The sequence below is a fragment of the uncultured Enterovirga sp. genome, assembly GCF_964242715.1.
Lineage (GTDB): Bacteria > Pseudomonadota > Alphaproteobacteria > Rhizobiales > Beijerinckiaceae > Enterovirga.
Genome location: NZ_CAXTAZ010000029.1, coordinates 1 through 57671 on the forward strand (window position 1 = coordinate 1; position 57671 = coordinate 57671).

47 protein-coding genes and 1 pseudogene (1 of these 48 running past the window's edge) are annotated in these 57671 nt (G+C 68.3%); 25 read left to right on the forward strand and 23 right to left on the reverse strand.

All coding sequences use genetic code 11. The features are described 5' to 3' along the window. A pseudogene (locus ACFE87_RS14735) lies at positions 1-227 on the forward strand (hypothetical protein); the annotation flags it as partial. 9 nt (positions 228-236) lie between these two features. Here the strand turns inward: ACFE87_RS14735 and ACFE87_RS14740 are convergent. Both ACFE87_RS14740 and ACFE87_RS14745 read right to left on the reverse strand, forming a co-directional pair. Then, positions 237-899 (reverse strand): hypothetical protein, encoded by a 663-nt coding sequence (locus tag ACFE87_RS14740; RefSeq protein ID WP_375460403.1) that lies wholly within the window; start codon positions 897-899, stop codon positions 237-239. Between the two features lie 39 nt (positions 900-938). Beyond that, positions 939-1505, reverse strand: coding sequence for a HutD family protein (locus ACFE87_RS14745; RefSeq protein ID WP_375460404.1), 567 nt, complete (start codon positions 1503-1505; stop codon positions 939-941). A gap of 66 nt (positions 1506-1571) precedes the next feature. Between ACFE87_RS14745 and ACFE87_RS14750 the strand changes: the two genes are divergently transcribed. The 3 genes from ACFE87_RS14750 to ACFE87_RS14760 all read left to right on the forward strand — a co-directional run bounded on the left by ACFE87_RS14750 (position 1572) and on the right by ACFE87_RS14760 (position 6306). Further along, positions 1572-2426: a crotonase/enoyl-CoA hydratase family protein gene (locus ACFE87_RS14750; protein WP_375460405.1), complete on the forward strand. Its 855-nt coding sequence runs from the start codon at positions 1572-1574 to the stop codon at positions 2424-2426. Then, positions 2423-3421: an NADPH:quinone oxidoreductase family protein gene (locus ACFE87_RS14755; RefSeq protein ID WP_375460406.1), complete on the forward strand. Its 999-nt coding sequence runs from the start codon at positions 2423-2425 to the stop codon at positions 3419-3421. Before ACFE87_RS14750 ends, ACFE87_RS14755 begins: the two co-directional genes overlap by 4 nt. A gap of 107 nt (positions 3422-3528) precedes the next feature. Beyond that, positions 3529-6306: an EAL domain-containing protein gene (locus ACFE87_RS14760; protein WP_375460407.1), complete on the forward strand. Its 2778-nt coding sequence runs from the start codon at positions 3529-3531 to the stop codon at positions 6304-6306. 86 nt (positions 6307-6392) lie between these two features. On the opposite strand, the gene ACFE87_RS14765 is transcribed toward ACFE87_RS14760, so the two are convergent. Beyond that, the gene (locus ACFE87_RS14765) at positions 6393-8243 is read right to left on the reverse strand and encodes an ABC transporter ATP-binding protein (RefSeq protein ID WP_375460408.1); all 1851 of its coding nucleotides are present in this window, start codon (positions 8241-8243) and stop codon (positions 6393-6395) included. A gap of 281 nt (positions 8244-8524) precedes the next feature. Between ACFE87_RS14765 and ACFE87_RS14770 the strand changes: the two genes are divergently transcribed. From ACFE87_RS14770 to ACFE87_RS14800, 7 genes are all read left to right on the forward strand, one after another. Further along, a complete protein-coding gene (locus ACFE87_RS14770; protein WP_375460409.1) occupies positions 8525-13159 on the forward strand; it encodes an AAA family ATPase in 4635 nt (1544 codons plus the stop codon). A gap of 9 nt (positions 13160-13168) precedes the next feature. Continuing rightward, complete coding sequence (locus ACFE87_RS14775; RefSeq protein ID WP_375460410.1) at positions 13169-14545, forward strand: hypothetical protein; 1377 nt, start codon at positions 13169-13171, stop codon at positions 14543-14545. After that, positions 14542-15378 (forward strand): PP2C family serine/threonine-protein phosphatase, encoded by an 837-nt coding sequence (locus ACFE87_RS14780; protein WP_375460411.1) that lies wholly within the window; start codon positions 14542-14544, stop codon positions 15376-15378. Before ACFE87_RS14775 ends, ACFE87_RS14780 begins: the two co-directional genes overlap by 4 nt. Before the next feature lie 151 nt (positions 15379-15529). Continuing rightward, positions 15530-17008 (forward strand): PrsW family intramembrane metalloprotease, encoded by a 1479-nt coding sequence (locus tag ACFE87_RS14785; protein WP_375460412.1) that lies wholly within the window; start codon positions 15530-15532, stop codon positions 17006-17008. A gap of 84 nt (positions 17009-17092) precedes the next feature. Continuing rightward, positions 17093-17431, forward strand: a complete 339-nt coding sequence (locus tag ACFE87_RS14790; protein ID WP_375460413.1) for a hypothetical protein — start codon at positions 17093-17095, stop codon at positions 17429-17431. A 97-nt stretch (positions 17432-17528) separates the two neighbouring features. Continuing rightward, entirely contained in the window at positions 17529-18230 is a 702-nt protein-coding gene (locus ACFE87_RS14795) for a VWA domain-containing protein (protein WP_375460414.1), read from the forward strand. A gap of 7 nt (positions 18231-18237) precedes the next feature. Continuing rightward, positions 18238-20145 carry a hypothetical protein gene (locus tag ACFE87_RS14800; RefSeq protein WP_375460415.1) on the forward strand — a complete coding sequence of 636 codons (1908 nt, stop codon included), beginning with the start codon at positions 18238-18240 and terminating at the stop codon, positions 20143-20145. Positions 20146-20172: 27 nt separating this feature from the next. Here ACFE87_RS14800 and ACFE87_RS14805 read toward each other — a convergent pair whose 3' ends face one another. Next, positions 20173-20847, reverse strand: coding sequence for a hypothetical protein (locus tag ACFE87_RS14805; RefSeq protein ID WP_375460416.1), 675 nt, complete (start codon positions 20845-20847; stop codon positions 20173-20175). 174 nt (positions 20848-21021) lie between these two features. Beyond that, positions 21022-21573 (reverse strand): YbjN domain-containing protein, encoded by a 552-nt coding sequence (locus ACFE87_RS14810; protein ID WP_375460417.1) that lies wholly within the window; start codon positions 21571-21573, stop codon positions 21022-21024. 218 nt (positions 21574-21791) lie between these two features. On the opposite strand from ACFE87_RS14810, the gene ACFE87_RS14815 reads away from it, so the two are divergent. Continuing rightward, the gene (locus ACFE87_RS14815; RefSeq protein WP_375460418.1) at positions 21792-22301 is read left to right on the forward strand and encodes a hypothetical protein; all 510 of its coding nucleotides are present in this window, start codon (positions 21792-21794) and stop codon (positions 22299-22301) included. 157 nt (positions 22302-22458) lie between these two features. Here the strand turns inward: ACFE87_RS14815 and ACFE87_RS14820 are convergent, their stop codons facing one another. The 4 genes from ACFE87_RS14820 to ACFE87_RS14835 all read right to left on the reverse strand — a co-directional run bounded on the left by ACFE87_RS14820 (position 22459) and on the right by ACFE87_RS14835 (position 27391). After that, positions 22459-23808 (reverse strand): hypothetical protein, encoded by a 1350-nt coding sequence (locus ACFE87_RS14820; RefSeq protein WP_375460419.1) that lies wholly within the window; start codon positions 23806-23808, stop codon positions 22459-22461. A gap of 44 nt (positions 23809-23852) precedes the next feature. Further along, a complete protein-coding gene (locus tag ACFE87_RS14825; RefSeq protein WP_375460420.1) occupies positions 23853-24341 on the reverse strand; it encodes a hypothetical protein in 489 nt (162 codons plus the stop codon). 163 nt (positions 24342-24504) lie between these two features. Continuing rightward, entirely contained in the window at positions 24505-26040 is a 1536-nt protein-coding gene (locus ACFE87_RS14830; protein WP_375460421.1) for a bifunctional metallophosphatase/5'-nucleotidase, read from the reverse strand. A gap of 715 nt (positions 26041-26755) precedes the next feature. After that, positions 26756-27391 carry a glutathione S-transferase C-terminal domain-containing protein gene (locus ACFE87_RS14835; protein ID WP_375460422.1) on the reverse strand — a complete coding sequence of 212 codons (636 nt, stop codon included), beginning with the start codon at positions 27389-27391 and terminating at the stop codon, positions 26756-26758. Positions 27392-27598: 207 nt separating this feature from the next. On the opposite strand from ACFE87_RS14835, the gene ACFE87_RS14840 reads away from it, so the two are divergent. Both ACFE87_RS14840 and actP read left to right on the forward strand, forming a co-directional pair. Continuing rightward, the gene (locus ACFE87_RS14840; protein ID WP_375460423.1) at positions 27599-27829 is read left to right on the forward strand and encodes a DUF485 domain-containing protein; all 231 of its coding nucleotides are present in this window, start codon (positions 27599-27601) and stop codon (positions 27827-27829) included. Beyond that, entirely contained in the window at positions 27826-29493 is a 1668-nt protein-coding gene (gene actP, locus ACFE87_RS14845; protein WP_375460424.1) for a cation acetate symporter, read from the forward strand. The genes ACFE87_RS14840 and actP overlap by 4 nt, the downstream gene beginning before the upstream one ends. Positions 29494-29523: 30 nt before the next feature. Here the strand turns inward: actP and ACFE87_RS14850 are convergent, their stop codons facing one another. The 10 genes from ACFE87_RS14850 to ACFE87_RS14895 all read right to left on the reverse strand — a co-directional run bounded on the left by ACFE87_RS14850 (position 29524) and on the right by ACFE87_RS14895 (position 39493). Next, positions 29524-30954 carry a flavin monoamine oxidase family protein gene (locus ACFE87_RS14850; protein WP_375460425.1) on the reverse strand — a complete coding sequence of 477 codons (1431 nt, stop codon included), beginning with the start codon at positions 30952-30954 and terminating at the stop codon, positions 29524-29526. Between the two features lie 205 nt (positions 30955-31159). Further along, positions 31160-32161: a TRAP transporter substrate-binding protein gene (locus ACFE87_RS14855; RefSeq protein WP_375460426.1), complete on the reverse strand. Its 1002-nt coding sequence runs from the start codon at positions 32159-32161 to the stop codon at positions 31160-31162. 14 nt (positions 32162-32175) lie between these two features. Continuing rightward, on the reverse strand, positions 32176-32808 hold the full coding sequence (locus tag ACFE87_RS14860) for a glutathione S-transferase family protein (RefSeq protein WP_375460427.1): 633 nt from the start codon (positions 32806-32808) through the stop codon (positions 32176-32178). Positions 32809-32869: 61 nt separating this feature from the next. Continuing rightward, a complete protein-coding gene (locus ACFE87_RS14865) occupies positions 32870-33631 on the reverse strand; it encodes an SDR family NAD(P)-dependent oxidoreductase (RefSeq protein ID WP_375460428.1) in 762 nt (253 codons plus the stop codon). A gap of 9 nt (positions 33632-33640) precedes the next feature. Continuing rightward, positions 33641-34030, reverse strand: coding sequence for a c-type cytochrome (locus ACFE87_RS14870; protein WP_375460429.1), 390 nt, complete (start codon positions 34028-34030; stop codon positions 33641-33643). 92 nt (positions 34031-34122) lie between these two features. Next, the gene (locus ACFE87_RS14875) at positions 34123-35289 is read right to left on the reverse strand and encodes a lycopene cyclase family protein (protein ID WP_375460430.1); all 1167 of its coding nucleotides are present in this window, start codon (positions 35287-35289) and stop codon (positions 34123-34125) included. 145 nt (positions 35290-35434) lie between these two features. Next, positions 35435-36175: a DUF2189 domain-containing protein gene (locus ACFE87_RS14880; RefSeq protein ID WP_375460431.1), complete on the reverse strand. Its 741-nt coding sequence runs from the start codon at positions 36173-36175 to the stop codon at positions 35435-35437. A 124-nt stretch (positions 36176-36299) separates the two neighbouring features. Further along, positions 36300-38276, reverse strand: coding sequence for a heme lyase CcmF/NrfE family subunit (locus ACFE87_RS14885; protein ID WP_375460432.1), 1977 nt, complete (start codon positions 38274-38276; stop codon positions 36300-36302). Positions 38277-38279: 3 nt separating this feature from the next. Further along, positions 38280-38738: a cytochrome c maturation protein CcmE gene (gene ccmE / locus ACFE87_RS14890; protein ID WP_375460433.1), complete on the reverse strand. Its 459-nt coding sequence runs from the start codon at positions 38736-38738 to the stop codon at positions 38280-38282. A 176-nt stretch (positions 38739-38914) separates the two neighbouring features. Further along, positions 38915-39493, reverse strand: coding sequence for an NADPH-dependent FMN reductase (locus tag ACFE87_RS14895; RefSeq protein WP_375460434.1), 579 nt, complete (start codon positions 39491-39493; stop codon positions 38915-38917). 224 nt (positions 39494-39717) lie between these two features. On the opposite strand from ACFE87_RS14895, the gene ACFE87_RS14900 reads away from it, so the two are divergent. The 3 genes from ACFE87_RS14900 to ACFE87_RS14910 all read left to right on the forward strand — a co-directional run bounded on the left by ACFE87_RS14900 (position 39718) and on the right by ACFE87_RS14910 (position 42888). Further along, on the forward strand, positions 39718-40728 hold the full coding sequence (locus ACFE87_RS14900; RefSeq protein ID WP_375460435.1) for a Bug family tripartite tricarboxylate transporter substrate binding protein: 1011 nt from the start codon (positions 39718-39720) through the stop codon (positions 40726-40728). Between the two features lie 124 nt (positions 40729-40852). Continuing rightward, the gene (locus ACFE87_RS14905) at positions 40853-41365 is read left to right on the forward strand and encodes a tripartite tricarboxylate transporter TctB family protein (RefSeq protein ID WP_375460436.1); all 513 of its coding nucleotides are present in this window, start codon (positions 40853-40855) and stop codon (positions 41363-41365) included. A gap of 8 nt (positions 41366-41373) precedes the next feature. Continuing rightward, complete coding sequence (locus ACFE87_RS14910; RefSeq protein WP_375460437.1) at positions 41374-42888, forward strand: tripartite tricarboxylate transporter permease; 1515 nt, start codon at positions 41374-41376, stop codon at positions 42886-42888. A 13-nt stretch (positions 42889-42901) separates the two neighbouring features. On the opposite strand, the gene ACFE87_RS14915 is transcribed toward ACFE87_RS14910, so the two are convergent. Continuing rightward, positions 42902-43648 carry a hypothetical protein gene (locus ACFE87_RS14915; RefSeq protein ID WP_375460438.1) on the reverse strand — a complete coding sequence of 249 codons (747 nt, stop codon included), beginning with the start codon at positions 43646-43648 and terminating at the stop codon, positions 42902-42904. 262 nt (positions 43649-43910) lie between these two features. Between ACFE87_RS14915 and ACFE87_RS14920 the strand changes: the two genes are divergently transcribed. The 5 genes from ACFE87_RS14920 (at position 43911) to ACFE87_RS14940 (ending at position 48907) form a co-directional block, all read left to right on the forward strand. Further along, a complete protein-coding gene (locus ACFE87_RS14920; RefSeq protein ID WP_375460439.1) occupies positions 43911-45194 on the forward strand; it encodes an ABC transporter substrate-binding protein in 1284 nt (427 codons plus the stop codon). A 36-nt stretch (positions 45195-45230) separates the two neighbouring features. Beyond that, entirely contained in the window at positions 45231-45956 is a 726-nt protein-coding gene (locus tag ACFE87_RS14925; protein WP_375460455.1) for an ABC transporter ATP-binding protein, read from the forward strand. Positions 45957-46055: 99 nt separating this feature from the next. Next, positions 46056-46760 carry an ABC transporter ATP-binding protein gene (locus ACFE87_RS14930; protein ID WP_375460440.1) on the forward strand — a complete coding sequence of 235 codons (705 nt, stop codon included), beginning with the start codon at positions 46056-46058 and terminating at the stop codon, positions 46758-46760. 231 nt (positions 46761-46991) lie between these two features. Beyond that, positions 46992-47861 (forward strand): branched-chain amino acid ABC transporter permease, encoded by an 870-nt coding sequence (locus tag ACFE87_RS14935; protein ID WP_375460441.1) that lies wholly within the window; start codon positions 46992-46994, stop codon positions 47859-47861. Beyond that, positions 47858-48907: a branched-chain amino acid ABC transporter permease gene (locus ACFE87_RS14940; RefSeq protein ID WP_375460442.1), complete on the forward strand. Its 1050-nt coding sequence runs from the start codon at positions 47858-47860 to the stop codon at positions 48905-48907. The genes ACFE87_RS14935 and ACFE87_RS14940 overlap by 4 nt, the downstream gene beginning before the upstream one ends. A gap of 449 nt (positions 48908-49356) precedes the next feature. Here ACFE87_RS14940 and ACFE87_RS14945 read toward each other — a convergent pair whose 3' ends face one another. From ACFE87_RS14945 to ACFE87_RS14955, 3 genes are all read right to left on the reverse strand, one after another. Beyond that, entirely contained in the window at positions 49357-49836 is a 480-nt protein-coding gene (locus tag ACFE87_RS14945) for a VOC family protein (protein ID WP_375460443.1), read from the reverse strand. Between the two features lie 76 nt (positions 49837-49912). Further along, positions 49913-50674, reverse strand: a complete 762-nt coding sequence (locus ACFE87_RS14950; protein ID WP_375460456.1) for an SDR family NAD(P)-dependent oxidoreductase — start codon at positions 50672-50674, stop codon at positions 49913-49915. 5 nt (positions 50675-50679) lie between these two features. Continuing rightward, entirely contained in the window at positions 50680-52308 is a 1629-nt protein-coding gene (locus tag ACFE87_RS14955) for a GMC family oxidoreductase (RefSeq protein WP_375460444.1), read from the reverse strand. A gap of 137 nt (positions 52309-52445) precedes the next feature. Between ACFE87_RS14955 and ACFE87_RS14960 the strand changes: the two genes are divergently transcribed. The 3 genes from ACFE87_RS14960 to ACFE87_RS14970 form a co-directional block, all read left to right on the forward strand. Then, positions 52446-53282 (forward strand): HpcH/HpaI aldolase/citrate lyase family protein, encoded by an 837-nt coding sequence (locus ACFE87_RS14960; protein WP_375460445.1) that lies wholly within the window; start codon positions 52446-52448, stop codon positions 53280-53282. Between the two features lie 251 nt (positions 53283-53533). Next, entirely contained in the window at positions 53534-54361 is an 828-nt protein-coding gene (locus ACFE87_RS14965) for a DUF3108 domain-containing protein (protein WP_375460446.1), read from the forward strand. Between the two features lie 129 nt (positions 54362-54490). Then, positions 54491-57671 carry the 5' portion of a helicase-related protein gene (locus ACFE87_RS14970; protein ID WP_375460447.1) on the forward strand. Its footprint extends 587 nt past the window's final position, so only the first 3181 of its 3768 coding nucleotides appear in the window; the start codon lies at positions 54491-54493; its stop codon lies beyond the right edge, outside the window.

The window sequence follows — 57671 nt, forward strand, 5'->3', positions numbered from 1 at the left end:
TCCGCCGCATCGACCGGCTGATGTCGATGTCGAACATGAAATACGACGCCATCGTGGGATCCGGCATCGAGGTCGGCGAGCGCGTCCCACTTCCCGCCGGCCTCGTCCCACCCGACGCGTCGGTGGAGATCGAGGCCAAGAAGGCCGCCGGCTATTACGATCCCGAGGGCGGGCTCGAGCCCGGGCAGCTCGGCGGCGTGAAGGGTCGAGGGCTCGAGCGCTACTAGGGCGCCCTTCTACAGATCGCTCCTCGCAAGGTCCCACATCAGCCGGTAGGTGCCTTGCGATACGGTTTCCGCATCCTGGCCGGCGGCCTCCGTGAAATGCTCGTCCGCGAGCGAGGTCACGGCCTCGACGCGCGTTCCCTCGATCAGGACATACCAATCCGCGGCTCCGGGATTCGGGGCATCGGGCTCGGTCAGCGAGACGGACAGGCCCGGATCGCTCTCGAGGAGGTGCATCGAGATGACGTCGTCGATCCGGCCGGGATCGAGTTGCGTCACAAGGCGCTCCCGCAGGGAGGGCTCCAAGCCCGATTGCGGGCGTAGACGGAGGATGGCGAGCGCGGCACCCCGGCCCTGGCCCCGGCTCGCCGTGATGCGGGCGACCGCCCGGCCCATGTTGCGGAACCGGGCAAGATTGGTCCGCGACCATTCGGTCTGGTTTGCGAGCGCGCGCCGGTAGGCTTCGCTCGACAGATCCTCGAACGCGGCCGTCGAGTAGAGGCCGAGATATTTCGGCCGTGCATCTTCGGCGACGTAGCGCCGGGCCTCGAGAAAGCCTGGGATCGCGACGCGCTCAGCGATATGCTCGCGGTCGTACCAGAGGTTGAGCTCGCGCTCGTGTTCCGGGTCGACGTCCATCGACGTCATCAGCATGCCCTGACCGGCGAGTGGCATCGGATCGTCCTTTCATCTGCGAAGGGGTAGGCTGTCGGCTCAGGCGAGCGACTCGATCTCGACGGTCACGATTGCGGCCGGACCGTCGATGGCCCGGATCTCGGCTGCCCCGACCTTCAGCAGCGTATCGCCCGGCTCTAGGCGTGTTCGTTTCAGGTCGACGGAACCATGGGCGCAGAACACCGCCGCAGCCGCGGCCCCTGTCCGGACGGCATGCCCGGCTGCAACCGCATGGGCCATGACACGTGCGCTGCGGCCGACGCGGTCGACGAACACGTTCAGGGCCCGGCTCGGGCTGCCCGTCATGACACAGCGCGTCGGCCGGTCGCCCGGGAAGCAGGTCGGCACGAGCAGGCAGCATCGGATCGCTGGGTCGTCGCCGAGGGAGAGGTCGACAGGACCGCCGGAGACGATCGTGAAGACCCGGTCGATGCCGGGCAGGTGCGAGAAGGGCGCGTCCTCAGTGAGGTCCGCGACGCTGACGAGCCAGTCGATTCCACCCGCCGGAAGGCTATGCCGGACGATATCCCGCGTGACGCCGCGGCCGTTCGGCCACGGCGTGGGCTTCAGCGCTGATGCGCGGATCACCTCGGGATCGTCGGCCATGCTTTCGCTCCTGCCCCGTGACGAGGCCGACGAAGTCGTGCTTTGGTCAAGAGGGGAGGGGTCTGCATGGGCGCACAGGAGATTGCAGCCGGCAGCGCGGATCGCGTGTCGATCGCCATCTCGGGCGGGATTGCCGATGTGCGGCTGAACCGGCCGGACAAGATGAATGCCCTCGACCCGGCGATGATGGCGGCGCTTCTCGCCGCCGCCGAGCGCCTCGGGGGCGAGCCCGGGCTTCGGGCCGTGGTGCTTTCGGGCGAAGGACGCGCCTTCTGCGCCGGCCTCGACATGGCGAGTTTCGCGGCTCTCGCGTCGGGCGAGGGCGGCGGCCTGGTCCCGGGCCGCCTCGCCGACCGGACGCATGGGCCGGCCAACATGTTCCAGCATCTGGCGCTCGGCTGGCGGGGCCTGCCCGTGCCGGTCATCGCGGCACTGCACGGAAGCGCGTTCGGCGGCGGCCTCCAGATCGCGCTCGGAGCCGACATCCGCTACGTGGCGCCGGATGCCAAGCTCTCCGTCATGGAGATCCGTTGGGGGATCGTGCCCGATATGGGCGGCACGCTTCTCCTGCGCGACCTCGTCCGGGCCGACGTCATGCGCGAGCTGACCTATGGCGGCCGGATCGTCTCCGGAGAGGAGGCCGTGACGCTCGGCCTCGCGACCCGGGTCTGTTCGGATCCTCGCGAGGAGGCTCTTGCGACCGGCCGCGTGATCGCCGCCCGCAACCCGGACGCGATCCGGGCGGCGAAGAGGCTCTTCAACCTCGCCGACGACGATCGGTCAGCCCGTATCCTCCTCGCGGAATCGTCCGAACAGGAGGCGATACTCGGCCGGCCGAACCAGATCGAGGCCGTGCGGGCCAACATGGAGCGCCGCACCGCCGTCTTCCGCGACCCCGACAATCTGACGAGGGATTCATGAAAGCGCTGCTCAGCCGGTCCTCCGGAGGACCGGAAACGCTGGTTCTGGACGAGGTCGCCGAGCCCCAACCCGGGCCCGGACAGGTGCGGATCGCCGTCCAGGCCGTCGGCGTCAATTACCCGGACGTCCTCATCATCGAGGACAAGTACCAGATGCGGCCGCCGCGACCGTTCTCGCCGGGCGCCGAGGCCGCGGGAATTGTCGACGCGGTGGGGGAGGGCGTCACGGGCTTCTCGATCGGGGACCGCGTCCTCGCCATGCCCGGCCATGGCGCCATGGCCGAGAAGGTCTTGGCCAAGGCCGAGCGCTGCGCGCGGCTCCCGGATGCGATGCCCTTCGACGAGGCCGCGGCCTTCCTGATGACCTATGGCACGTCGCATCACGCCCTCGCCGATCGCGGGCGGCTTCAGGCTGACGAGACGCTGCTCGTGCTCGGCGCCGCAGGCGGTGTCGGCCTCGCTGCCGTCGAGATCGGAGCCGCGCTGGGCGCGCGCGTGATCGCCGCGGTGTCATCCGAGGAGAAGCTGGCGCTCGCTCTGGGTCGCGGGGCATCGGAGGGCTTCGTCTATCCCCCAGGACCCTTCGACGCGGATGGAAAGAAGGCGCTGGCCGACGCCTTCAAGCGTGTCTGCGGGCCCGGCGGCGCCGATGTCATCTACGATCCGGTCGGCGGGGATTATGCTGAACCCGCCCTCCGGGCGATCGCCTGGCGGGGCCGCTTCCTCGTCGTCGGTTTTCCGGCCGGTATCCCGAAGCTGCCGCTCAACCTGACCTTGCTCAAGGGCTGTGACGTCGTCGGCGTGTTCTGGGGCGGCTTCGTCGAACGGGAGCCCGGCCGGCACGCGGCCTCGCTGGCGGAATTGTTCAGGCTCTATGCGGAGGCGCGGATCCGTCCCGAGATCTCGGCCCGCTTCCCGCTCGCCCGGGGCGGCGAGGCGATTGCGATGCTTGCCTCGCGGCAAGCCCGCGGCAAGCTCGTGGTCACGGTACCTTGATCGACGTTCCAAGCTAACGTTCACCGGTTTATTTACCACTCCCGTGCCAGATCGAAAGTTGTACCCGCGTAGCCGCCAGCCGGTCGCTGCCGGGAGTGGGATCAGGCATGGCGACGTCGGTCCGAGCGCGGCCGCTCATCTTCTACGTGCTCCTTCTCGCCGCGGCGATGACGGTGCCGCCACTCGTCCTCGCAGCCGTAACGACCACCCGATGGGTCACCGCCGAGCGGGCTCGGCTCCAGACCGCGACGCGCGAGACGACGGAGCGGGCCTTGTCGCATGTCGACAGGTTCCTGGCCGGAAAGGTTGCGATGCTGCAGGCATTGGCCACCTCGCCCGCCATCGAGGCGGCCGATTTCGAGCGCCTGGACGCGCAATCGCGCGAGTTGCTGGACCTCCAGGGCCTGAACATCGTGATGCGCAAGCCAGATGGGCAGCAGATCATCAACACGCGCGTGCCTTGGGGAACACCGCTCCCGCGGGTGCCGAACTACTCCGCCGACCAGGTTGTTCTCACCACCAACCGGCCGATGATCGCCGATCTGTATCGGGGCGTGATGGCGGGCGCCTGGCTCGCTCGAATCGTCGTACCCGTGAAATGCGGCGGCGAGACCTGCTACACGCTGACCGCCAGCTTGGGGCCTGCTGCGCTCTCCGCGATGCTGCGCGAGGCCGGAATCGCGGCTCCGTATTTTGGCTCGATAGCAGACCGAGACGGGCTCATCATCGCCCGCGCAAGCCATGACGAGGCCCGGGTCGGCACGGTCCTGCCCGGCTTTGCCCAGGCGCCTGGGCGCGAGGGGACATGGACCGGACGCAATCCCGAGGGCGTCCAGGTCTACGGCACGTACCGGCGATCCGATCTGTCCGGCTGGTTCTTTGCGGTCGGGGTGGATCAGGCTGTCCTGGACGCATCGCTCTACCGGTCGCTGTGGTGGCTCGGGTCACTCGCGCTGGGCCTTGGTCTGATCGCTGTCGCGGCATCGGTGTTCGTCGCCCGGCGAATCATCCTGTCCCATCGGCAGATCGCATCCGTCGCCGGGGCCTTGGGCAGCGGACAGCCGGTGGACGTCCCGCAAACGAGGCTCGTCGAGACGAACCTGATCGGACGAGCCCTCGCGGACGCCTCTACACGCCTGGCCGAGCAAGCCGAAGCGCTCATCCAGTCAAATCACGACCTCGAGCGGCGCGTGCAGGATCGGACCCGCGAGGTCTCAGACCAGGCGGGCCTGATCACGGCGACCCTCGACAACATGGACCAGGGCTTGATGCTGGTGGAAGCGGACGGAAGCGTTCCGATCTGCAATCAGCGCGCCCGGCAGTTGCTGGACCTGCCCGTCGAACTCATGGACACGCGGCCTCTGTTCACGGAGGTTCTCCGGTTCCAGATCGACAAGGATGATTTTCGAAAATCCGACGAGGCTCTGCGGCTATGGGTCCAGAGCGGGGGCCTCGAACGGACGCAGCATACCTACGAGCGGGAACGACCGAACGGAAAGGTACTCGAGATCCGCACCGTCCCTCTCGCCAATGGCGGTGCGGTCCGCACCTACACCGACGTCACCGCTCGCAAGGAGGCCGAACGCCTTTCGTATCACATGGCCCGGCACGATGCGCTGACGTCCCTGCCGAACCGTACGCTGCTTCGCGAGAGGCTCGTCGAGCAGTTCGCCAACATCGGGCGGCAGGGCGGCAGCTTCGCCGTGCTCAGCCTCGATCTCGACCGCTTCAAGAACGTGAACGACACGCTCGGGCACCAGGCCGGAGATGCGTTGCTGCGCCAGGTGGCCGGCCGGATCGCGTCCGCGCTTCGGTCGGAGGACGTCGTGGCGAGGCTCGGCGGCGACGAGTTCGCCGTCATCCAGATCGGGGGCGTGCAGCCGAATGCGGCCTCTGCGCTGGCCCATCGCCTCGTGGAAGACATTCGGCAGCCCTACGATCTCGACGGCCAGGTCGCATCCGTAGGGGTGAGTGTCGGGATCGCGGTGGCACCCGCGGACGGCCCGGGTGCCGACGACATTTTCAAGAGCGCCGACCTTGCTCTCTACCGGGCGAAGAGCGACGGCCGGAACACCGTACGGTTCTACGAAGCCGGGATGGACCTCGCCATCCAGGCGCGTCAGGCCCTCGAATTCGACCTCCGGCATGCGCTCGCGCGCGGCGAGTTCGAACTCCACTACCAGCCTCTCGTGGATGCCGGGGACCACACCATCACGGGGTTCGAAGCGCTGGTGCGATGGCGCCATCCCGCGCGCGGCCTCATCCCGCCCGGCGATTTCATTCCGCTGGCGGAGGATACGAGGCTCATCGTCCCGATCGGCGCCTGGGTGCTGCGGGAGGCCTGCCGCGAGGCCGCGACCTGGCCAGCCGACACGCGGGTGCTCGTGAACCTGTCGGCGATCCAGATCGAGGATCCGGGCCTCACGGCGCACGTACTCTCGGCGCTGGCCTTCTCCGGCCTCGACGCGAGACGGCTCCAGCTCGAAGTCACCGAAACGGTGCTGATGAACGAGAGCGAATCCGCCCTCCTGCCCCTTCAGGCGCTGCGCGGCGGCGGAATCAGCATCGTGCTCGACGATTTCGGAACCGGGTATTCCTCGCTGAGCTATCTTCAGAATTTCCCGCTCGACGGCGTCAAGATCGATCGGTCGTTCGTGCACAATCACCAAAACGCCACCACGGCCGCGATCTTCCAAGCCGTCGTGAATCTCGGCGCGGCGCTCGGGATTTCCGTGACGGCCGAGGGCGTGGAGACGGAGGAGCAACTCGACTTCGTCTGCAGGGCAGGTTGCCAGGAGATCCAGGGCTTCCTGTTCAGCCAGCCTGTCCCGGCAGCGGGCGTGCGGGGTCTGCTCCAGAAGCCGATGAGGGCCCGGGCGGCCTGAGCAACCCGCCAGCACCGGCAGCTTGGCCGCCTTTCGCAATCGCGGCGATCATAGAGCGACGCACAGGCCTGCCGGCAGCAAGGCTCTCAGCGGTAACCCGCCGCCTGCAACTCGAACAGCTCCGCGTAACGGCCGTTTCGCGCGACGAGCTCGTCGTGAGAGCCGGATTCGATCACCTCGCCACCCGAGAGGACCAGGATGCGGTCCGCGATCCGGACCGTCGAGAAGCGATGCGAGATCAGGATGGCGGTCCGGCCTTCGGCGAGATCGCCGAAACGCTTGAAGACCTCGAACTCGGCTCGCGCATCGAGGGCCGCGGTCGGTTCGTCGAGGATCAGGATCTCGGCCTGCCGCATATAGGCGCGGGCGATGGCGATCTTCTGCCATTCGCCGCCGGAGAGGTCGACGCCGTCGGCAAAGCGGCGGCCGAGCAGCTGATCGTAACCTGCGGGCCAGCGCGAGACGACGCCGTCGGCGAGGCTCCGCCGGGCGGCAGCCTCGATCCGGGTGCGGTTGTCCCGTTCCGAGATGCGGCCCACTGCGATATTGTCCGCCGCCGTGAAGTCGAAGCGCACGAAATCCTGGAAGATGACGCCGATGCGGCTCCGGACAGCTTCGAGGTCGTAGTCGCGGAGGTCCCGGCCATCGAGGAGGATGCGGCCCTCGCTCGGCTCGTAGAGCCTGGCCAGCAGTTTCACGATGGTCGTCTTGCCGGCCCCGTTCTCGCCCACGAGCGCCACGACCTCTCCGGCCCGGATCGTGAGGTTCAGGTGTCTGAGGGCCCATGTCGCCGATCCCGGATAGCGGAAGCCGACATCCTCGAACCGGAAGCCCTCGACCATGCGGAGAGGGAAGGGCGCGGGCTGCGCCGGTGAGCGGATCCGCGGCTCGACCTGAAAGAAGGAGAAGAGATCGTCGAGATGCTGCGCCTGCCCGGAGATTTGCGAGACCCCGAGAAGCAGGCCCTCGATCAGCCCCCGGAGGCGCAGGAACGAGCCGGCCAGGAAGGTGAGGTCGCCGATCGTGAACGCGCCCGCGACCGTGCGCCAGACGATGACCGCATAGGCCGCGTAATAGGCGACCGTCCCGAGCGCGGCGAAGAGCCCTCCCCAGGCCGCACGGTCGACGGCGAGGCTGCGGTTCTCGGCCACCATGCGGTCCGCGAGGGTGCGGAAACGCGAGGTGAGATAATCGTTCAGCCCGAAGAGCTTGATCTCCTTCGCGCTCTCCACCCCGGCCCCGAGATAGCGCAGGTAATCGACCTGCCTGCGCTCGGGGGTGCGCTGGTACGCGAGGCGGTAGCCGCGCCGGTTGAAATGCAGCTCGTTCAGGAAGGCCGGGATGAGCGCGAGGACGAGGAGCGCGATCAACCAGGGCAGATAGGCGACGAGCCCGATCGCGAGCGACACGACGGTCAGCGCATCCTGCGCCTGCCCGAGCACCTGCGAGATCAGGTTCGATCGCCAGGCGACCTGCCGGCGGGCGCGCTCGAGCCCGTCCTGGATCGCGCTGTCCTCGAACTGCTCGAGATCAAGGGTCGCCGCATGGCTCATCAGGCGGAGCGTGATGGCATTGCTCGACAGCTCCGCCAGCAGGCCGTCGACCAGCGTCGTCGAGCGGCCGAGGAGGTCGGACAGGATCGCGAGCGCGAGTTCGAGGGCGACCAGAAACCCGATCCGGCTCAGGTGGCCATCCCCGAACCATTCCGCCGGGCCGAGCGCGGCATGCGGGAGGGCGCGTTCCGCCACCACGGCGTCGAGGATCAGTTTCGCCACGTAGAGCATCACGACGGGCAGCAGCGCCCGGACAAGCCGGAGCACGATGCTGGCGACGGTGAGCGGCGGGCTCGCTGCCCAGACCAGCTTGAACAGCGCCGGCAGGTGCTGCAGGGCGCCGAGCCTGTCCCGGAGAGCGCGGCGAAGCCTGTCAGCCGACATCAGGACGGGGCGCCGAAATCCGGGTGATCATCGTCGCCCCGAATATGGGTGGCGGACCGCGGGAGGAAAGGCAGGCGACCGATAGGAGCCGTCACGTGACAGACGGCGAAACCCCGGCGCGGCGCGCGACATCGGGCCGAAACACATCCCGACCATGACCCACAGCATGAACCTGCGACCGCGCCACGGCCAAGCTTCTTTGCAGACTTGGCATCCGGGCCTAGACAGAGCGGCGGGCGCGGATGCGCTGCGCGGCCGCAGGTAGATCGAACAGCGACACCATGCGCAAAACCCTTCGGATCTTCATCTCCTCGCCCGGCGACGTGCAGGAGGAGCGGCTCAGGGCGCATCTCGTCGTCCAGAAGCTCGCCCGCGACTACCAGCGCTTCTTCCGGGTCGAGCCGTATCTCTGGGAATACGAGCCGATGCTGGCGTCCGGCCATTTCCAGGATGCGATCGAGCCGCCCAGTCGCTCGGACGTATTGGTGCTCGTCGTGTATTCGCGGCTCGGAACGCCGCTCCCGGAACGCACGGCGTCGCGCGAGTATCGCGGCATCGACGGCCGGACGCCGGTGACCGGCACGGAATGGGAGTTCGAGGAAGCGCTCGAAGCCAAACAGCTCCGCGGTGCGCCCGACCTCCTCGCCTATCGCAAGCTCGGCGACCCGCAGGCCTCGCTCGCCGACGCCGGGAAGCGCGCCGAACAGGAGCGGCAATGGGATGCCCTCGAGCGGTTCTGGGGGCGGCATTTCGAGGGCGGCGGACAGTTCATCTCGGGCTCGAAGAAGTTCAGGTCGCTCGAGGAATTCGACAAGATCCTGGAAGCCGACCTCGTCGCCATGATCGAAGCGAAGATCGCCGAAGGCCTGCGCAGCGACGCGGGCCTCGGCGAGGTGACGTGGCTGCACGGCAGTCCCTTCCAGGGGCTCGCCGCCTACGATTTCGACGACGCGCCGATCTTCTTCGGCCGCGACGCCCAGATTCGGGCGGCCTCGACCCGCCTTCAGGCAGCAGCCGCCGGTGGAACGGCCTTCCTGCTGGTCCTCGGCGCGAGCGGCTCCGGCAAGTCCTCGCTCGCCCGTGCGGGCCTGCTGCCGGCCCTCTTCACCGCAAAGGCGGTACCGGGCGTCGGAGCGTGGCGTCGGGTCGTGCTCCGGCCGGGCGAGAACGGGATGGATCCCGTTCGGAGCCTGGCGGAGGCACTCCTCGCCGGCGATGTCGGCCGCGACGAAGGCCTGCCGGAGCTTGCCGCAGGCGGCATGAGCGCTACCGATCTCGCTGGCCATCTCGAGACGATCGCCGACAACCCCGCCTACAGCTTCAGGCAGGCGCTCGCCGGGATCGCGGCCGAGGGCCGCGCGAAGCGGGGGCTCCTGCCACACGAGGAGGCTCGGCTCGTCATCCTCGTCGACCAGGTCGAGGAGCTGTTCACCCGCGAATTCGATCCGGCTCGACGCGCGCTCTTCGTGCGCATCCTCCTCGGCCTCGCGAGGTCCGGCGTGGCGTGGGTCGTTGCCACCATGCGGAACGATCTCTGGCATCGCGCCGCCGAGCTGCCGCAGCTTATCCAGCTGGTCGAATCCGGCGCCCGGCTGGATCTACCGGCTCCGGGCGGGGCGGAGATCATCGAGATCGTGCGGCGGCCGGCCGCCGCAGCCGGGATCGTATTCGAGAAGGATTCCGAGAGCGGCGTCGGGCTCGATGCGGTGATCTCGCAGGCCGCCTCCGAGGAGCCCGGTGCGCTGCCACTCCTCTCCGTGATGCTGCAGTCGCTCTACGAGCGGGACGTGGTCGATGCCGGCGGGCGCACTCTCACCTTCGAGGGCTACCGCGCCCTCGGCGAGCTCAAGGGCGCGGTCGCACAGCGAGCCGACGCGGCGTTGTCGGCCCTTCGGGCCCGCGATCCCGAAGCTGCCGCCGCGCTCCCGCGCATGCTCCGGGCCGTTGTTACGGCTTCGGACGACGGCACGGCAACCTCCCGCCCGGCGCGGCTCGACGCGTTTCCGGCCAGCGGGCCCGAGGCGCGCCTCGTGGACGCCTTCCTCGCCCAGGAGAACCGCCTGCTGGTCGCCTCGGAACGGGGCGGAGTCGCCGAGGTCCGGCTCGCGCACGAAGCGCTGCTCGAGAACTGGCCGGCGGCACGCGAGCAGGTGGCAACCGACCGGCGCGACCTCCAGACCCGGGCGCGGCTCGAGATCCTCCAGCGGCGATGGTCGGAGGCCGCAAGTCCGGCCGAGAAGAAGAGAACCCTGCTCGCCTCGCTCAACCTCGCCGAGGGCACCGACCTCGTCCGGCGCTGGGAAGTCCCGCGAAACGCGGGGCTCGGCGCCTATGTGGCGCAATCCGAGGCCGCCGAGCGCTGGCGGCGGCGCTCCTTCGCAGTTGCCGCCTCGATCCTGGTCCTGATCTTCGCCGGCATCGCGGCGGTGGCGAGCCTTCAATGGCGGCGGGCCGAGGAGCAGAGCGTCGTCGCGCGAGCGGCCGAGGCCACGGAGCGCGAGGCCCGAGGCGCCGCCGATCAGGCGCGGCGCGATGCCGAGCGCGAGCGCGACCGCGCCGACGGCGAGAAGGCGAGGGCGCTCGCCGCTCTTCGGGAAGCAAAGCGCGGAACGGCCAGGACGCTTTCAGTCCAGGCCGACCTCGCCGCCGACCGAAGCGAGTTCCATCGCGCTCTCTCCATTGCCGCAACGGCAGGCGAGACCGAGAACGACGTGCTCGACCCAGGTGAACGGAGTGCCAGCCACCCGGCCCTCCTGAAGGCGCTCGCCGATTATCGCGAGGTGCTGCATATCGACCGGCCGAAGGGCGGCGGACACACCCTGCCGCATGATTTTCTCGGCAACGACACCCTCGTCTACGCGGATATGAGGGCCGGGATCGTGCTGGCGGACCTCCCGTCGGGGAACGTCCGTCCCATCATGAAGCTTCCCGAGGACGTGCTGCCGCTGCACCTGCGGGGCGTGCCCTCGGCGGGCCTCATCGTTATGTCGAGCGTGAAGAACGTCTTCATCGTCGAGGCGGCGACCGGAAGCCTGCGCGCCAAGATCGGCTTCGAGGAACGCATCACAGGGCTCGACATCGACGAGGCGAGCCGGACCGTCGTGATCGGGACCGGCAATGCGATCAGCTTCATCGACCTCGATGCGCCGGTTCAGACTGCGCTCATACGGTATCCGGCGCCCCGCGACGGCTATCTGGTCGGCCAGGTCCGCTTCCGGGGAAGTCGCAAGGTCCTGGCCGGCTACGGCGCCGAGATCCGGGAGTTCGACCGCGACGCGACAGCCTTCGGCCAGCCGCTCGACATTCATCTCGCCGCCGAGAAGGCCGGGATCGACCGAAACCTCGCCGACATGATCGCGGCGCAGGGCCTGCTCGTCCTGGTCGAGATGAACCCCGACCCGGCGCGCGACAGGGTTCTGTACCACTCGACCTTGCACCTGCAATCGGTGAAGTCGGATGGTCGTCGCTTCGACTATCCTCGCGACACCCTGGATTCGGTGCTCGGGCTCGCCTTCACGGGCGCCGACCGGAGCGGGGACGTGCTCTCGATCATGGGCCGGCGCGTTGAGACCGGCATCGACCTGCGCATCGCGTATATTTCCGAGGAGGCGAAGCCGCTCGTCCTGGACACGTTCCGGATTTCGGCCGCCGACCTCAACAACGAGCAGCTGCAGAGCTGCAAGCTGTCCCGCGACACGCTCTTCCTCGTCTGCACCTATAACGGCAAGAATAGCCAGGGCATCTTCGTCTGGCACGTCGTCGGCGGCAAGCATCGCGCCGCCCGACTGGTGAAGGCCGCCGGCAACCAGGTTTCGGCTGCGTCGCTGCCCGGATCGATGCCGCGCCTCCTGTTCGGAAGCAAGGCTGGGATGTCGGTCTTGCCGGGGGACTCGCGGGTCGATGGGGCAGTCTGGGGGGAGGACTGGCGTCTGGGCGAGCCCGATGGCGCCTACGTGCCGGCAACGGGTGGTGGTAAGGTGCAGGTCTTCCGCGCCGATGCTGACGGTTCCGTCGTGCCGGTCCTGCCGCCGACCGATGGCGCCTCGATCGTCCTTCGCGGTGCGGCAGACCGTGCGGTCGTCGCGACCTCGGATCGTGCCGCCCTCTTCGACCTGAAGACGGGCCGGCCGCTCTGGTCGGTTCCAGGTCTTGCCGGCCTCCGGGCCGTCGGCCTCGATCCCGAAGGCTTGCGCGTCGTCGCCGTGACCGGCGACCAAGTCTTCACCTTCGACGCTCGCACCGGCCGGATTGCGGGCTCGCATCCGATCGTCGCCTCCGCGGAGGCGCCGGTCGCGATCGACCGGTCTGCCCGTCACGTGGCGTTCGTCGGGCCGGATGGTCCGCAACGTCTCGACGTGGAATCCGGGGCGGTTCGGCCGCTGCGGCCAGGTCAGAAGGGCAACGTCGTCCAGATCGCCTTCGGTCTCGACGCCGACCGCATCCTCCTCGCGCTCCAGGATGGAGGGCTGCTGGCGGTCACCGCGAAGGGCGAGCAGGTCTGGACGGTCTCCCCGCCCTCCGACGAGACCTTCGAAGCCACGGCTCTGCCGGGCCAGAAGCCCCGGGGAACGATCCTGCAGCTCGCTGTCTCACGGGGGCAGCGCGTCGCGATCGTTCGGCAGGACATGCTCGCCGTCGACCTGCACGATCTTGCGAGCGGTCAATTCCTGACCCAGCTCACGCCGCCCTGGATGGCGGGCGTGCCGGGCCATGTCGCCTTCGACCCCGAAGACCGCATCGTCACGGCCTGGTCCCTGCACCCGCTGATTCGAGAGAAGTCGAGCGCCGCATCGCTCCATGCCCTTCCGCTCTCGCGTGAGGAGGCGCTGAAGGCGGTCGAGGTCGCGCTCGCGAAGAGCGTGCCGCGCCTGCCCGACGGGTCGCCCCGCACCTCCGACCAACCGAGATCGAACTAGGAGGCCAGGATGCTCCGCCTCTGGGGGTCGAAACCGAACGAGCTTGCGCTCGGCCAGGAATTCAAGCTGCGCAATGCCGGGGCGGCCGGCATCGTCGGCAGGAAGCTCGGCGAGGGAGGGCAGGGCGCGGTCTACATGTGCGACGTGGGCGGCCGGCAGCTCGCGCTGAAATGGTATCACCCTCACGTCGTCGAGATCGATCGGACCCTCCGCTCCCGGATCGAGCGCCTGATCTCGGAGGAGCCGCCGGACAAGCGCTTCCTGTTTCCGATCGACCTCGCCACGATCAACGGACGGGACGAGTTCGGCTACGTGATGCCGGTGGTCAGCGAGGACCGGCGGCCCTTCAGCGATATCCGCTCGCCGCCTCCGAATCGGCTCGTTCTCTCCCTCGAGACCTGGGCGACCGTCTGCTACGAGATCGCCGAGTCCTTCCAGAACCTGCACACGCGCGGGCTCTGCTACCAGGACATCAATTTCGGCGGCTTCTTCATCGATCCCATCCGCGGGGGGGTCCTGATCTGCGATCCGGACAACATCACGGCGGAGGGGCTGCTCGGGGGCGTGCTGGGCGCCCCCGGCTTCATGGCGCCGGAGATCGTGCGGGGCGAAGCGATCCCGTCCTCCCGGACCGACCTCCATTCCATGGCTGTCGTGTTCTTCTACGCGCTGTTCCAGTGGCATCCGCTGCACGGAAGGCGCGAAGCCGCGCTCGAGACCCGGACGCTGGATACGCTCGCGGCCTTCTATCGGAGCGAGCCTCCGTTCATGTTCGACCCTGGCGACGGGTCGAACAGACCGCCGGGCGGCGATCCTTTTTTCGACTGGCTGACGGCGCGCTGGACGGCGATGCCGGCGAGCCTGCGCGACCTCTTCCTGCGCACCTTCACCAAGGGTCTTCGCAATCCGGACGAGCGTGTCGTCGAACTGGAATGGCGTGCCGCCATGGCCCGGCTCCGGGACGCCGTGACCCGCTGCCCGGCTTGCGCCTTCGAGGTCCCGCTCGAGCCCGCGCCCGCCGGCACGCCGCAACCGCAATGCCCCGCCTGTCAGGCCACCGTGCCGCGTCCCGTTCGGATGACGCTCGGCCGATATCTCGTGCCGATGCTGCCGACCCGGCAGCTCTATGCCCATCATGTGGACGGCACGGCCGCGATCACGCTCCGGGACTCGGTCGCGAGCGTCGACGTTCATCCGAGCGACGAGACCATCGTCGGGCTTCGCAACCTGACTCCGTCGGCCTGGCAGGGAAGGACGGGGGACGGCAAGCCGATCGTGATCGTGCCGGGCCGCACGATCCGCATTCTCGATGGGCTCGGCATCGATTTCGGCCGCAGAGAAGGCCTCGTCGCCGGTGCCGATCAGGTCGCGAAGACGGCCGCATGACCGTGGACGGCCCTGTAGGCGGCATCAGCGTGCGGGGCTCCTCGCATGCGCGGTCCGACATGCCCAACCAGGACGCCGTCGGCCATGCGCGCGAAGGCGCATGGACCTTTCTCGCGGTCGCCGACGGCCACGGCTCCTCGCGTCACTACCGAAGTGATCGTGGCGCTACGTTCGCCGTCGAGACCGTGCTGACGCTTCTCGGGGACCTCGCTCGGCGCAGCACTCCGGGCGAAATCGGACGCGCCCTACCGACCCTGGCCCAGGACCTTGTCGCCGGCTGGCGCGAACGCGTCGAGGCGGACATCCGGCTCTCGCCTCTGCGCGAGCGCCCCGGTTTCGAAAGCCATGTCGTCTACGGAGCGACCTGCCTGGCGGCCGCGATCGGTCCCGACGCCGCCCTCTTCATCCAGATCGGGGACGGCGACGTCCTTGCGGCGCCGGCCGACGGGGAGGTCGATCGCGCTATCCCTCTCGACCCGCATCTCATCGGACCGGGAACCTATTCCCTGTGCCAGCCGGACGCGATCGACCGGGTCCACCTGCGCCTCTTCGCGCCGCCGCACCCCTGGAGCCGGCCGGACTTCGTCATGGTCTCGACCGACGGGCTGTCGAAATCCTATCCCGAGGACGCGCAATTCCTGGCCGTCGTTCGCCATGTGCGTGCGTCGCTCCGTACGACGCAACTACCCGCCCTGCTTCGCCAGCTCGAGCCCTGGCTCGCCGAAGTATCGGGTCGCGGCTCTCGCGACGATGCCACGATCGCGGTGTTCGCGGCGCCGGACGTCGGTGAATCCACTAATCGCGAGAGGAACAGGGTTAAAATGCAGTTTTGACGATCGGGAATGCTTGTCAGTAAGCTTGGCCTTATGGCACGTCATTGATCTCGGCGAGTGTGCGGTTCGCCGAGGACGTCATGAGTGTCGATCCGGCTTTCAACCTTTAATCCATGCGGTCGCAGTGGACCGTTCTTCGCAAGGACAAAAGATGGCCGAGATGCCCCCGCTTCCACAGCAGCCCTATCGAGACGACGCGCTATCGAGATCGGAACTGATGCCGTTCCGCTCGAAGAAGATCAGCATGCTGAAGAGCCGGGCTCTGATCCCGCTCGCCGCGACCGCTCTGACCTGCGTGCTTCTTTTCTCGATCATGGGATCGATGAAATCGGGCGAAGACGTCATGATGTACATGAAGGTGCTTGCCACCTTCCTGGTCTTTGCCATGTTCGCCGGCCTGTATTTTTACATGGGCGAACGCAAGAACATGCTGTGGTATCTCGTGCCGGCCGCCATCACGGCGATCCAGCTCTGGTTCCTGCTGAAGCCCTATTTCTATGTGTTCCGGACGCTGCTGCCCGGCGACATCGCCGCCACGGGCTTCGTGTCGGCCTTCATCGGCATGTTCTTCGGGGCAGGGTTGATGGAGGAGCTGCTGAAGGCGGTGCCGGCGCTGATCGGGCTCGCGATCGCGCTCCACCTTCGCCAATCCGGACAGCCCGGCAACCCCGTCATGCGCAACCTTGCGCTGGACGGCCCGGTCGACGGAATTCTCGTGGGTGCCGCGGCTGGCGCAGCCTTCATCCTGATCGAGACCTTGCAGCAATATGTCCCGAACACCATCGGGGAAGTCATGAAGAACACGAAGGGCGATCAGGGGCTTTCGCTCCTGCTCGGCATGATGCTTCTTCTGCCGCGTGTTCTGAACGGTATCATCGGGCACATGGCCTGGGCTGGCATCTTCGGCTACTTCATCGGTCTCGCCGTCAGTCATCCGAAAGCCATCTGGAAGCTCCTGCTGATCGGCTGGCTCCTGCCGTCCGTGCTGCACGGCTTCTGGAATTCGTCGTCGCATCTCCTTGGAGGCGCCGGCACCTACGTGTCGGGCGCGATCTCGCTCTTCTTCTTCATCGCCTGCGTGCTCAAGGCGAAGCAGCTCGAGGTCTCGCGGCTCGGCGGGCCGATCGACGGCCATTCCATCCTGGCGGTCTCGCCGCCGGCTTCCGCCTATCCGGCGGCGCCTGCAGGCGTGGTGCCCCCGGCGGCACCCGGTGTCGCCGGCATGTTCACCGGGATTGCGACGGCGGTGGAAAAGGCCGTGGGCTTCACGGCCCGCACCACCGTTCCGAATCCCGGAGCGGTTCCGGGAGCGGGCGACGCGGCGGTGGGCGCCGTGCCGGCGAGCGGGCTGTCGATCGGAACCGGAACGGCGCGCTACGTGCTCGCGCCGAACCAGACGATCGACTTCTCGTCGCTCTTCTCCGATGCCGGCGTTCCGGCCGGAACGGCTGGCCTGATCACGTCCGGCCCCGCCAACGCGCTCGAGATCAGGAATACCGGGACGGCGACCTGGGTCGCGACAAGTGCGGCCGGTCTGACGACCTCGATCCCGCCCGGAAGCAGCGTGCCGGCGGCCGGCGGGACCACGCTGATGCTGGGTGGTGCAACGATCGACATCCAGTCCTTCTGAACCGGCGGCGCCGGCTTCGGCCGGCGCCGTTCCACGCCCTGGCGGGCCAGTGTTTCGGCGCGACATCCATTGGAGGAGAGACAGGTGGCCGAACCTCCGCTCCCGCCTCAGGCAGCCCTGCCCGATGCCCTGACGCGCTCCGAACTCCTGCCGCTCGGTTCGACCCGCATCAACATCCTGCGGAGCCGGGCTCTCATCCCCTTCGTGCTGACGGGGACGACCTGCGTCGCGCTCTTCTACTCGCTGCTCCACGGCAGGGGCGCCAACGCCGGCATCTACATGAACGTCTCTGCCACCTTCATGGTGCTCATGACCATCATGGGGCTCTCTCTCTATTCCGGCGAGCGCAAAAACGTCTACCGTCGGATGGCGCCGACGCGACCGTGGCGCCGGGCGGTGCGGTCCGGCCCTGTGACGGCATGAAGCTCGTCCTTGGCGCGCCACGATATTCGTCCATGCATACTGAGCGGGCGCGCACGGGATGCTGCTCCCTCTCGACGATGCGGCAGCGGCGAGCGACATGACTGACCTGTCATACGGGTGCGACGTCCACCGTGAACGTACCGCGCTTCACGTGGTCTTCGTCGTCGACGTCTCGGGCTCGATGTCGGGCGAACGCATGGGTTCGCTCAACTGGGCCGCAAAGGCCGCCATTCCGGCCATGCGAGATGTCGCCATCGAGCATTCCGGGGTCGAAGTTCTGGTCCGCGTCTGTTGTTTCAGCGATGAGGTGGTTTGGCCGGTCGCATCCCCGGTTCCGGTCGAAAGCTTCGTCTGGGCTAATCTGACGGCCGGCGGGGAAAGCCGGATGGGCGCCGCGCTCGAGGCGGTCGCGGCAGCCCTAGCCGCTCCAGAGATGCAGGGCCCCAACAACCTGCCGGCCGTGGTCGTGCTCTTGTCGGACGGGATGCCGAGCGACGACGTGCGCGCCGGCATCACCGCACTCGATGCCTCGGACAGGGGGCGTCAAGCGATCCGCATTCCGATCGCGATCGGCTCCGATGCCGATCTCGAGACGCTCCAGGCCTTTATCGGCCATCCGGAGCTGCGGCCGCTCCGCGCCAACAACGCCGAAACCCTCGTCAGGAGGATGCGATGGGCGGCGACCTCGCCGCTCGTGGCCTCGACCCGGTCCGCCACCCTGTCGCCCGGCGCGGATCCTCTCCGGCCGGAGCCGGACCGTTCACCCGAGAGCGAGGCCGAGGGCGGGCTCGTATGGTAGCGATCGCATGAGCATAGATGGCAGACGCGACCACGTCGTCGTGCTCGGAGACAGCCGGTTCGCGACAAGCCTCGCCGCGCAGCAATCCGCCTCTTCCGAACTGGTCCATGCCGGCGTGGAGTCGATGCCAGGTTCGGCCGATGGGCCCGTGCAGGAAGTGACGCTTCTGCGCGATCCCGATGCGCTCTTGCATGCCGTTGGGGCCCGGAACGCACGTCTGGTGGTCGTAGACCTGGCCGACGATGCCGCGACCCTCGCCGTCGTTGCCGCGCTCGCCGTGTCCTCGGACGGACGAGCCGGACCTGAGATCGTTGCCCATATGCGCGATCCCTCCTTTCGCCGGATCGTGGACGACAATTTGCAGGCGAAGAGATTGTCCCCCCGTCCGCGGATCGTCAGCACGGCGGCCCTCGCGGCGTCGGCTGCGATCGCGACGGCCCGGCCTTGGGCTCTGGCCGAGGAGCGCGGGCAGGACCGCGTCCATGCCGTCCTGCTCGGCTTCACCTCTCTGGGGCGGGAATGTTTGGAGGAACTGATCCTGGCTGGTATCGTCGGCAGTCTCGGCAAGCCGCGGGTCACGATCATCGATGCCGATCCGCTCGCCGTGCGTCGGATCCTCGATCGCGACATGCCGGAAATCGAGGTCTCCGCCGATCTCGACGTTGCGTCCTACGATCCGCTCACGCTGACGGGACCGACCGGACCTCTTGCGGTAGCCGCCGGCGCGGCGCCCGTGACCCTCATCGTCATCGCGCTGGCGGATCCCGCCTCCGCGATGACGTCGATGATTTCGATCTCCCGCATGCAGGAGTGGGAGGGGCAGGCGGTCGCGGCCGCTCTCGTCGTCACCGAGGGCCAACGCGCGGTTCTCGACCTCGTCAGGCCGAAGGGCCGCCCCCGCGACCGCGGACGAAGCTGGACCGTCCTTGGCGGGATCGATGAGGACCCTGACGTGCTCGATCTCGTCACGCGCCGGGCGGATAGTCTCGCCGAAAAGATGCACGACAAATATTGCGAAGCCTTCCCGGGCGACGGCCCGGCATGTCAGCCTTGGTCGCGGTTGCCGGAGACGTACCGCAAGGCGAACCGAAGCGCGGCGACCCACCTTCCGGTCAAGCTCTGGTCACTCGGACTGCGCGAGACGGGTGAATCCTCCAACCCCTTCGCGGTCGATCCGCACACCTACGAGAACGTCATCAGGCCGATCGCCACCGGCAGATCCGAAGACGCCCTGCTGCGACGCCTCTCGCGCCTGGAACACGACCGCTGGTGCGCCGAGCGCCGGCTGGACGGGTGGCGCTTCGGGGAGGTGCGGGACAACGAGCGTCGCATCCACGACAAGCTGATCCCGTTCGACGACCCGCGTTTCACCGACGTCGACATCGAAAAGGACGCCGACCAGGTCCGGTTCCTGTTCGGCAACGTCGTCGTCGCAGCCCCGGACGGCGCCGTCACGCCGCTCGTCATCGGCGTGGTCGCGAGCCCGGAGACGTCCGGCGGGATCGCCGTTCCGGCTGCCGTTAGTCTGTGCCGCAAGGAGCCGTGGCGCCCGATCGTCGTCCTGTCGGCTCTGCTCGATCCGATCGAGTGCAGCCTCGCACGGGATCTCGCGGCGGAGCTGGACGGCGCGGACCTCTCATGGCGGTTGCTCGTGCCGGAAATTTCGCTGGACAACAGGGAGATTCGATCCATTGCCTCGGCGGAGGACAAGGCCGTTCTCGCGTCGCTCCTGGACCGCCCGACCACGCGCTTCGCCTCGATCGGCGGGATCGTCGCTCCAGCGGACCTTTGGGCCGATCCGAGCGCGCCCGATCCGCATGCCGAGAGGATCTCGGCCTATATCACCACACGCGCCTCGGCCGTCATCGTGGGCATGGATCCTGTCGTCGCTTCGGCTGCAGATACCGCGGGTTGAGCGGCTGACCGGGCATCTTGCCGAGGCTCAGGCCGGGCGCGAACCCAAGCCCGCCTCGATCAGCGTTGCGAACGCGCTCGCCTCCAGGCGGGACACGATCGGTTGCGCAAGATCACCGGCGACGAAGCCGGAGAGGACTTGCGCGTCCTCGGGCCGGCGCGGATCGATCCAGATCACGCGCATTCCGCATCGTGTCCCTTCCTCGATGACGTGGGCTGTGCCGCCCGGCCCTTCGGCAGGTCCGCCGTCCCAGACGGCGACCAGCAGGTCGATCTGCCTCACAAGTCGGGAGGCGAGGGCGGAGTATTGCTGGCTCCGCGCGACGTCCTCGTTGACATCGTCAGAGCCCACGATCGGCAATTCCGTCACCGACGTCGCCCGTCCGAGCAGCGTCCGGAAGTCGTCGAGCGACGCGCTCGCCGTCTCGCCCTCGGCGAGAAAATCTCTCTCGTAATCCCGGCGCGGCGTCGGCAGAAGCGCTGCGAGGCGCCAGCTCGGGGGAGCGGCCTCGACCGCCATGCGGTCTACTCCTTCCGCGAGCGCGCTCACGATCTCGATGTCGCGCCTCGTTTGGCCGGGACCCGATTGCGCGAGGGCTCGATCGAGGAGCGAAAACGTCCGGGACAGCGCGAGCCGCACGGCCCGACGCGTTGCCTCCGGGAGCTTGTTGAGACGGTGCCCCGTGATGCCGATGCGGATCACCGATCGGCGCTCGAAAGCGTGAGCTTGGGCGTCGATAGAAGCCATCTCCTGCCAAGACCCGCTGGTCCTAGCCCCGCGCTGCGTTGCCACACGAAAGCGGCCTCCCGGGGGCAATCGGGAGGCCGCTCGGAACATGTCTGCCGAAGAGCCCGATGCTCGGGCCCGTCTACCCGTTCAGGAGGGACGGAATTCCGACAAATATTTGAGGGAGGCGCCGAATAACGCACCCGTCTGCGTGATGAACGCGGGGCTCACGCCGCCCCCCATATGCATGTCCATGCTGAGGACGAGTGATCCCTCCTTGTCGAGGAATACGCGGCTGAAGCGGCTGTCGCGGTTGAACGCGTTCAGGAAGTTGCCGTCGACGGAATCTGAGGCCTGGAAGAAAGCGTAGAAAGCGATGCTTGAACAATTGCTGCCCTGGCATCCCACGAACAGCCCAACGACCTTGAAGCCGGCGAGTTCGCCGCGGAAGGCTTTCCCGCCGCCATCGATCGTCACGAGTTCGCCCTTCTGAAGCCCGCCCTGCTGCAGCAGGCGCAGTCCCTGTTCGGGCGTGATGCCCGTGACCAGCCCGCTGGTTGCGCCGCCTCCGGTTGGGCTGCCGCCCTGTGTCGGCTGGCCGATGACCGGGCGATCCAGCCGGATACCTTGTGCCTGGGCTCCCGCCGTAACGGAAATGGCAAGTCCTAGACCTGCCAAAGCTGAAACCACGCGTGACATCATGTGACGGTTCCTCGCCAGATCACAAATTCAGCGCCGGATGCGCGCGCTACACTTCTCCCGATCATCATCGCGACGCAAGACCCCTGGGCCGAAGGTTCTCCGAGGCGTCGACGCGTGATACAGAATTCCTTACCGGGGCCATTGAAACGCCCAATTGCGCCGTATAGCTAGGCTCCGTTCAGAGGGCGAACTCTACTCTGATCAGAGGGCTGACCTCCATGAGCAAGTTTTGCACAGTTATTCTGGCTGTTGTTGCGGCGATGACCTTATCCAACGCAAGCACCGCGCAGACTTCGAGCGATCTTTCGTCGACGGCCACCGTCAACAGTCTGTCCGCCCATTCGTTCGCGCTGTCCGGCTCATCGAAGAACGCAATCAAGCTGAACGCTGCGTCCACCGAGAGCGACATCTTCGCGAATGCGATGAGGAGCACGCCCGATGCCACCTCGGCGGCGCTGAAGGGCGCCGGGCTGACCGCCGGTTCCATGAACGGCAAGCTCGCGACGGCGTCGGCTGTTCCGGCATCCGGCGACAACCTGTTCAGTAACGCGCTTCCCGCAGGGTCCGGTGTCTCGAACGCGCTGAAGGCGGGCAATTCCGGCTCGACGGCCGACAATGCCGGGGGCATGAACGCCTTCGTAGCGGTTGGCCTTCAGGCGCCTGCAAATCTCGGCAACGCGCTCGGCGGCAGCAAGGGTGAACTCACCAACCAGCGCCTCGGAAAGTAGTCCGCAACTCTCGAGCTAAGTGATCCGACGCAGCCCGATGTTGCGCCGCCAAGCATTGCAGTCTTGACCAAGCCTTCCTGATCTGCCGCGAGAACCGGCAGGTCTTTTTGCGAGCAGATCCTCGCTAAGACCCAGGCCGTTGATGGCGCGGCGGCGCCTATCGCGGCACGAGGTCGCCGCAACCGAGCTTCGTCTCGCCGCAGATCCCTCCGGCCGTCACGTTGAAGGCGCAGAATCCTGCCTGCCCGGCGGCGACGTCGAACCGGTCCGGGCTCTTGCCGACAAGGGCCGAAACGCAGATCGAGGGCGCCCCGATCGCCTCGCCTCTCAAAATCCCCGCCATCGTGAACCCGACATAGCCGTCCGGCTGGGTGATGCGGGTGACCGGGACTTCTCCGGTTGTCGCCTCCCGGCCGCGCTTCACCGCCTTGATGAGCCCCTGTCCACTCGTGTTGCTGCTCTCGAACCCGACCGCCGCCTGATAGGTGAAGGTGCCCGATCCCGATTTCAGGCCAAAGGTGAAGATCAGCGAATTCGGAGCGCCGTCGATCGCCTGGGCCGGGAAGGGGAGGAGCTTCTCGATCTCGGCGATCTGCACGCCCTCATCCGTCACGCTGCTTCCGGCTTGCGTCCTCGGTCCCGGGGAAGGTCCCGGATCCGACGCGGGCGCCGGCCCCGGCCCCCGCTGCGGCCCGGACGTCGGCGCCCGATCTCCCTGCTTCGGGGCCGCCGTCCTTGGAGGCTGGCCATCGAAATAGCCGCTGGCCCAGATTGCTCCTGCACCGACCGCGAGCACCACCGGGACGATCACGCCCCATCTTTGCGGGGGTGCAGGGGCTGTGGCCTGCGTGCCTAGAAGAGGCAGGGGCTTCACGCCGCCCGGGGTCGCGGGAAGGGGCCGGACCGGGATCGGATTCGGGGCGCCTGGCAGAGGAAGCGGCCTGACGGGAAACGGCCCACCATTTTGGGGCAGGGGGAGCGGTTTCGGTCGCGCCGGCGGCATGGCGGCCGCCGCCGCTCCAATCGGCTCAATGGCCGGGACGGGCTGCGCGTCGGGCGCGGGCTGGACGGATGTCGGCCCCGTCTGCTCCGCCGGTTCGACGAGGTCGGAGCGGCTTGCCGTGCCGGATGCCGTCGCGGGGAGGGGATCGGCGAACGACGCTGGAGCCGGTCTCGCCGGCATGCTCGTCGCCCCTGCCATGACCTTCGCCCAGGTTTCGACGGCAGCCCGGGCCGGTTCGGGGCTCGAGCCGAAATTGTCGACGATCTGGGCGGTTTCCTGACCGATCTTGAAATCCGAGGCCGGACCGCCATCCCGTAGCCGCGTCGGGACGCCGGCGTCGAAGGCCGTGATGAGAAGATGCACCCCGCGCGGATCGTGAGGGGCGCGGTCCCGCAGCGTCTCCAGCAGCCGGGAGCGCTCCTCGAGAATGCCGGTCCCGTCTTCGCGCAGGATGTCCGCCAGGATGGTGGAGAGATCCGGCTCGTCGTTCGGCGTGCCGTCCATGATGCGTTCCTGTGAGCGCGGTCGGGCGCGTGTCTACCCAGATGCTACGATGCGCGGGGCCGGCGCAGGCGACGGGCGAGCCGGAGAGCGAGCCCGGTGATGACGAGGCTCCATCTCGCGAGAGCCGCTTTCCACGACAGTGCCGGCGAAGCCGAGCCGGGAAGCGGCCGCACCGGCACCGGCTCGCCCGGGAGCGGCAAAGGTCGGATCGGCTGCGTGCTGGCCCCGCCGGCCGTGCTGGCGGCGAACGCCGCCCAGGTCAGAATGGCTGCCCGGGCGAGATCGGGGCTCGCCCCGTAGCCCGCCACCATCCGGTCCGTCTCGTCCTGGAGAGGGGTCGGTCCCGCGCCGCCCTGCGCTTGCAGCCGTCCGGCGGCACCGGAATCGTAGGCCGTCATCAGGAGACGCACGGCCCGGAGGTCGCCCGGGGCGTAGTCTCGCAGCAGCGCGAAGAGCCGGGCCCGGTCGCTCAGGATGCCGTTGCCGTGCCGACGAACGATCCCGTCCAGGACCGCGGCGAGGTCGTTGCTCACGCGGTCACCCCTGACCCAACACCGGAGCGCCGAAGAGTCCCGGGCGGGCCGTTCCTCTGCCCCGTCGAGCCGCCCGCATCCGCCACGTCCCCGCGCCGATCCACACGCTGCAACTTATCTGCGGAGCCGGCCTCCTGCCAAGCTTGATAACGGGCGTCGCGTCTTAGTCGAGGGCGACGATTCGGCCCTCGAGCGCGGGGCTGACCTCGCCGCGGGCCCGGACGTAGTCCATCACCTCGGTCGCGACGAGCTTGCCGTCGGTCGCGCCGATCAGCACCCGGCCGCGCGCCAGCATGGTGTAGCCGTCGCCGCCGCCGAGCATGAAGTTGTTCGCCGCCAGCCGATAGCGCCGTGCGAGATCGAGAGGCTCGCCGCCGACCGTCACCGTCCGGACCCGGCGGCCGACGGGAGCGCGTCCGCTATAGGCGACCCTGAGCCCGGAGACCTGGGGAAAGCGGCCGCTCGGTTCGCCCGCCGCCGAGAAGCCGTGTTCGAGCACGGCCACGATGTCCGCACCGGACAGGTCGACCAGCACCGTGGTGTTGCCGAAGGGAAGTTCCGACAGGATGTCGCGACGGCGGAGCGTCGCTCCGGCCGGATAGATCTCGTTCGCCCGGATCGAGCCCGCATTCATCACGGTCACGTCGGCGCCGGTCGTCTCTCGCATCGCGTCGCTGACGAGGTTGCCGATCGCGGCCTCGCCCGAGCGGACCACGCCGGTGCGACTGTCGAGCGCGACCGCCGTCGTGCCGAGCACGACGTCGAGCACGGCCGAGAGGCCGCCCTCATAGGCCGCGACCACGCGCGTCACGTCCGGGTCGGGCACGACCTTGGCCGAATCGTGAACGCGAAAGCTCGGCGACCAGGCGATGGTGCGGGCGAGGCCTTCGCCAGAAACCGTCGCCGTCACGTCGATCGCGGTCACGAAATTTCCCTCCTCGCTCGATTCCACCATCACGGTCTTGCCGTCGAAGGTGATGGCGAGGTCGTGGTCGTGGCCGGTGAGCAGGATGTCGACGAGGCGCGAGCGGACGATCTGGTTGTCGACCGCCCGGTCGGTATGCGTGACGGCGACCAGGATGTCGGCGCCCCGGGCCCGCAGCGCCTCGACCTCGGTCCGCAGCGTCTGCATCACCGGGTTGAAGCGAAGGTCGCCGGAATGGGAGACCCGCGGCACCTCCTCCATGACGAGACCGACGAGGCCAACCTTCACCGGGCCGAAGCCGTAGATCTGCGAGGGCCGCATGCCCGGCACGGGCGAGCCGTCCGCGAGGCTCACGTTCGCGCCGAGGAACGGGAAGCGCGCCTCGCCCATGCGTTTGAAATAGGCGTCCTTGCCGAAATCGAATTCGTGGTTTCCGGGCACGAAGACGTCGGGCTCGATCAGGTTCGTCAGCGCCACGATATGCTCGCCCTGGTCGAAGCCGGACATCAGCGAGGGCGAGAAGGTATCGCCCGCATGGCAGAACAGGGTCGGCACGCCGCGCGCCCGCTCGGCCTTGACGATCGCGGCGAGCCGCGGAAACCCGCCCCGGCCCTTGGTCTCGCCCATCTTGTAGATGTCGTTGACGAGCAGCAGCGTGAAGGTCGGCGGCAGCCCGCCGGCCGGTTGCGCGACGGCGGGCGCCTCCGCATCGACGAAGGCGACCGACACCCCGGCCCCGATGCCGAACACCCCCCGGCGTGAGATCCTCGCCATGCCCGTTCCGTCCTCCTGACCCCCCGTCCTTAGCTCGGCTCGCGCGGAGAGGGGAAGCGCAGCATGGCGGCGGCCACCCCCGACATTCCGGGGCTTGCTGAAAGCGAGAACCCGAAACCCACGGAAGCGCGGCAGACTGGAAGCGATCCTCTCCGTGCGGGCATCCACCCATCGCGTCATCCTGAGGAGGCCGGCACAGCCGGCCGTCTCGAAGGACGCACGCCCCCTCCACCAAGCCGGTCGCGTGCTTCGAGACGCCGCTGCGAGGCTCCTCAGCATGACGCCGCCGGTGGAAGAGCCTGTGCCCCGCCCACGCACCGTCCTTCCCGGTCCCCAGGTCGGTCATCACGGGATGCTTCAAAGAACAGGTCGAGGGGCACGAGACGCCGGACGCTTGATCTTGGTAGTTTGGAGAGCCTCTCGGCGCCCCGCGCGCGGCGATTTCGGACCGGACCTTCCGGACTTCGGCACGGCGCCACGAGGCCATAACCTCGCCCGCCGCCCTTAAGCGCCTTCGGCGCGCCCCGGCCGTAGTACCGGGGGGACGGATCTGGACCGGCCTCCCGAGTGCGGGGCCGCGAACCCCGCCCGCAGGCGCCGATCCTCCCCCGCCATCACGACGCCTCGCGAGAGCGCCCCTCGGCGAGGAGGATGTCTGCTTATATTCCTAGTACATCGTTGGTGTCAAGCTTGTCGCCGCATCATCTAGCGGGGATCAGACCACCGGGTCGCTGATGACCTGCGCGTACGGTACCGAGCCCTTGAACGAGGGTCTCTCCTCCAGCCGATCGTGCAGCGCCGTAAGGTTAGGATGATTGTCTCGCCACGGCATCTCCGGCATGCGCACGTTGAGCCAACCGAGGCAGCTGCCGACCGCGATATCTGCGAGGGTCAGCCGGTCGCTAACGCAATACTCGTTGTCGGCGAGAAGGCGGGAGATCTCGCGCAAACCACCTTCAGCCTTTCTGAGCTGGCGCGCCGTCCATTCCTGGCTTTGGGCGGCCTCGCTCCGTGCGCGCTCCCAAAAAACGAGCACGCAGGCGTCGCAGATTCCGTCGCTCAGCACCTCGAACCGCTTGGTGAGGATGATCTCGTCCGGGTCAGCCCGAACGAGCGGTGGCTCCGGATGCTTCAGCTCGACCCATTCGTTGATGAACCGGGATTCGTAGACACTATCGCCATTCTGGCAGATCAGAACAGGCAGCTTCTCAAGGGGATTATACTTGGGCGTCGCCGTATCCCTGTTCCACGGCACCTCCGTGATCAGCTCGAACGGGATGCTCTTCTCGGCCAGCTGGATACGCACTTTGCGCGCATAAGGGCTGGGGGTCGCACTGATGAGACGGTACATGGTGGAGCTGTCCGCACAAAGAGGTTGGGCAGCATCTAAGACCGACACTGCCGGACGATCAACGTCCCACGGCGTCATCCCATGATCGTTTTGCCGCCGCTTTGAATAAAGTTTTAGCAGTACTGCTTCTTGATGTGTCAGGGCGTCTGTAGACCTCCTGCTTACCCGTCGGTAAATTCGAGATAGTTGGTGCCAGGGAGTGCGCAAGTGCGTCTAAACACATTCCACCTAGGCGTCGGCCTGCTAGCCTTCCTGGGCTCGCTATTCTTCCTGTTTATGGGCCTTGCCGCCTTCGCGCCGAGCTATCTCGCCCGTCCCATAGTGCAGGGTGGAACGGTCAGCCTCTGGTTCCTCTACGCGATCGGCCTGATCTGGACGTCGGTACTCTGCACGGGTCTCCACGTCCTGGTCGCCAACGCGCTCGAGGATCGGGCATGATCCGGCTTGCGGGAGGCGGCCTCGCATTGCTCGCCGGGACCGGCGTGGCGCTGAGCCAGGCTGCCACCCGGACGCCGCAGAGTGGCCTGAACGTCACGGCGATCGGCCTGTTCGTATTCTTCGTCGCAATCACGCTCGTCATCACGTATTGGGCCGCGGGCCGAACGCGATCGGCCGCCGATTATTACACGGCGAACGGCCAGGTCACGAGCGCGCAGAACGGGCTGGCGCTCGCTGGCGATCTCATCTCGGCGGGCGCCTTCCTGGGACTTTCCGGCCTGATCTTCGGAACCGGCTTCGACGGTCTCGTCTATGCTGTTGGCTATACGCTCGGCTATCCGCTGATCATCTTCTTCCTGGCGGATCCGCTGCGCCGGCTGGGAAAGTACACCTTCTCGGACGTGATCGCCTTTCGGCTGTCGCCGCGGCCCGTCCGGACGCTGGCTGCGTTGTCGTCGCTGTCGATCGTGTCGTTCTATCTCATCGCCCAGTTGGTCGGAGCGGGGCAGCTCATCCAGTTGCTCTTCGGCTTGCCCTATCTATACGCCGTCTTGAGCGTCGGCATCCTGATGATCTGCTACGTCATGTTCGGCGGCATGGTGGCGACGACCTGGGTGCAGATCATCAAGGCCGTCCTGCTCCTCTGCACGGCGACCTTCACGGCGCTACTCACCCTGTCGTATTTCGGCTTCAGCTACGACCGGATCATCGCCAAGGCCGTCGAAGTCCATGCCAAGCACGGCGCCATCCTGCAGCCTTCGACCTTCGCGGCCTCGCCGTTCTCGACCTTGTCGCTCGCGGTGGCGCTGTTCGTCGGGGCCGCCGGCCTGCCGCATCTCCTGATGCGCGTTTTTACGGTCCCGGATGCACGCGCCGCCCGCAATTCGATGTTCTGGGGCTGCGCCATCGTGGCCTACTTCTTCTCGCTGATCTTCATCATCGGGTTCGGCGCCCTGGCGATCGTCGCATCCTCCCCCGAATACCTCGGGCCCAACGGCGCACCGATCGGTGGCGGCAACATGGTCGCGATCCACCTCTCGCATGCACTGGGCGGCAACATCCTGCTCGGGCTGAACTCCGCGATCGGGTTTGCCACCATCCTGGCTGTGGTGGCGGGATTGACGCTCGCGGCTGCCTCGGCCGTGTCCCACGACCTCTACGCCAGCGTGCTCAAGCGGGGATTGGCGAGCGATCACGACGAGGTCCGGGTTGCCAAGATCGCGACGCTAGGGGTCGGCATCGTGGCCGTCCTCCTCGGGATCGCTTTCGAGCGGCAGAACATCGCCTACATGGTCGGCCTTGCCTTCTCGATCAGCGCGAGTTCGAATTTCCCCGTCCTGATCCTGGCCATGTACTGGAAGGGATTCACGACGCGGGGCGCCGTCATCGGCGGGAGCGTCGGGCTCGTGAGCGCGCTTTTGCTGACGATCGTCGGCCCGCCCGTTTGGGTGAAGGTGCTGGGCTATGCGGAGCCGATCTTCCCGCTGGACCCGCCGACGCTGATCACCCTGCCGCTTGCTCTCGCTACTTGCGTCCTGGTGTCCATCTTCGACCGTTCGGCACAGGCCGAGACGGATCGCGCCATGTTCGAGCGTCAGCGCGCCCTGCTCAAGAACGGCAGCAGGGCGACCGCCGGCGAGGTGCCGGGAGCGGCGAGGGCGTAACGTGCGCGCCTTGGATCGCCCACGTCATCCTCACACCCGCCCCGCCGCCTCATGCACCTCCTGCGCGGCGCGCAGCCCCGATTCGATCGCGCCCTGGATCCAGGCGTGGTGGAGGGAGGCGTGTTCGCCGGCGAAGTGGAGGCGGCCTTCGGGGGCGATGGTGTGGGGGAAGAGGGCCGTCTGCTGGCCGGGCTGGAACATGGCGAAGGCGCCGCCGGCGAATTCGTCGTGGTGCCACATCTTCGAGGCGCCGCATTCGAACTCGATCTGCGCCTGGGGGTGGATGAGGGCGAGGTTCTCCAGCGCCTGGACGACGCGGTCGTGTTCGGAAAGCGAGCCCCAGCGCTGGGCGTCGTCGGCCCAGGTGTAGCTCGCCAGCACCACGCCGCGGCCGGTCTCGCGGCCGTGGTCGGGATAATAGGCGTTGCGGATCGGCAGGTCGGTGACCGAGCCGCCGCCATAGATGCCGTCATCCTCCTCCCAGAAGCGGCGGTTGAACTGGAGGAGGACCTTGGCCGAGGCGTCGTAATGCAATTGCCGGATCGCTCGCTGCTTCGCGTAGCTGAGCGGCCGGGCGATCTCGATGTGACGCAGCACCGGGAACGGGACCGTGACGACGGCATAATCGCCCCGCACGGCGAAGCGTCCGCCGGCCGTCCGGTAGTGAATGCTGACGCCGGTGTCGTCATGCTCGATCGCGAACATCTTGGCCCCGAAGCGGATGCGGGAGCCGAGAAGTGGCACGAAGGCGCGCGGCAGCCGGTCCATGCCGCCCGCGATCTCGACCATGTCGACATAGTATTGGCCGACCTCCTCGCGCAGCAGCTCGAGGAAGGACATGTTCATCACCGCCTCCTGCGAGGCGAGGAGGCCGAAGGTCTCGATCAGTCCTTCCGACCAGTTGTTGGCCTCGAGGAATTCGCGCGTCGAATATTGATCGTATTCGTGCGAGATCCGGTCCCAGACGCCTTCGCCCTCCTGCTCCACCCGGTGAGCGAAGGGCTGGATGACGGCGTTCCAATGAGCCAAAGCCGTGCGGCCGCGCTCGCCGGTCGCGAGGTCGAAGCCGAGCTGGTCGAAATCGATCTCGGCATCCTTGATGCGGCATTTGCGGCCGTGCAGGTGGTAGAAGCCCTCCGGGTTGTTCATCGTGAACGGCTCGACCGCGAGGCCGAACTTTTCGACATAGGCCATCGAGAGCTTGTGGGCGCGCGGGATCCGCATCGCGCCCACTTCCGCGTAGAGCCCGTGCGTGAAGGGCTCGCGCAGCGTGCGGACCCGGCCGCCGACGCGTTGGCGAGCCTCGATCACGGTCACCTCGTGTCCGGCATCGTGCAGGTGCTGCGCGGCAACGAGCCCCGCCATGCCGGCGCCGACCACGACGACGCGCGCCGTCGGCGAGCCTGGGGGGAGGCCGTTCTGGATAAGAGCGAGGAGGTCGGCGGTGCGGATCGAGGCCATGTCGTGCGCGTCAGAATGTGGCCCGAGCGGGCTCGCGGGCCTTTCCCTCCCCGGAGGGGAGGGCGAGTCGAAGCGGAGCTTCGAACCGGGGTGGGGACAGCCCGGGCCGCGTGTCCCCACCCCGGTTCGGCCTCGCCGACTCGGCCCTCCCCTCCGGGGAGGGAGATCGCCGCCGTGTGTCGGGCGACGCCAGGCCCATGGCTCCTCAGCCCTGCTTGAAGCTGTCGAGGATGGCGAGGGCGGCCGAGCCGGCCTTGGTGCGCCAGTCGGCGATCGTGGCCTCGCCGGCCCAGCGCAGGAGCGAGGCGATCGCCGGGCCGAGTTCGGTCCGGATGGTGACGCCGTTCTGGCGCATGCGGGCGTAGTTCTCGTCGAGCCGCGTGCGGAGCGCCTCCCATTGGCGCGCCTCGGTCGCGGCGCCGGCCCGGTCGACGGCCTGGCGGATCCGGTCGGGCAGTGTGCGATGGACCTTCGCGTCGAGGACCGCGAAGGAGAGCGGGATCGCGTAATTCACCTCCGCGAAATGAGGCAGGAACTGCCACAGGTTGCGGCCGGCGCCGCCGTCGCCCGAGGAGAGGACCGCGTCGACGCTGCCGTCCTTCAGCTTCGGCATCGCATCGGCAAAGGACAGGTTCTGCGCCTTCGCGCCCGCCCGGAGGAGGACTTCGGTGGAACTCGCGTCGTAAGCCCGGACCGAGAGCGCCCGGAGCGCGTCGACCGAGGCGAGGTCGGTCCGGGTCCATAGCCCGGTCGGCGGCCAGGGCGTCACGTAGAGGAGGACGAGGCCGCGCTCCGCGAGCGAGCGGAGATAGGCGTCGCGGGCGAGGTCGGCGAGGCGGCGGGCATCCGCCACCGACCGGACCAGGAAGGGCAGGGAGGACAGGGCGAAGAGCGGGTCGAGGGCGGAGAGCGCCGGTCCGAAGGCGTCGCCCGCTTCGATCTGCTGCGCGGCGACCGTCTTGACGATCTCGGCCGACCGGAACTCGCCCTTGGCGTCGAAGACCGGCTCGATCGCGATCTCGCCGCCCGAGAACTCGGCGAGCGACCGGGCGAAGGCCGCGATGCCCTCGCCCGGCATGGCGCTCGCCGGATACTCCGTCGCCATGCGCCAGCGCGTCTCCGCCGTGGCCGGCCGGGCCACGAGGACGGCGGCCCCGCCGAGGAAGAGGCCGGTCGCCTGGCGGCGGGTGAGGGATCGCGCGGGCATGTCGTGCCTTCCGGTCAGTCCGGCATCGGGATGTCGCCCGTGTGCTTCGGGACCTGGTAGCCGCGCTGCACGGCGGGCCGGAGCGCGATGGCCTTGTACCAGCGTTTCACGCTCGGGAAGGCGTCGAGATCGACCTCGTGCCAGGCGTAACGCGAGACCCAGGGCCAGCAGGCGATGTCGGCGATGGAGTATTCGTCGACGATATAGTCGCGGCCTTCGAGGCGGCGGTCGAGAACGCCGTAGAGCCGCTTCGCCTCCTCGACGTAGCGCTCCTCCGCATAGGCCGAGGCGCCTTTGTTGGCGCGCAGGAAGTGATGGGCCTGGCCGGCCATCGGGCCGAGCCCGCCCATCTGCCACATCAGCCATTCGATGACGCGGTAGCGGGCCTCGCCCTCGGGCGGCAGCAGCGCGCCGGCCTTGTCGGCGAGGTAGATCAGGATGGCGCCGGATTCCATCAGGCTGATCCCGGTCTCCCGGTCGACGATCGCCGGGATGCGGTTGTTCGGCGCGATCTTCAGGAAGTCGGGCTGGAACTGCTCGTCCTTCGAGATGTCGATCGCATGCGCCTCGTAGGAAAGCCCGAGTTCTTCCAGCGCGATCGAGACCTTGCGGCCGTTCGGCGTGGTCCAGGAATAGAGGTCGATCATGCGGCTCTCGTCATGGGGAATCGGGGAGATCACGGGCGCGGCACGGCCGGGCAGGACCTGCTCAGTTGAAGCCGCCGTCGACGACCACCACCTCGCCCGTCATGTAGCTCGCGCCTGCGGCCAGGAACAACATGGCTTCCGCGATCTCCTCGGGCCGGCCGAGGCGGGCCAGCAGGGTGCGGTCGCGCGTCTCCGCCTTGCGGCTCTCAGGCCAGGGCGCCGTGATCGGCGTGTCGACGAGCCCCGGCGCGACCGCGTTCACGCGCACATCCGGCGCGAGCGCCCGGGACAGGGCCTTCGTCAGGTTCACGAGCCCGGCCTTCGAGGCGCCATAGGCGATGCTCGAGCCGCGGCGGCCGAGGCCCGCGACGGAGGCCGTCATGACGATCGCGCCTTTGGAGGCCCGCAACGCCGGCGCCGCGGCGCGGCTGCAGCGGAACGGGCCGACGAGGTTCGTCCCCAGCATCTTCTGCCAGAACTCGTCCGTCATCCGGTCGAGTTCCGGAAACGGGATCGGCTCGACGGTCCCGGTCACGCCGGCATTGTTGATGAGGTAGTCGAGCCGCCCGAGCGAGGCGATCGCGCTCTCGACCATGGCCTCGGCGTCGCCGGGCTTCGCCGCGTTGCCGGGCGCTCCGACGACGTCGAACCCCTCGGCGCGAAGGCGCGAGACCGCCTCCTCGCCGCGCGCGTCATCCGACAGATGGTTCAGGGCGACGCGGGCGCCGCAGCGCGCGAAGAGCGTCGCGGCCGCGAGGCCGATGCCGGAGGCGCCGCCGGTCACGAGGACGGTGCGTCCCGTCAGGTCAGCCGTGATCGTCATGCGGGCTCCTCAATTCGCGGCTTTGTTTCCGGTGGCATCGAATTGCTTCAGGTAAGCGACCAGGTCGTTGACCTGCTGCTCGTTCTTCAGGCCCGCATAGATCATCTTCGTGCCCGGGATCTTGGCCTTCGGATCCTTGATATAGTCCCGGAAGGTCGCCTCGTCCCAGGTCAGGCCGGAATTCTTGTTTGCGGGCGAATAGGCATAACCTTCGTAGCTCCCCGCCTTGCGGCCGAAAAGTCCGTTCAGAATGGGGCCCACCGCCGATCTCGCGCTCGGTCCGACCTGATGGCAGGCGCGGCATTGGGCGAAGACCCGCTCGCCGGCGGCGGCGTCCTGGGCGGCCGCCAGACCCGGCGCCACGAAACACGCGACCATGCTCAACACGATGACCCGCATCCTTGTCCTGCCTTTCCCGATCCGCCCGCTCGCGGACACCGTCGCCACGATGGAATGGTTTCAGTCGCGATCCAACCCCGTTCGACGAGACATTACCGGCCGAAGAGGGGCGGAGGCGTCCGGAATGCCGCGTCGATCATCGGCCATTTCGGCATCGCGGCGATCACCCGGGCGATGTCGGTTGGACTGCCGACATCGTTCAGGAAGCGGATCAAGGGCTCGGGCCGGCAGCGGGCGAACAGGCTGACGAAGAGATGCGGCGCGATCTCCGGCGCGCGGAGCAGCGCGGACAGGAAGACCTCGTCCATCCAGCTGGCGGTTCGGCTGCGGACGCGAAAGGGCGTGGGTCGCCGGCCGGCGGCGATCCCGGCCGCGAGCTCGTCAGCCATCCGCTGGATCGCCAGGAAGGCATAGCCCGACGACGGCTTGACGGCGCCGCCGGCCGTCCCGATCGGGATCACCCGTCCGGCCGCCTCCGGCGCCCGCAAGCCGGGGCTCATCGGGATCGCGCCTTCCTCCTCGAAGCGAGGGGTAAAGGCGGTCACGCCGAAACGCGCGCCGAGATATTCGCGGATCGCGGCGCGATGGTCCGGCAGCGGCACATGCGCCGGCGCGAGCCACGTATCCTCGACCAGCGCCTCGGTCGGCGATGTCGGCAGGACGTAGAGGAAGTGGACGACCCCCGGATGCTGCGGCACGTCGAAATCCATCAGGGTCGCCCGCGACGGATCGAAGACCGGGGCCTCGGTCACGACCTCCTGGCCGAGGAAGCGCTGCACGAAATCGCCCGGCGGGCCGGGCGGGGGCGGCCGGCTGTCGAAGACGAGGCCCGCCTCGATCGGGCCCGCCTCGGTCGTGACGGTGACGCCGTCGGTTCGCTCCGCCATGCCGAGCGCCCGGCAGCCCATGCGAAGCTCGACCTGTGGCGCGCGGTCGAGCCGGGAGAGTGCGACGTCCCAGAGCCGATCCGACGGGATCATGTCGTAGGGGCATTCGGCGCTCGTCTGCGATGCCGCGACCGGCCGGCCGGCCGCATCGCGCCGCATTACCTCCCAGCTCTGCCAGGAGGCCGAAACGGCTGGCGCGAAGGGATGGTCGAGGAGCCGCCAGGAACACCAGGTCCGATCGCGCGGACTATGCGTGCGCGGCTCGAGGACGAGCGTCCGGATCTGGGGGAGGTCGGCGAGCCTCACGGCAAGGCTCAGACCCGCGAGACCGGCGCCCAGGATGACGACGTCGTAGTCGGAACGGTCGGCCACGACGGCTCCCGAGGCGCGAGCCGGAGCGGCCCGTCCAGGCTATAGCGCCCGGAGCGGCCGCGTGAAATCCGCGGACGACGAAGGGGCGATCACGGCTGGACCGTGGCCCTGTAGAGGTGCCACGTCGCGTGGCCGAGGATCGGCATCACGATCGCGAGACCGATGAAGAGCGGGATTGAGCCGAGCGCGAGCAGCCCGGCGAAGATCGCGCCCCAGGCCGCCATGGTGCGGGGTTGGCGAGCACGACCTTTCGCGACGTCTCCATCGCCGTTCCGATCCCGACATTTCGGTCCAGGATCATCGGGAAGGCGATCACGCTGACGGTCAGGACCAGGATTGCGAAGGCGAGTCCGACCGCGTTGCCGACGAGGATCAGGGCCCAGCCCCGGCCCGTGGTCAGGATCTCGCGGATCAGGTCCGGATAGCTCGCATTGGCCCGCTGGCCCATGATCGCGCTGAAAAGCCCGTAGGCCGTCGCGAGCCACAGCAGAAAGATCACCACCAGCACCACGCCCATCCCGAGGATTGCGCTGATCGATGGTCCCCTCAGCACCGCGAAGGCGTCGGTCCAGGTCGGCACCTCGCCCCGCTCGCGCCTTCGGCTGAGTTCGTAGAGCCCGATCCCGGCGAGCGGACCGACGAGGGCGAAACCGGAGGCGAGAGGGAAAAGGAGGGGCATGGTGGCCTCGCCGAAGGCGAAGCTCGACAGGAAGACGCCGAGGATCGGATAGATCAGCCCGACGAAGATAAGGTGGCTCGGCATCGCCATGAAATCGGCATAGCCCTTGGCGAGCGCGGTCTTCAGGTCGTCGATGCCGACGATCCGGGCATCCGGAATTCGGTTCGGCATCGTCGGCCGAAGATAAGTAGCGTCGGACATGGCCATGGCGACCTCCCCGTCGAGACGCTCGATCCTGGCATAGCTGATGGCGCGGTGTCGATCCGGAACCCGGTCATTTGCCCGGGCCTTCCGATCCGGGCGGCCGAGTGCTCGACCCGCGCCGAGCGCCCTACTCGGCTGGAACCAGGCTCGTCGTGCGCACCCGGCCCGGGGCGCCGACGCGAAGGCTCCGGTCGCTGAGCGAGAGGGCGGCGCCGGCCGCCATCGCGACGGCACCAAGCCAGATCAGGAGAACGAGCGGCTTGTCGTAGAGGCGGAGCCCGACCGACCCATCCGGCGAGACCTCGCCGAGGCTCACGTAGAACTGGCTCACGCCGCGGGTCAGGATTCCGGCTTCGCTCGTGGTCATCTCGCGCGAGGGAAAGCTGCGCTTCTCGGCCTGAACGGGGCCGAGCACGACACCGTCGCGGCTGACCTCAAGCGTCGCGACCTGGGCCGAGAAATTCGGGCCGGGGCTCGTGCCGAGCGAGACGAGCTTCGCCTGGTAGGACCCGACCGTGAGGACGGTGCCGGTCCGGGCGGTCGCGATCGTCTCGCCGCTCCAGGCCTGGGCCGCGAGTCCGATCACGGTGATTCCCATCCCGGCATGCGCGACGACGCTGCCCCATGTCGCGCGCGGCAGCCCGACGGCGCGGCGGAGGGCGAGACCCGCACCGCGCCCCGGGACCCAGGACCGGCTCCAGATCTCGGTCATCGAGCCGAGGACCAGGAAGGCGCCGAGCCCGATTCCGAGCGGTGCGGCCACCGGCCCGCCTGCCTGCATGGCGACGAGCGCGAGGACGAGCACGATCGCGGCCGCCATCGCGAAAAGCAGCCGCTGCCCGGCCGCGAGCGCGTCGCCGCGCTTCCAGCTGAGCCGCTGACCGAAGGGAACAAGGAGGAGGAGCGGCACCACGAGCGGCACGAAGGTGAGTGCGTAATAGGGCGCCCCGACCGAGATCTTGTCCCCCGTGATTCCCTCGAGTGCGAGGGGATAGAGGGTGCCGAGGAAGACCGTCGCGCAGGCGCTGGCAAGGAAGAGGTTGTTCAGGATCAACGCGCCTTCGCGGGAGATCGGGGCGAAGAGCCCGCCCTGGCGCAGGGCCGGCGCCCGCCATGCGAAGATCGCGAGCGAGCCGCCGATGAAGACGGACAGGATGATCAGGATGAAGATGCCGCGGCCGGGATCGACCGCGAAGGTGTGGACCGAGGTGAGCACGCCGGAGCGGACCAGGAAGGTGCCGAGCAGCGACAGCGAGAAGGTCAGGATCGCGAGCAGGATCGTCCAGATCTTCAGCGCCTCGCGCTTCTCCATCACGACGACGGAGTGGAGGAGGGCCGTGCCGGCGAGCCACGGCATGAGGGACGCGTTCTCGACCGGATCCCAGAACCAGAACCCGCCCCAGCCGAGCTCGTAATAGGCCCAGTATGAGCCCATCGCGATGCCGAGCGTGAGGAAGCTCCAGGCCAGCAGCGCCCAGGGCCGCACCGCCCGCGCCCAGACGGCGTCCACGCGACCGTCGATCAGCGCCGCCATGGCGAAGGCGAAGGTCATCGAGAAGCCGACATAGCCGACATAGAGGAGCGGCGGATGGATCGCGAGGCCGAGATCCTGGAGGATCGGGTTGAGGTCGTTGCCCTCGAGCGGGGCGGGGTCCAGCCGCCGGAACGGGTTCGAGGTGAAGAGGACGAAGATCTGGAAGGCGCAGGTGACGGACGCCTGGATCGCGAGCGCGAGCGTGCGGAGCCGGAGCGGCACCGCCCGCGGATTCGCGGCGACGAGCGCCCCGAAGACGGCGAGGATCAGAACCCAGAGGAGCATCGAGCCCTCGTGGTTCCCCCAGACGCCGGAGACCTTGTAGATCATCGGCTTCAGGGTGTGGGAATTCTCGACCACGTTCGCGACCGAGAAGTCTGACGTGACATGGGCGGCGGTCAGCGCCACGAAGGAGAAGAGGAGAAGGCCGCAGACTCCGAAGGCGGCCGGACGCGCGATCCCCATCAGCACCGGATCGCCGGTCCGCGCGCCCCAGAGCGGCAGGACGAGCTGCAACACCGAGAGCCCGAGGGCGAGCGCGAAGGCGTAGTGACCTGCCTCGATCAGCACCGGCTATTTCTGCGTCGTCTTGCGGAGGCCAGAGCCCTCCTGCCACCGACCCTGCGCCTTCAGGGCGTCGACGACCTCGCGCGGCATATAGGATTCGTCGTGGCGGGCCAGCACCGTGTCGGCCACGAAGGTGCCGGAGGCGGACAGGATGCCCTCCGTCACGACGCCCTGACCCTCCCTGAAGAGGTCCGGCAGGATGCCCCGGTAGCGCACCGGGACGCGGGCGTTGCCGTCCTCCACCGCGAATTCGATCATCTGGTCCGACCCGCGCCGGACGGAGCCGGATTCGACGAGGCCGCCGAGCCGGATGCGGGTGCCGACCGGGCCGGACGCCACGACCTCGGTCGGGGCCTTGAAGAAGACGATCGTATCCCGCATCGCGAACAAGACGAGGGCGAGGGCTGCCGCAAGGACGATGCCCGAGGTCCCGATGATGGCCAGGCGCCGGCTGCGGCGCGTCACGGACACATCCTCGATCGGCCGGAAGGCGCTGCGCCCGGCATCCGACCGGGCGAGGCCGCCGAGGTCATTCGAGAGATCACGTGAGGTCGCCCGTTGAAGGAGCCGAAAGGTGCTTCAGCCCGCCTGGCAGGTCAACGGGACACGAGCGCGCGGCCATCCTGGCGCTTCCTGGACGCTCAATACGGCACGCCTTCGGCCCGTTGCCGCCGGAAGGCCTCGGCATACCAGTCGACTTCGTCTAAGAACTTGGTCGCGGACCGGTCGAGCCAGGGTTGGAGCGGCTCGCCCTCCGGGCTGAGCGTCTTCCCGATCTCCGGGATCGGCAGGATGGACGGGATCGAGGGCGTGCCGAGCTCGGCGAGCATCGCCCGGAGCTGCATCGCGGCCCTGACGCCGCCGTAGCGGCCGGCCGAGTAGCAGCAGATGGCGGAGGGCCGCCAGAAATACTCTTCGAGGAAATAGTCGAGCGTGTTCGAGAGGGCGGGCGGAATGGAATTGTTGTATTCGGCCGAGACCACCACGAAGGCGTCGGCGCGGCGATAGAGGGTTGCCAGCCGCTCCAGCGTCTCCGGGGCTTCGCCCCTCGGATGCTCCTTGTACATGCGGTCGAGGAGCGGAAGCTGGAGCTCCCTCGGATCGACCAGCGCCGCCTCGTGGCCGCGTTCGGTGAGCCGCCGGATCACGAAATGGGCGGCCCGGATGCCTTGCCTGTCGGACCGGACGGTCCCGAGGATCACGGGTATGCAGAGCGGCATCGGCATCTCTCCCGGTCCGACCGTGACGGCTTCGACCCATCCTGCACGAAGGCACGGCCGCCCCTGAGCGGCAAGCCCGTTCATGGCCCGCCGGACCCGGGCGCGGAGGTCTGCGGGGACACGGGCGCTGCGAAGCCGCTTGTATGGACCCGCCATCGATGCATAGTCACCCGCAACGACACGTGGACGGGCAGGCTGAATCAGCCGTCCGCCGGGAGGACGACATGACACGCCGACATGCATCGCGCTGCCTTGCCCTCGCCGCGGCCGCCCTCGTCCCGCTCCTCGCGAGTCCGGCCCGGGCCGCCTGGGAGCCGACCAAGTCCGTCGAGATCGTCGTCGCGGCCGGGCCCGGCGGCGCGTCCGACCAGATGGCCCGGATGCTTCAGGCGGCGATCCAGAAGCACAACCTCCTGAAGCACCCGGTCGTCGTGTCCCTGAAGGGCGGCGCGTCGGGTGCCGAAGCCCTGATGTACATGAAGTCGAGCGAGGCCGACCCGCACAAGTTCCTGATCGCCTATTCGCTGATCTACACGCTGCCGCTGGCCGCGAAGATCCCCTTCGACTGGCGCCAGCTGACGCCCGTCTCGATCCTGGCCTTCGACCAGTTCGGCCTGTGGGTGAACGCGGACTCGCCCTACAAGACCGTCAAGGACTTCACCGAGGCCGCCAAGGCCGCGAAGCCGCCTTTCAAGATGGGCGGCACCGGGTCGAAGCGCGAGGACCACATCCTCACGGCCTTCGTGGAGAAGCGGACAGGCGCGAAGTTCAGCTACCTGCCCTACAAGTCGGGCGGCGAGGCCGCGACCCAACTCGTCGGCAATCACACCGCCGCGAACGTCAACAATCCGTCCGAGAATCTCGAGATCTGGCGCGCCGGCCAGGCGCGCGCGCTCTGCATCTTCGACAAGGAACGCATCGCCTACAAGACCAAGGTCGCGGGCGACCTGTCCTGGAACGACGTGCCGACCTGCCGGGAGCAGGGCCTCGACGTGGAATACACGATGCTCCGGGCCATGTTCCTGCCCGGCAAGGTCACGCCGGACCAGGTCGCGTTCTACACCGACCTGTTCAGGAAGGTTTCCGAGACGCCCGAGTTCAAGGATTACATGGAGAAGCAGGCGCTGAAGCCCGCCTTCATGACCGGGCCGGAGATGACGGCCTTCCTCGAGAAGGACGACACGCTGCACAAGCAGCTGATGACCGAGGCAGGCTTCGTCGCGGGCACGAATTGAGCGGCGCCGCTCCGTCATTCTGGCCGCGCACCTCTCCGCTCGTCCTGGCGGAAGCCGGGACCCAGACCACCCCCCGTGCTGGATCCCGGCTTACGCCGGGATGAGCGGCGTCTGCTGAATCGCCATGCCTGACCTCGCTTCCGAAGACGAACGCCCGGTCGTCCGCTCGCGGAGCGTCGACATCGTCGTCTGCTTAGCGATCGTCGTCTTCGCGGCCGTGATGGCCTGGGACAATTGGCGCACCGGCGCGCGCTGGGCTGCCGACGGGCCGGAGGTCGGCTATTTCCCGTTCTACCTCTCGATCCTGCTCGGCGGCGCCGCCTTGGTCGGCCTCGTCTCGGCGATCCTCGACCATGCGGGGGAGGGCGGGGCGGCCTTCGTCACGCGCGACCAGCTGCGGCGCGTGGCTCAGGTCTTCGTGCCGACGCTGCTCTATGTCGCGGCGATGGAATATCTCGGCCTCTACGTCGCGAGCTTTCTCCTCGTCGCCGGGTTCATGATGCTCATCGGCCGGATCGCGCCCTGGAAGTCGGTGCTCGCCGCCTTCGTCTTCGTGGCGGTGATGTTCGGCACCTTCGAGGTCGCCTTCAACGTCATCATGCCGAAGGGACCGCTCGAAGCGGCGCTCGGCTACTAGAGGGCGGCATGGAAGCCTTCGGCCTGCTCCTCCAGGGTTTCACGGTCCTCCTCACGGTCGACAAGCTCGCGCTCATGATGCTCGGCCTCGTTCTCGGCATCTTCGTCGGCGTGCTGCCGGGCCTCGGCGGTCCGAACGGGGTCGCGATCCTCCTGCCGCTCACCTTCACGATGGACCCGACCTCGGCCATCGTGATGCTGTCCTGCATCTATTGGGGCGCGTTGTTCGGCGGCGCGATCACCTCGATCCTGTTCAACATTCCGGGGGAGGCCTGGTCGGTGGCGACCACCTTCGACGGCTACCCCATGGCCCAGCAGGGCCGCGCCGCCGAGGCGCTGACGGCGGCCTTCACCTCGTCCTTCATCGGCTCGATCGTCGCCGTCCTCCTGATCACCTTCCTGGCGCCCTCGATCGCGGGATTCGCGCTCCGGTTCGGGCCACCGGAATTCTTCGCCGTCTATCTCCTTACCTTCTGCTCCTTCGTCGGGCTCGGGCGCGAGCCGAAGCACAAGATCGTCGTGTCGCTCGCGCTCGGCTTCCTGCTCGCCGGGATCGGCATGGACACGGTCTCGGGCACGCTCCGGATGACCTTCGGCTCGACCGAGCTCCTGCGCGGCGTGAACTTCCTGGTCGCCGTGATCGGGCTCTTCGGGATCAGCGAGATCCTGCTCACCATGGAGGAGCGGCTCGCGCTCCGCGGCCACGCCGCCCGGATCAGCCTCAGGGTCGTCCTCGACGTCTGGAAGACGCTGCCGCGCTATTGGGCGACGCTGATCCGCTCCTCGGCGATCGGCTGCTGGCTCGGCATCACGCCCGGCGGCGCCATCGCGGCCTCTTTCATGGGCTACAACGTCGCCAAGCGCTTCGCCAAGGACAAGGAGAGCTTCGGCAAGGGCCGCATCGAGGGCGTGTTCGCGCCCGAGACGGCGGCCCATGCGGCCGGGACGGCCGCGCTCCTGCCGATGCTGGCGCTCGGCATCCCGGGCTCGGGCACGGCCGCGATCCTGCTCGGTGGCCTCATGGTCTGGGGCCTCAATCCGGGCCCGCTCCTCTTCGTCGAGCACAAGGACTTCGTCTGGGGGCTGATCGCGTCGATGTATCTCGGCAACGTGGTAGGTCTGATCCTCGTCATCACGACGGTGCCGATCTTCGCCGCTATTCTGCGCGTGCCCTTCGCGGCGATCGCGCCGATGATCCTCGTCTCCTGCGCGATCGGCGCCTACGCGGTCCAGAACGCCATGTTCGACGTCTGGCTGATGCTCGGCTTCGGCGTCCTCGGCTACGTGTTCAAGAAGCTCGGCTTCCCGCTCGCGCCGCTGACGCTGGCGCTCGTCCTCGGCAGCCGGGCCGAGGATGCGTTTCGGCTGACCATGATCGGGTCGGGCGGCGATCTCCGCGTCTTCTGGTCGAACGGGCTCGTCGGGTTCATCACCACGCTGGCGCTCGTCCTCCTGTTCTGGCCGCTGATCTCATCCGGCCGCGAGGCGCTGATGCGGGCCGCCGGACGCCTGCGGACGGCCTGACTGGGGCCGGAAGCTAGATCACGGCCTCCCGGGCCACGTGCCGGCAATCCATCTCGAATTCCAGGCCTCTCACCGGCGGCCGGCAATAATGCCAAGTGAGTCCGCCTCTGGTCGCGCCGCGCGGGACGATCTCGCTGGCCAGGAAGGGATGCAGGTCGTGGATCGTATAGACCTGTGTCGCGCCGACCTCGCGCCACGACATCCCGAGAAGGCCGAGCCGCCGCTCCATCTCGCCCAAGACGTAGCGCGCCTTCTCGGCGATGGCGTCGGGCGAGGTCTCGCCGGGCCGAACCGTGGCGTCCTCGTACCGGGCTCCGCCTTCGCGCGCCTCGCCGCTGCCGGCGATCACGAAGGTCGCGCGAGATTCGGGCTCCGCGACCGTGAAGGCGAAGGCATGGAAGGACGGCTCAGTGGGCGGATCGAACTCGGGGCAGACATTGCTGCGGGCGACCGGGTTCAGGTCGTCGCCCACCACGCCCCAGCGCCGGAGAGGCTCGACATAGCTCCGGTTGAAGTCGCGAAAGCCCTCGTCGGTGAAGGGGGCCGGCGACCGCAATTCGCAGGCGCAGAAGGCTGTGAGGGGCCTCCCGGCCGCCCGGATCTCCTCCTCGATGCGCCGGAAGCCCTCGGCGACCGGGACCGGTTCGAGGAACCGGACCCGGCGGATCGAGAACCCCGGCAGCGCCGCGACGCCGCCGGAATACTGGAACACGGCCGGGATCGCCCGGTACCCGCCTTCGGCGAAATTGATCGTGCTCATCCCTGTCCTCCCTCGGCCAGAACCCTACCGCGTCATTCCGTGGCCGCGAAGCGGAACTCGGAATCCATGGAAGCAGGCGGCAGGGAGTGATCCATCCAAGGGTGCAAGCCGTCATTCCGGGTTCTTGCTCCGCAAGCCCCGGAATGACGCTCGATTGCCCTTGCGAGGGACGTGTGCGCGCCATTGACAAGGCGTCGGCCTCCTCACCAAACTTCCGCCCAAGAACGAAGAGGCGTCGCAACGCGGCGTCGGGAGGAACGACATGAAGCTTCCAACGATCGCCGTGGCGAGCGCTCTCGCGGCCATGCTGTCGGGTGCTCCCGCCATGGCCGATATCAAGGTCGGCGTGGTCTACGATCTGACCGGCGCGCTGGCCGGCGGCGGCTCGAAGGCCGGCCAGATCGGCAACAAGATCGCGATCGACATGATCAACGAGCGTGGCGGGGTGGAAGGCCACAAGATCATTCCGTTCTATGCCGACGCACAGTCGAAGACCGATGTCGCGATCAACGAGGCCGAGAGGCTTCTGAACGACACCAAGGTCGACGTCATGATGGGCTTCTTCTCGAGCGCGCAATGCGTCCCGATCTCGGCCAAGGTCGATGCCGCGAAGAGGTTCATGTGGCTGAACATCTGCGTCGCGACCGCCGTGATGAAGGACAAGAACCTGCAATACGTGTTCCGGCCGCAAGTCCATTCGGACCAATACGGCGAGGCCTCTTGCAACTTCCTGGCCGAGAACGCGAAGGCGAAGTTCGCAAAGGACGTGAAGGACATCAAGGTTGCCGTCATCCACGAGGACGGTCCTTACGGCGCCGGCATCGCGGCGCTGAACGAGCAGAAATGCAAGTCGCTCGGCATGCAGATCGTCCACAAGGAGGGCTATGCCGCCACCTCGGGCGACCTCTCCGCGCTCGTGACCAAGCTCCGCCGGGCACGGCCCGACGTCATCCTCCACACCGGCTACAATCCGGACATCACGCTGTTCCTGCGCCAGTCCAAGGAAGCGGGCCTGAAATGGGACGCGCTGATCGGGCACGGCGCCGGCTACGCCCAGATCGACAAGCTCTACGAGACCTTCAAGGGCGAGGTGGATTACCTCTACAATGTCGATCCGGTCGCGGCGCAGCTTCTCGACGGCAAGAGCCTCGCCCCCGGCATCGGCGACCTCACGGCCGAGATGGTCAAGCGCTACAAGACCGAGACGGGCGCCTCCGAGGTGCCGACCCACGTCTCCAGCGGCTTCAACCAAGCCTGGATCTTCTTCGCCGACGTCCTGCCGCGTGCGATCAAGAAGCATGGCGGCTTCGACCCCGAGGCGCTGCGCAAGGCGGCGCTGGAGACCGACATTCCGGTCGGCGGCACCATCCAGGGCTATGGCGTGAAATTCTACGGGCCCGGCACGCCGCTCTCGGGCCAGAGCGAGCGATCCATGCCGGCCGTGATGCAATACGTGAAGGGCGAGACCAAGGTCGTGTCGCCGGCAGCGATCAAGACGGCGGACCCCGTGCTGCCGCTGCCGAAAGGCCACGCCTTCGCTCGCTGAGGGGCGGGCGGCATTGGAGCATCGCGGTTGACGACGATGCTCTCCGTCGCGGGGCTCACGAAAAGGTTCGGCGGGTTCACGGCCGTGAAGGACGTGAGCTTCTCCGTGGAGGAAGGCGAGATCCTGGGCCTGATCGGCCCGAACGGGTCCGGCAAGTCGACCACGTTCAATTGCGTCGCCGGGCTCCTGACGCCGAGCGCCGGCTCCATCCGGCTCGAGGGCCGCGAGATCGGCGGGGAACGGGCCGATCGCGTATGCCATCGCGGCATCGGCCGCACGTTCCAGATCCCACGCCCGTTCCGCAACCTAACGCTGATCGAGAATGTCGCGCTCTCGGCCTATTTCGGCCAGGACGGCAAGGTCGGACGCACCGAATGCTGGCGGCAGGCCGAGGAGGCGCTCCACCTCGTCGGCCTCCCCTTCGCGCTGCAGTTCTCGACGGAGGGGCTCGGCGCGGCGGCGCTGAAGAAGCTCGAACTCGCCCGGGCGCTCGCGACCCAGCCGCGCTTGCTCCTCGCCGACGAGAGCCTGAACGGCCTCGACCAGGCCGAGATGGCAAACGCCGCCGACATGCTCCGCCGCATCCGCACCGAGAAGGGGCTGACCATCGTCTGGGTCGAGCACATCATGGGCGTCCTGATGCGGGTCGCGGACCGGGTGGTGGTTCTCGACCACGGCGAGGTGATCTTCTCGGGCCGGCCGGCCGAGGCGCAGGCCGACCGCCGGGTGATCGAGGTCTATCTCGGGGCCGAGGAGGCGTGATGGTCCGGGTCCGCTCATCCCGGCGGAAGCCGGGACCCAGCTCCGGGCCCTGGGCCCCGGCTTGCGCCGGGGTGAGCGGTCTTGGGAGGGTCCGCCTCCATGCTTGAACTCTCCGGCATCCAGGCCGGCTATGCCGGCGCGCAGACCCTGTTCGACCTCTCGATGCGGGTCGATGCGGGCGAGGCGGTGGCGGTGATCGGCGCGAACGGCGCCGGGAAGACGACGCTGCTCCGGGTGATCTCCGGCATGCTGCCGGCGAGCGCCGGGACCATGACGATGGACGGCACCTCGCTGCGCGACATCGCTCCCCATCGCATCCTCGAGACCGGCATCGCGCATGTGCCGGAGAGCCGGCGGCTGTTCCCGGGCCTGACCGTTGAGGGCAACCTCAAGATGGGCGCCTTCATCCCGGCCGCGCGCGCCCGCTACCGGGAGCGGCTCGACTATGTCTACGGCCTGTTTCCGCGTCTGAAGGAGCGCCGGGCGCAACTCGCCGGCACGATGTCGGGCGGCGAGCAGCAGATGTGCGCCATCGGCCGCGCGCTCATGTCGTCGCCCAAACTCATCCTGCTGGACGAGCCCTCGATGGGACTGGCCCCGGTCGTGGTCCAGCAGGTCTTCGAACTGGTCCGGCGCATCCGCTCGGAGGGCTACACGGTGCTGATCGTGGAGCAGAATGTCCGGCAGGTGCTGAAGGTCGCCGACCGCGGCTACCTGATCGAAGTCGGCCGCATCCGGGCCGGCGGCACCGCGGCGGAGCTCCTCGCCTCGGACGCCGTCCATGACGCGTATATGGGAATCTAGGGATGGCAGGTCCGAACACCACGCCCGTTTACCCTCCCCTGGAGGGGGAGGGTCGGCGGCGAAGCCGGCGGGGTGGTGTGAACCGCCTTGTCCGACGCTTAGATGGCCGCGGGGGGCCGCCGGGCTCACCCCACCCGGACCTTCGGTCCGACCCTCCCCCTCCAGGGGAGGTTGGACGCGCGAGCTTCAAGCGGCCGCGAAGCGGCTGATGGCTAGGCGGATCGTCGGCTGATGGATTGCCAGCTCGACATGTTCTTCCTCGAGGCCGTGCTCAACGGCGTGCTGCTCGCGGGGTTGCTGGCCCTACTCGCGCTCGGGCTCAACCTCGTCTTCGGCGTCATCGACGTCGTCTGGATCTGCTACGCCGAGCTCGTGATGATCGGCATGTATGCAATCTTCTACGCCTACACGGGCGGGCTGCCGTTCCCCGTCGCGGCTTTGCTCGGGATCATCGGGGTGGCGGCGGCCGGCGCGCTCCTGCATTGGGTGGTGATCCGCCCCGTCCTCGACCAGCCGCCGATCAACCAGCTCCTCGTCACGGGCGGGATGCTGTTCTTCCTGCAGGCCGTCGCCACGATGGCTTTCGGGATCGAGTTCCGCTCGCTCGGTATCCGGCTCGGCTCAACGGGCTTTGCCGACATGACATTCGCCTGGTCGCGATTGCTGGCCTTCGTCGTGGCGCTCGCCGGGATGCTCGCGCTCTGGCTGTTCCTGTCACGCACCTTCCTCGGCACCGCGATCCGGGCGATCGCGCAGGACCGGCAGATCATGCCGCTGATGGGGGTCGACGCGAACCGGATCTACCTCTTCACGTCAGTGATCGGCGGGGCGCTGGCGGGGCTCGGCGCCGTGCTGATGGTCCTGCAATACGACATCTATCCCCAGATCGGCCTGCAATTCGGGCCGCTGATCTTCATGATCTGCGTCCTCGGCGGGCTCGGCAGCATGGTCGGCGGCTTCGTCGCCGCCTTCCTGATCAGCCAGTTCATCGCCATCGGCGGCTCCTGCATGGCGACCGAATGGGGCTACGCCGTCGCCTTCTTGTTCTTCATGGTCGCGGTGTTCGTCCGGCCGCAGGGCTTGTTCGGAGCGAAGTCGTGAGCGCCGCCGCGGCCGTTCGTCCGACCCGCGGCATCCCGCCTCTCGCCATTGCGGCCGCCGGGTTCGCGGCCCTCCTCGCCGTGCCGCTCCTGATCCGCTACGGCGCCCCGGGTTCCGAGCGCTACTACCTGCACATCCTGATCCAGATCCTGATCTGGTCCTTCATCTATACGGGCTGGTCGCTGATGGGCCGGTTCGGGCTGACCTCGCTCGGCCACGGCGCCTTCACGGGGATCGGCGCCTACGCGACCGTTCTTCTCTGGAATGTGCTCGGTCTCACGCCCTGGCTCGGCATCCCGATCGGGGTCGCGCTCGCGACGGTCGCGGCGCTGCTCGTCTCCTACCCGTGCTTCAACCTGCGGATCACGGGACACTATTTCGCACTGATGACGCTGGCGCTCACGGAATTCGTCCGCCTCTGCATCGTCGGCTGGCGCGACTATACGGGCGGCTCGCTCGGCACGCAGCCGCAGCGCGCGCCGGGCGGCGTCTCGCTCGTCGCGCTGCAATTCGAGCCCGACCGGGTGCTGTCCTACTATATCGCGCTCGCGCTCTGGGCCTTCGGCCTCTGGGTTTGGCTCCGCGTCGATCGCTCGATGGACCGCTACGCGCTCGACGCCGCGAGCCAGGACGAACAGGCCGCGGCCTCGGTCGGGGTCGACGTCACCCGCGAGAAGCTGAAGATCACCGGGCTCTCGGCAGCGATGTGCGCGCTTGGAGGCGCCATCTACGGCCAGTACCAGATGTATATCGGGCCGGACACGATCGCCGGCCTGGGCGTGTCGCTGAACATCGTCTTCGGCACGATCGCGGGCGGGCTGACGGTGCTCCTCGGGCCGACCGTCGGCGCCGTCTTCACCCAGCTCCTCTCCGAGGTGCTGCGCGTCGCCATACAGGGCTCCGGCCTGTCGCGCTGGATGGGCTCCTCCGCGCTCGCCCTCGACATGGCGGTCTACGGCGCGCTGCTCGTGTTCTTCATCATCTACATGCCGAAGGGCATCTTGGGGACGATTTTGGAGGCGCGGCGGCGGAGAGGGCGCGGCTAGGCCAGCGCCCGATGCCTCAGGGCTGGCCCGCAGCCGGACGGGCCCAGTTGCCAGCGCAACTGTTGTAGTCGCTCCGGATGATGATGCGGTCGGCCGCATTGGTAGGAGCGTTGCATCATGCCCTGCGGCGTCAGCCGGAAGGAGTTGTATAGCACGCAGCGCGGCAGGGGCGTGCCCTTCGCTGGCGCGGCAGCGGGCTGCGCTTCTGCCGCGGATACGTCGAAAACCAGGATCGTTGCGAGGGCTCCCGCCCGGAACAGGTGACGTATCAAGGTCGATGGCTCCGATCGTGACATCGGGGCGCCGTCTAGTGAGCGGTCGTTGCGTCCGTGTTTCGCGGGACACGGCCACGGCGCGCCGCGTCCGCCGGGCCGCTGTTGCCGGCCCGGTCACGATCGGGAGCGTCCCGGTCTCGACGCGCCTTCGAGGCTGAGGAGAGCCGCTGCGGGTCAGCCGCGTCGTGCCGCCTCGATCGCGGCGACGTCGATCTTCGTCATGTCCATCATCGCCGTGAAAGCCCGCTTCGCTTCCTCGCCGCCCGCAGCGATGGCCTCCGTCAGCACGCGTGGCGTGATCTGCCACGAGACGCCCCATCGGTCCTGGCACCAGCCGCAGGCATTCGCCTGGCCACAATTGCCGACGATGGCGTTCCAGTAGCGGTCGGTCTCCTCCTGGTCGTCGGTGGCGATCTGGAACGAGAAGGCGATGTTGTGCGTGACGGCCGGCCCGCCATTCAGGCCGAGGCAGGGGATGCCGGCGACGGTGAACTCCACCGTCAGCACGTCGCCCGCCTTGCCGGACGGGTAGTGGGTCGGAGCCCGGTGGACGGCGCCCACCGAGCTGTCAGGGAACGTCTCGGCATAGAACCGGGCCGCAGCCTCGGCGTCCTTGTCGTACCAGAGGCAGATCGTGTTCTTGGCGATGGCCATGGCTACTCCTCTTCCCGTGTGCGGTGCCTGAACCAAGCCGCCGCCGGTCGAGCAGAATGGGCGGAGCTCGCCCCGCTCACCCCTGCGACGAATACCCTCCGTCGACCGGGATCGCCGTCCCGGTGACGAAATCCGAGCCCGGGCCGCCCAGGAACACGGCGATGCCGGCGAGGTCCTGGGGTGCGCCCCAGCGGCCGGCCGGGGTGCGGGCGAGAACGCGGTCGTGCAGCCCTTCCACCTGCTGGCGGGCGCCGCGGGTGAGGTCGGTGTCGATCCAGCCGGGCAGGACCGCGTTCACCTGGATGTTGTCGATGGCCCAGGCGGTCGCGAGCGCCTTCGTCATCTGCACCACCGCGCCCTTCGAGGCCGCATAGGCGGTGGTGAAGGAGGCGCCGAAGATCGACATCATCGAGCCGATATTGATGATCTTTCCGCCGCCCGCTTCCTTCATCGCCGGGTAGACCGCCTGGGCGGCGAAGAACGAGCCCGACAGATTGGTGTCGAGCACCTGGTGCCATTCCTCCGCGGTGAAGTCCTGGGGCTGCTTGCGGATGTTGATCCCGGCATTGTTGACCAGGATGTCGAGCCGGCCGAAGCGCCTGGTCGCCTCCTCCACCATGGCCCGGCAGGAGGCCTGGTCGGCGATGTCGACCGCGATGAAGGCCGCCTCCGGGCCGAGGACGGCCAGCGCCTCCTCAGCCTTCGCGGCATCCCGTCCGGCGATCGCGACGCGGGCGCCTGCTTCGGCGAGGCCGCGCGCCATGCCGAGCCCGATGCCGCCGTTGCCGCCGGTGACGAGCGCCACCCGGTCCCTGAGATCGAACAAGTTCGTAGCGATGTCCGTCACCTGGCATCCTCCCTGATCATGTCAGAGGCCTTCTCGCCGATCATGACGATGGCCGCATTCGTGTTGCCCGACACGACCGACGGCATGATGGAGCCGTCGACGACGCGCAAGCCCTCGATTCCCCGAACCCGCAGGCGCTCGTCCACCACCGCGCCCGCATCCTGGCCCATCCGGCACGAGCAGGAGGGGTGGTAGAGCGTGGTCCCGGTCGCGCGGCCATAGGCCAGGATCTCGTCGTCGGAGGCGACGCCCGTGCCCGGCAGGTATTCGCCGTCGACGAAGGGCTGCATCGCCGGCTGTTTCATGATCGCGCGCAGCTGATGGAAGGCCGCGACATTGGTGTCCCGGTCGAGCCGCTCGGCGACGTAGCGCGGGTCGATCGCGGGCGCGGCGGTCGGGTCGGGGCTCGTGATCCGGACCGAGCCCCGGCTCTCCGGCCGAAGCTGGCAGACCGAGGCGGTGAAGCCAGAGAAGTCGTGCAGCCGCTCGCCCATCCGGTTCGTCGAGAGCGTCAGGAAATGCACCTGGATGTCCGGCGTCGCGAGGCGCGGTTCGGTCCGGAAGAAGGCGGCGGCGTAGCCCGCGCTTACCGTGAGCGGGCCCTTTCGCCGAAGCACGTAGCGGAGCCCGACCCGGGCCCGGCCGAAGAGCGTGCGAAGCTCGTCGTTCATCGTGATCGGCTGCGTGCAGCGGAGCACGAGCCGCATCTGGAAATGATCCTGGAAGCTCTCGCCGACGCCCGGCAGGTCGTGCAGGACCGGGATGCCGTGCTGCGCGAGAAGCGCGCCCGGCCCGATCCCGGACAGCTGCATGATCTGGGGCGAGTTGATCGCGCCGCCGGAGAGGATCACCTCGCGCCGGGCCCGGACCGCGCGCGTCACGCCGCCCTGCCGGTATTCGACGCCGACGGCTCGCCGGCTCTCGAACAGGATGCGGGTGGTGAGGGCCTCGGTCTCAATTTTCAGGTTCGGCCGCTTACGCGCTGGCCGCAGATAGCCGACCGCGGTGCTCCAGCGCCGTCCGCGCCGCGAGGTCGTCTGGAAATAGCCGCCGCCCTCCTGGGAGGCACCGTTGAAGTCTTCGTTGCGGGGAAGGCCGGCCTCGGCGCAGGCCTCGATAAAGGCGTCGCAGAGCGGATGCGGCTCGGTCGCGTCCGAGACGGCGAGGGGGCCTCCCGTGCCGTGATATTCGTCCGCGCCGCGGGTCTGGTCCTCGGAGCGGCGAAAATAGGGGAGGACGTCGGCAAAGCTCCAGCCGGCATTGCCGGCCTGACGCCAGCCGTCGAAATCCTCGTGCTGGCCGCGGATATAGACGAGGCCGTTGATCGACGAGGAGCCCCCGAGCACTTTTCCGCGGGGCTGGTAGATCACGCGGTCGTTGAGCTCGGCCTGGGGCACGCTGGAGTAGAGCCAGTTGACGCGGGCATTCGAGAACAGTTTGCCGTAGCCGAGCGGCACGTGAATCCAGGGATTCCGGTCGGAGGGTCCGGCCTCCAGGAGGAGGACCCGGTCGCGGCCGCTCTCCGTCAGCCGGTTCGCTAGCACGCAGCCGGCCGAGCCGGCGCCCACCACGATGTAGTCGGCCTCGTCAGTCGCGCCCGTCCCGGTGCCCCCGCTCTGGCTCATTCTTGTTTCGACCCGACGTTTCCCCTGGCTCCGGATAGCGCGTGGCCCGGGCGCGGGGCAACGGCCGCGACGGTCCATCCCGGCTTGTTCGCCCGGTGCGGAGCCCCTAACAGGGCCGCTCCCGCGGAGGCGACGCCATGCTCATGCGCTCTCTCCTGTTCGCACCGGCGAACAGGCGCGATCTCCTGGCCAAATTCCCGACCCTCTCGGCGGATGCCTATTCGCCCGATCTCGAGGACGGCACCCCGCCCGGCGAACGCGAGGGCGCCCGGGCCGCCCTCGCCGAAAACCTGAAGCTCGCGCGCGGCGGCAGGACGGAGGCCCGTTTCTTCGTGCGGGTGAACCCGGTCGGCTCGCCGGATTTCGAGAAGGACCTCGCGGCGGCACGAGCCGCTGGCGCCGACGGCCTCGTGCTGCCGAAGGCGGAGCGGCCGGCCGACATCGCGGCGCTCGGCGGCGGGCTGCCGGTAATCGCCGGCATCGAATCGATCCGCGGCGTGATCGACGTCATGGCGATCGCGGCCTGCCCGGGCGTCGCGGCGGTCTATTTCGGGGCGGAGGATTTCGCCGCCGACATGGGCGCGCGCCGGACACCGGACGGGCTCGAGGTGCTCTATGCCCGCTCCCAGGTCGTCCTGGCCGCCAAGGCCGCGGGCGTGAAGGCGCTCGACCAGGTCGTGATCGATATCCGCGACGACGACCTCTTCCGCAGCGACGCCCGGGCCGGCCGCGACCTCGGCTATGACGGCAAGATGTGCCTACTGCCGCGGCAGATCGGGCTTGCCCACGAGGTCTTCGGACCGAGCGCGGCCGAGATCGACCATGCCACCCGCCTGGTCGCCGCCTACGAGGCCGCCCAGGCCCGCGGCGCCGGGACGATCGATTTCGAGGGCCGCATGGTGGACGGGCCGGTCCTCAAGGCCGCCCAGGCCATCTTGGCTGCGGAGGCGGACCGGTCAGAACCGGCTCGTTGATTGTCACCGAGCGACCCGGCGCCTTTTCCCTCCCCCTTGCGGGGAGGGCCGAGTCGGCGAAGCCGAACCGGGGTGGGGGTGGTGCAGATGGCGACCTCCGGGTTCCTTCTGAGAGACCCCCACCCCGGACCCGTCCCCACAAGGGGGGAGAGCCGTGCCTGGACCCGTCGCCCGCGTGCTGCGAGATCGCTGGTTCCGGTCTGGGATCCGTCCTGCCTCGATTTCGCACCGACCCCATGCAAGATGCCCCGGTGCCCCTGATTCGCCATTTCTCCGGCCTCGGCCTCCTCGCCGCGGCGCTCGCCCTCTCGCCCGCGGCCGAGGCCGTCAGCCTGAAGGTCGATTACAAGATCACGCTCGGCGGGCTTGTTCTCGGCAATGCCGATTTCAACGGGACCTTCGAGGACGCGCGCTACGACATGCGGGTCAACGGCCAGCTGACGGGGCTTGCCGGCGCTTTCTCGGGCGGCAGCCGCGGTGCGGCGAGTGCGCGCGGGGCGGTGGCGGGGACGCGCGTCGTCTCGGCCGGCTTCTCGGCCACCGGCCGGTCGAGCTCGAGCGAGCGGACGGTGCAGCTCGGCATCGCGGGCGGCAACGTCACCGGGATCGAGATCAATCCGCCCTTCGAGGACCGGGGCGAGTACCGCGTGCCGCTGACCGAGGCGAGCAAGCGTGGCATCCTCGATCCGCTCAGTGGCATGGTGGCCGTAGCCCAGAATCCGGCGAAGCCGGTCGAGGCCGCGAATTGCAACCGCACCGTCCCGGTCTTCGACGGGACGCAGCGCTTCAACGTCATTCTCAGTTATTCCGACACTCGCCTCGTGCGGAAGCCCGGCTATACGGGGAACGTTCTCGTCTGCTCGGCCCGTTACGTGCCCGTGGCGGGACATCGTCCGGAGCGCCCGTCCGTGAAGTTCATGGAAGAGACCCGCGACATCTCGGTGTGGCTCGCGCCCGTCGAGGGGACCCGCATCCTGGCGCCGATCCGGATCTTGGTTCCCACCATGCTCGGTGTCAGCGTCGTCGAGGCGGAAAGCTGGACGCTGAACGGAGGCGAAAGCCGGGTCCCGACGCGCTAGGGCTGCCGCTTCAAGCCCGCCCGGGGGCGGTCGGGGGTTCGTTCCGCCGAATGCTGGAACCGCACCGAGATGCAATTCGGACCGCCTCGGGGGCGCGGCCTCCTGCCCGGGCCCATATAGAGCTCCGACATGGTCCGTTCCCTCCCGCCTCACTTGCGCGCCCGCGGCGTCACCGCCGTTCTCGGACCGACCAATACCGGCAAGACGCATCTCGCGATCGAGCGGCTGGTCGCCCACTCCTCCGGAATGATGGGGCTGCCGCTTCGGCTCCTGGCCCGCGAGGTCTATAACCGCGTCGTCGCGAAGGTCGGGCCCGAGGCGGTCGCGCTCGTGACCGGCGAGGAGAAGATCAAGCCCGATCGCCCGCGCTATTGGATCGCGACGGTCGAGGCGATGCCGCGCGACCTCGATACGGCCTTCGTCGCCATCGACGAAATCCAGCTCGCCTCGGATTTCGACCGCGGCCATGTCTTCACCGACCGTCTCCTGAACCAGCGCGGCCGCGAGGAGACCCTCATCATCGGCTCGGCCACGATGCGGCCGCTCGTGGAATCGCTGATCCCGGGCGTGAATGTCGTCACCCGGCCGCGCCTCTCCAACCTTTCCTTCGCGGGCGACAAGAAGGTCTCCCGCCTGCCGCCCCGCTCGGCCATCGTCGCCTTCTCGGCCGAGGAGGTCTACGCCATCGCCGAGCTCATCCGGCGCTATAGGGGCGGCGCGGCCGTGGTTCTGGGCGCGCTCTCGCCCCGAACCCGCAACGCCCAGGTGGCTCTCTTCGAGGCGGGCGATGTCGACTACCTGATCGCGACCGACGCGATCGGCATGGGCCTGAACCTCGATGTCGGCCACGTCGCCTTCGCGTCGCGGATGAAATACGACGGCTTCCAGTTCCGCGACCTCCGGCCGGCCGAACTCGGACAGATCGCCGGCCGGGCCGGCCGCCACATGCGGGACGGCACCTTCGGCTCGACCGGCCGCTGCGAGCCCTTCGACCCCGGGACGATCGACGCCCTCGAGAACCACCGCTTCGAGCCCGTGCAGATCGCGCAATGGCGCAATTCCGATCTCGACCTGCGCAGCCTCCAGGGCCTCCTCACGAGCCTCGCCGAGGTGCCGCGCGAGCCCGGGCTGACGCGGGCGCCGGTGGCGGACGACGAGGCGACCCTCGCCGCTTTGGCCCGCGAGGAGGATGTCCTGCGCATGGCGACGGGCCGTCCCGCCGTGGAGCGGCTCTGGGAGGTGTGCGGACTGCCGGATTATCGGCGTGTCTCGCCGATGGGCCATGCAGACCTCGTCGGCAGCATCTACGGCCATCTCATGAAGCCCCGCGGCCGGATCCCGGCCGACTGGTTCGCGCTCCAGCTCGCCATCGTCGACCGGACGGAGGGCGATATCGACACCCTGTCCCAGCGCCTCGCCCATGTCAGGACGTGGTCCTTCGTCGCGAACCGGCCCGACTGGCTCGCCGATCCGGAGCATTGGCAGGGCGTGACGCGTCGGATAGAGGACAGCCTCTCCGATGCATTGCACGAACGGCTGGCGGCGCGCTTCGTCGACCGCCGCACGAGCGTGCTGATGCGCCGCCTGAGAGAGAACGCGACCATGGAAGCCCTCATCACCGCCTCCGGCGACGTGACCGTCGAGGGGCAGCATGTCGGCCATCTGACAGGCTTCCACTTCGTGCCCGATCCGGCCGCGGACGGAACCGAGGCCAAGGCCGCCCTCCGCAACGCGGCCGCGAAGGCGCTCGCGGGCGAGATCGAGTCCCGGGCCGACCGCTTCGCGAATGCTCCGGACACCTCGCTCGTGCTGTCCAACGACGGCACGATCCGCTGGACGGGCGACCCGGTCGCCCGGATCGAGCCCGGCGACAAGGTCTACGAGCCGAGCCTTCGAATTCTCGCCGACGAGCAGCTGACCGGGCCCGCCCGAGACAAGGTGGATGTGCGCCTCCGGGCCTGGCTCAAGGCCTATGTGGTGCGCCTCCTGGGGCCGGCCCTGGAACTCGAGAACACGGCCGACTTGACGGGCCTCGCCCGCGGCATCGCCTTCCAGCTCTCGGAATCCCTCGGCATCCTGGAACGCTCGCGCGTCGCCCAGGACCTGCGCAGCCTCGACCAGCCCGGCCGCGCTGCCCTGCGGACCAAGGGCGTCCGCTTCGGTGCCTACCACGTCTACATGCCGGCGCTGGTGAAGCCGGCGCCCCGCATCCTCGCGGCCCAGCTCTGGGCGCTGCGCAATGGCGGCCTCGACCAGAAGGGGATCGACGAGATCGCGCATCTCGCGGGCTCCGGCCGGACCTCATTCCCGGTCGATCCCGAGATCTCGAAGGGCCTCTACCGGGCGGCCGGCTTCCGGGCCTTCCCGACGCGAGCTGTCCGGGTCGACATCCTGGAGCGCCTCGCCGATCTGATCCGGCCCGCCATCGCCTACCGGCCTGGCGTGACGCCGGGCGATCCGCCGCCCGGCGCGGCCGATGGCGAAGGCTTCGTCCAGACCGGCGCGATGACGTCGCTCGTCGGCACCTCCGGCGAGGATTTCGGCGCCGTCCTCAAGTCGCTCGGCTATTCGGCCGAGAACCGCGCCGGCCCGGCCATCACCGTGCCGCTCGTGCCGTCCAGGCCCAAACCCGTGCCGGCCCCCGCCGCTCCAGCCACGATCCCCGTTGATTCCGCCGAGATCGCCGCCGCTGAGATCGAGGTGGCAGAGTCGTTGGACCTCGTTTCGGAGGCAGCCGACGAGCCCGATCCCGGCATCCAGGACGATGCGGGTTCGGCCGAACCGACGCTCGGGCTGGTCGATGCGGAACTCGAACTCGCGGCCGATCGCCTACTGGCCGAAAGCGAGCCCGTCCCGACCCCGCCCGACCTCGATCTGTTAAACGCGATCGACGACGGTCCGAACGACGCGGCGGACGAGCCCGCACCGTCCATTCAAGACGAGCCCGACCCGATTCATCCTCCGCCTGAGTCGACGGGTCTCGCCGATCCGACCGCGGACGAGATCGCCGAAACCGCCGGCCTCCTGAGCGAGGCCGGGGATAGTCCGTCAACCGAGAGCAACGAGGCCCCGGTTGAGGGCGCAGACGAGGGCGCCGGCCCCGATGCGATCGATCCGACCGAACTGGAAGCGACGCCGGACGAGGCTGCCGCCGCAACCTCATTCGAGCCAGCCGCGCCCATCTCCGACACGGATGCCGGAGAACTCGATCTTACGGCCGCGGACGGGGATGCTCCTGCCGACGGACCGGAGCCCCTGCACGGCGAGGCAGCGATTTCGGCCGATGCTCAGCCTTCATCCGGCGCGGAAG

Coding starts and splice junctions, on each gene's coding strand:
- ACFE87_RS14740 (WP_375460403.1), bottom strand. CDS start 899: ATGCCACTCGCCGGTCAGGGCATGCTGATGACGTCGATGGACGTCGAC.
- ACFE87_RS14745 (WP_375460404.1), bottom strand. CDS start 1,505: ATGGCCGACGATCCCGAGGTGATCCGCGCATCAGCGCTGAAGCCCACG.
- ACFE87_RS14750 (WP_375460405.1), top strand. CDS start 1,572: ATGGGCGCACAGGAGATTGCAGCCGGCAGCGCGGATCGCGTGTCGATC.
- ACFE87_RS14755 (WP_375460406.1), top strand. CDS start 2,423: ATGAAAGCGCTGCTCAGCCGGTCCTCCGGAGGACCGGAAACGCTGGTT.
- ACFE87_RS14760 (WP_375460407.1), top strand. CDS start 3,529: ATGGCGACGTCGGTCCGAGCGCGGCCGCTCATCTTCTACGTGCTCCTT.
- ACFE87_RS14765 (WP_375460408.1), bottom strand. CDS start 8,243: ATGTCGGCTGACAGGCTTCGCCGCGCTCTCCGGGACAGGCTCGGCGCC.
- ACFE87_RS14770 (WP_375460409.1), top strand. CDS start 8,525: ATGCGCAAAACCCTTCGGATCTTCATCTCCTCGCCCGGCGACGTGCAG.
- ACFE87_RS14775 (WP_375460410.1), top strand. CDS start 13,169: ATGCTCCGCCTCTGGGGGTCGAAACCGAACGAGCTTGCGCTCGGCCAG.
- ACFE87_RS14780 (WP_375460411.1), top strand. CDS start 14,542: ATGACCGTGGACGGCCCTGTAGGCGGCATCAGCGTGCGGGGCTCCTCG.
- ACFE87_RS14785 (WP_375460412.1), top strand. CDS start 15,530: ATGGCCGAGATGCCCCCGCTTCCACAGCAGCCCTATCGAGACGACGCG.
- ACFE87_RS14795 (WP_375460414.1), top strand. CDS start 17,529: ATGACTGACCTGTCATACGGGTGCGACGTCCACCGTGAACGTACCGCG.
- ACFE87_RS14800 (WP_375460415.1), top strand. CDS start 18,238: ATGAGCATAGATGGCAGACGCGACCACGTCGTCGTGCTCGGAGACAGC.
- ACFE87_RS14810 (WP_375460417.1), bottom strand. CDS start 21,573: ATGATGTCACGCGTGGTTTCAGCTTTGGCAGGTCTAGGACTTGCCATT.
- ACFE87_RS14815 (WP_375460418.1), top strand. CDS start 21,792: ATGAGCAAGTTTTGCACAGTTATTCTGGCTGTTGTTGCGGCGATGACC.
- ACFE87_RS14820 (WP_375460419.1), bottom strand. CDS start 23,808: ATGGACGGCACGCCGAACGACGAGCCGGATCTCTCCACCATCCTGGCG.
- ACFE87_RS14830 (WP_375460421.1), bottom strand. CDS start 26,040: ATGGCGAGGATCTCACGCCGGGGGGTGTTCGGCATCGGGGCCGGGGTG.
- ACFE87_RS14835 (WP_375460422.1), bottom strand. CDS start 27,391: ATGTACCGTCTCATCAGTGCGACCCCCAGCCCTTATGCGCGCAAAGTG.
- actP (WP_375460424.1), top strand. CDS start 27,826: ATGATCCGGCTTGCGGGAGGCGGCCTCGCATTGCTCGCCGGGACCGGC.
- ACFE87_RS14850 (WP_375460425.1), bottom strand. CDS start 30,954: ATGGCCTCGATCCGCACCGCCGACCTCCTCGCTCTTATCCAGAACGGC.
- ACFE87_RS14855 (WP_375460426.1), bottom strand. CDS start 32,161: ATGCCCGCGCGATCCCTCACCCGCCGCCAGGCGACCGGCCTCTTCCTC.
- ACFE87_RS14860 (WP_375460427.1), bottom strand. CDS start 32,808: ATGATCGACCTCTATTCCTGGACCACGCCGAACGGCCGCAAGGTCTCG.
- ACFE87_RS14865 (WP_375460428.1), bottom strand. CDS start 33,631: ATGACGATCACGGCTGACCTGACGGGACGCACCGTCCTCGTGACCGGC.
- ACFE87_RS14870 (WP_375460429.1), bottom strand. CDS start 34,030: ATGCGGGTCATCGTGTTGAGCATGGTCGCGTGTTTCGTGGCGCCGGGT.
- ACFE87_RS14880 (WP_375460431.1), bottom strand. CDS start 36,175: ATGGCCATGTCCGACGCTACTTATCTTCGGCCGACGATGCCGAACCGA.
- ACFE87_RS14895 (WP_375460434.1), bottom strand. CDS start 39,493: ATGCCGCTCTGCATACCCGTGATCCTCGGGACCGTCCGGTCCGACAGG.
- ACFE87_RS14900 (WP_375460435.1), top strand. CDS start 39,718: ATGACACGCCGACATGCATCGCGCTGCCTTGCCCTCGCCGCGGCCGCC.
- ACFE87_RS14905 (WP_375460436.1), top strand. CDS start 40,853: ATGCCTGACCTCGCTTCCGAAGACGAACGCCCGGTCGTCCGCTCGCGG.
- ACFE87_RS14910 (WP_375460437.1), top strand. CDS start 41,374: ATGGAAGCCTTCGGCCTGCTCCTCCAGGGTTTCACGGTCCTCCTCACG.
- ACFE87_RS14915 (WP_375460438.1), bottom strand. CDS start 43,648: ATGAGCACGATCAATTTCGCCGAAGGCGGGTACCGGGCGATCCCGGCC.
- ACFE87_RS14920 (WP_375460439.1), top strand. CDS start 43,911: ATGAAGCTTCCAACGATCGCCGTGGCGAGCGCTCTCGCGGCCATGCTG.
- ACFE87_RS14925 (WP_375460455.1), top strand. CDS start 45,231: ATGCTCTCCGTCGCGGGGCTCACGAAAAGGTTCGGCGGGTTCACGGCC.
- ACFE87_RS14930 (WP_375460440.1), top strand. CDS start 46,056: ATGCTTGAACTCTCCGGCATCCAGGCCGGCTATGCCGGCGCGCAGACC.
- ACFE87_RS14935 (WP_375460441.1), top strand. CDS start 46,992: ATGGATTGCCAGCTCGACATGTTCTTCCTCGAGGCCGTGCTCAACGGC.
- ACFE87_RS14945 (WP_375460443.1), bottom strand. CDS start 49,836: ATGGCCATCGCCAAGAACACGATCTGCCTCTGGTACGACAAGGACGCC.
- ACFE87_RS14955 (WP_375460444.1), bottom strand. CDS start 52,308: ATGAGCCAGAGCGGGGGCACCGGGACGGGCGCGACTGACGAGGCCGAC.
- ACFE87_RS14960 (WP_375460445.1), top strand. CDS start 52,446: ATGCTCATGCGCTCTCTCCTGTTCGCACCGGCGAACAGGCGCGATCTC.